Source organism: Psychrobacter sp. S4(2024) (assembly GCF_036861305.1).
Lineage (GTDB): Bacteria > Pseudomonadota > Gammaproteobacteria > Pseudomonadales > Moraxellaceae > Psychrobacter > Psychrobacter cryohalolentis.
This window is the reverse complement of sequence record NZ_JAZAQR010000002.1, coordinates 1-55995: the sequence shown is the minus strand read 5'-3', so window position 1 is coordinate 55995 and position 55995 is coordinate 1. Positions and strand designations below refer to the sequence as shown.

At 42.0% G+C, this 55995-nt stretch carries 67 protein-coding genes and 1 pseudogene (1 of these 68 only partly in view); 56 read left to right on the top strand and 12 right to left on the bottom strand.

The annotated features are described in order from the left end of the window. Positions 1-24, bottom strand: partial view of an Asp-tRNA(Asn)/Glu-tRNA(Gln) amidotransferase subunit GatC gene (gene gatC, locus VLA57_RS05180; protein ID WP_011512845.1) — the beginning only. 291 nt of this gene lie to the left of the window's left edge; only the first 24 of its 315 coding nucleotides appear in the window; its start codon is at positions 22-24; the stop codon falls past the left edge of the window. A gap of 683 nt (positions 25-707) precedes the next feature. Here gatC and VLA57_RS05175 point away from each other — a divergent pair. The 34 genes from VLA57_RS05175 to rplQ all read left to right on the top strand — a co-directional run bounded on the left by VLA57_RS05175 (position 708) and on the right by rplQ (position 20759). Beyond that, on the top strand, positions 708-1745 hold the full coding sequence (locus VLA57_RS05175; protein ID WP_041752960.1) for a rod shape-determining protein: 1038 nt from the start codon (positions 708-710) through the stop codon (positions 1743-1745). 81 nt (positions 1746-1826) lie between these two features. Beyond that, a complete protein-coding gene (locus tag VLA57_RS05170; protein ID WP_020442808.1) occupies positions 1827-1955 on the top strand; it encodes a hypothetical protein in 129 nt (42 codons plus the stop codon). 33 nt (positions 1956-1988) lie between these two features. Next, on the top strand, positions 1989-2849 hold the full coding sequence (gene mreC / locus VLA57_RS05165; protein WP_020442809.1) for a rod shape-determining protein MreC: 861 nt from the start codon (positions 1989-1991) through the stop codon (positions 2847-2849). A gap of 142 nt (positions 2850-2991) precedes the next feature. Next, a complete protein-coding gene (gene mreD, locus VLA57_RS05160; protein WP_133105432.1) occupies positions 2992-3477 on the top strand; it encodes a rod shape-determining protein MreD in 486 nt (161 codons plus the stop codon). Between the two features lie 140 nt (positions 3478-3617). Continuing rightward, positions 3618-4298 (top strand): Maf family protein, encoded by a 681-nt coding sequence (locus VLA57_RS05155; protein ID WP_333954483.1) that lies wholly within the window; start codon positions 3618-3620, stop codon positions 4296-4298. A gap of 224 nt (positions 4299-4522) precedes the next feature. Next, positions 4523-6109 carry an Rne/Rng family ribonuclease gene (locus tag VLA57_RS05150; protein WP_333954482.1) on the top strand — a complete coding sequence of 529 codons (1587 nt, stop codon included), beginning with the start codon at positions 4523-4525 and terminating at the stop codon, positions 6107-6109. A 487-nt stretch (positions 6110-6596) separates the two neighbouring features. Continuing rightward, complete coding sequence (gene rpsJ / locus VLA57_RS05145; protein ID WP_010196670.1) at positions 6597-6908, top strand: 30S ribosomal protein S10; 312 nt, start codon at positions 6597-6599, stop codon at positions 6906-6908. A 48-nt stretch (positions 6909-6956) separates the two neighbouring features. Then, the gene (gene rplC / locus VLA57_RS05140; RefSeq protein WP_010196672.1) at positions 6957-7595 is read left to right on the top strand and encodes a 50S ribosomal protein L3; all 639 of its coding nucleotides are present in this window, start codon (positions 6957-6959) and stop codon (positions 7593-7595) included. A 14-nt stretch (positions 7596-7609) separates the two neighbouring features. Then, on the top strand, positions 7610-8212 hold the full coding sequence (rplD, locus tag VLA57_RS05135; protein WP_011512852.1) for a 50S ribosomal protein L4: 603 nt from the start codon (positions 7610-7612) through the stop codon (positions 8210-8212). Further along, on the top strand, positions 8209-8559 hold the full coding sequence (gene rplW / locus VLA57_RS05130; protein WP_011279789.1) for a 50S ribosomal protein L23: 351 nt from the start codon (positions 8209-8211) through the stop codon (positions 8557-8559). Before rplD ends, rplW begins: the two co-directional genes overlap by 4 nt. 11 nt (positions 8560-8570) lie before the next feature. Beyond that, entirely contained in the window at positions 8571-9398 is an 828-nt protein-coding gene (gene rplB, locus VLA57_RS05125; protein WP_011512853.1) for a 50S ribosomal protein L2, read from the top strand. 12 nt (positions 9399-9410) lie between these two features. Next, positions 9411-9686, top strand: coding sequence for a 30S ribosomal protein S19 (gene rpsS, locus VLA57_RS05120; protein ID WP_011279791.1), 276 nt, complete (start codon positions 9411-9413; stop codon positions 9684-9686). Between the two features lie 10 nt (positions 9687-9696). Beyond that, positions 9697-10026 (top strand): 50S ribosomal protein L22, encoded by a 330-nt coding sequence (gene rplV / locus VLA57_RS05115; RefSeq protein ID WP_010196689.1) that lies wholly within the window; start codon positions 9697-9699, stop codon positions 10024-10026. A gap of 3 nt (positions 10027-10029) precedes the next feature. Further along, positions 10030-10758: a 30S ribosomal protein S3 gene (gene rpsC / locus VLA57_RS05110; RefSeq protein WP_011512854.1), complete on the top strand. Its 729-nt coding sequence runs from the start codon at positions 10030-10032 to the stop codon at positions 10756-10758. 3 nt (positions 10759-10761) lie between these two features. After that, the gene (gene rplP / locus VLA57_RS05105) at positions 10762-11175 is read left to right on the top strand and encodes a 50S ribosomal protein L16 (protein ID WP_011512855.1); all 414 of its coding nucleotides are present in this window, start codon (positions 10762-10764) and stop codon (positions 11173-11175) included. Next, a complete protein-coding gene (rpmC, locus tag VLA57_RS05100) occupies positions 11175-11372 on the top strand; it encodes a 50S ribosomal protein L29 (protein WP_011279794.1) in 198 nt (65 codons plus the stop codon). Before rplP ends, rpmC begins: the two co-directional genes overlap by 1 nt. After that, positions 11369-11644 (top strand): 30S ribosomal protein S17, encoded by a 276-nt coding sequence (gene rpsQ, locus VLA57_RS05095; RefSeq protein ID WP_011512856.1) that lies wholly within the window; start codon positions 11369-11371, stop codon positions 11642-11644. The genes rpmC and rpsQ overlap by 4 nt, the downstream gene beginning before the upstream one ends. A 181-nt stretch (positions 11645-11825) precedes the next feature. Next, positions 11826-12194 carry a 50S ribosomal protein L14 gene (gene rplN / locus VLA57_RS05090; RefSeq protein ID WP_010196702.1) on the top strand — a complete coding sequence of 123 codons (369 nt, stop codon included), beginning with the start codon at positions 11826-11828 and terminating at the stop codon, positions 12192-12194. An 8-nt stretch (positions 12195-12202) separates the two neighbouring features. Beyond that, positions 12203-12520 (top strand): 50S ribosomal protein L24, encoded by a 318-nt coding sequence (rplX, locus tag VLA57_RS05085; RefSeq protein WP_011512857.1) that lies wholly within the window; start codon positions 12203-12205, stop codon positions 12518-12520. A gap of 21 nt (positions 12521-12541) precedes the next feature. Then, positions 12542-13078 (top strand): 50S ribosomal protein L5, encoded by a 537-nt coding sequence (gene rplE / locus VLA57_RS05080; protein ID WP_011512858.1) that lies wholly within the window; start codon positions 12542-12544, stop codon positions 13076-13078. Positions 13079-13090: 12 nt separating this feature from the next. Beyond that, positions 13091-13396, top strand: coding sequence for a 30S ribosomal protein S14 (gene rpsN, locus VLA57_RS05075; protein WP_011279798.1), 306 nt, complete (start codon positions 13091-13093; stop codon positions 13394-13396). An 11-nt stretch (positions 13397-13407) separates the two neighbouring features. Beyond that, the gene (gene rpsH, locus VLA57_RS05070; RefSeq protein ID WP_011512859.1) at positions 13408-13806 is read left to right on the top strand and encodes a 30S ribosomal protein S8; all 399 of its coding nucleotides are present in this window, start codon (positions 13408-13410) and stop codon (positions 13804-13806) included. 217 nt (positions 13807-14023) lie between these two features. Next, the gene (gene rplF / locus VLA57_RS05065) at positions 14024-14557 is read left to right on the top strand and encodes a 50S ribosomal protein L6 (protein WP_011512860.1); all 534 of its coding nucleotides are present in this window, start codon (positions 14024-14026) and stop codon (positions 14555-14557) included. An 11-nt stretch (positions 14558-14568) separates the two neighbouring features. Continuing rightward, positions 14569-14919: a 50S ribosomal protein L18 gene (gene rplR, locus VLA57_RS05060; protein ID WP_011279801.1), complete on the top strand. Its 351-nt coding sequence runs from the start codon at positions 14569-14571 to the stop codon at positions 14917-14919. Positions 14920-14921: 2 nt separating this feature from the next. Next, on the top strand, positions 14922-15437 hold the full coding sequence (rpsE, locus tag VLA57_RS05055; protein WP_010196711.1) for a 30S ribosomal protein S5: 516 nt from the start codon (positions 14922-14924) through the stop codon (positions 15435-15437). A 20-nt stretch (positions 15438-15457) separates the two neighbouring features. Beyond that, the gene (gene rpmD / locus VLA57_RS05050; RefSeq protein ID WP_011512861.1) at positions 15458-15637 is read left to right on the top strand and encodes a 50S ribosomal protein L30; all 180 of its coding nucleotides are present in this window, start codon (positions 15458-15460) and stop codon (positions 15635-15637) included. Further along, positions 15637-16077, top strand: coding sequence for a 50S ribosomal protein L15 (gene rplO / locus VLA57_RS05045; protein ID WP_011512862.1), 441 nt, complete (start codon positions 15637-15639; stop codon positions 16075-16077). The genes rpmD and rplO overlap by 1 nt, the downstream gene beginning before the upstream one ends. Before the next feature lie 19 nt (positions 16078-16096). Further along, positions 16097-17428, top strand: a complete 1332-nt coding sequence (gene secY / locus VLA57_RS05040) for a preprotein translocase subunit SecY (protein ID WP_011512863.1) — start codon at positions 16097-16099, stop codon at positions 17426-17428. A 32-nt stretch (positions 17429-17460) separates the two neighbouring features. Next, positions 17461-17577, top strand: coding sequence for a 50S ribosomal protein L36 (rpmJ, locus tag VLA57_RS05035; protein ID WP_010196721.1), 117 nt, complete (start codon positions 17461-17463; stop codon positions 17575-17577). Between the two features lie 257 nt (positions 17578-17834). Next, positions 17835-18191, top strand: a complete 357-nt coding sequence (gene rpsM / locus VLA57_RS05030) for a 30S ribosomal protein S13 (protein ID WP_011512864.1) — start codon at positions 17835-17837, stop codon at positions 18189-18191. A gap of 20 nt (positions 18192-18211) precedes the next feature. Beyond that, the gene (gene rpsK / locus VLA57_RS05025; protein WP_010196728.1) at positions 18212-18601 is read left to right on the top strand and encodes a 30S ribosomal protein S11; all 390 of its coding nucleotides are present in this window, start codon (positions 18212-18214) and stop codon (positions 18599-18601) included. Positions 18602-18649: 48 nt separating this feature from the next. Beyond that, positions 18650-19291 (top strand): 30S ribosomal protein S4, encoded by a 642-nt coding sequence (rpsD, locus tag VLA57_RS05020; RefSeq protein WP_011512865.1) that lies wholly within the window; start codon positions 18650-18652, stop codon positions 19289-19291. 81 nt (positions 19292-19372) lie between these two features. Further along, positions 19373-20380 (top strand): DNA-directed RNA polymerase subunit alpha, encoded by a 1008-nt coding sequence (locus VLA57_RS05015; RefSeq protein WP_011279808.1) that lies wholly within the window; start codon positions 19373-19375, stop codon positions 20378-20380. 19 nt (positions 20381-20399) lie between these two features. Continuing rightward, positions 20400-20759 carry a 50S ribosomal protein L17 gene (gene rplQ / locus VLA57_RS05010; RefSeq protein WP_011279809.1) on the top strand — a complete coding sequence of 120 codons (360 nt, stop codon included), beginning with the start codon at positions 20400-20402 and terminating at the stop codon, positions 20757-20759. Positions 20760-20880: 121 nt separating this feature from the next. Here rplQ and VLA57_RS05005 read toward each other — a convergent pair whose 3' ends face one another. Both VLA57_RS05005 and VLA57_RS12560 read right to left on the bottom strand, forming a co-directional pair. Further along, positions 20881-21498 (bottom strand): L-threonylcarbamoyladenylate synthase, encoded by a 618-nt coding sequence (locus VLA57_RS05005; RefSeq protein ID WP_333954481.1) that lies wholly within the window; start codon positions 21496-21498, stop codon positions 20881-20883. Between the two features lie 246 nt (positions 21499-21744). Next, the gene (locus VLA57_RS12560) at positions 21745-22542 is read right to left on the bottom strand and encodes an elongation factor P hydroxylase (RefSeq protein ID WP_442968863.1); all 798 of its coding nucleotides are present in this window, start codon (positions 22540-22542) and stop codon (positions 21745-21747) included. A gap of 174 nt (positions 22543-22716) precedes the next feature. Between VLA57_RS12560 and VLA57_RS04995 the strand changes: the two genes are divergently transcribed. The 6 genes from VLA57_RS04995 (at position 22717) to lysM (ending at position 27340) form a co-directional block, all read left to right on the top strand. Beyond that, positions 22717-23310 (top strand): YceD family protein, encoded by a 594-nt coding sequence (locus VLA57_RS04995; RefSeq protein WP_133105428.1) that lies wholly within the window; start codon positions 22717-22719, stop codon positions 23308-23310. A gap of 321 nt (positions 23311-23631) precedes the next feature. Then, positions 23632-23814, top strand: coding sequence for a 50S ribosomal protein L32 (gene rpmF, locus VLA57_RS04990; RefSeq protein WP_011512869.1), 183 nt, complete (start codon positions 23632-23634; stop codon positions 23812-23814). A 490-nt stretch (positions 23815-24304) separates the two neighbouring features. After that, positions 24305-25273, top strand: a complete 969-nt coding sequence (gene fabD / locus VLA57_RS04985; protein WP_149409900.1) for an ACP S-malonyltransferase — start codon at positions 24305-24307, stop codon at positions 25271-25273. Continuing rightward, a complete protein-coding gene (fabG, locus tag VLA57_RS04980; protein ID WP_226939375.1) occupies positions 25264-25998 on the top strand; it encodes a 3-oxoacyl-ACP reductase FabG in 735 nt (244 codons plus the stop codon). The genes fabD and fabG overlap by 10 nt, the downstream gene beginning before the upstream one ends. A gap of 313 nt (positions 25999-26311) precedes the next feature. Next, positions 26312-26548: an acyl carrier protein gene (gene acpP / locus VLA57_RS04975; protein ID WP_011279816.1), complete on the top strand. Its 237-nt coding sequence runs from the start codon at positions 26312-26314 to the stop codon at positions 26546-26548. Between the two features lie 285 nt (positions 26549-26833). Continuing rightward, positions 26834-27340 carry a peptidoglycan-binding protein LysM gene (lysM, locus tag VLA57_RS04970; protein ID WP_011512872.1) on the top strand — a complete coding sequence of 169 codons (507 nt, stop codon included), beginning with the start codon at positions 26834-26836 and terminating at the stop codon, positions 27338-27340. 134 nt (positions 27341-27474) lie between these two features. Here the strand turns inward: lysM and queG are convergent, their stop codons facing one another. After that, a complete protein-coding gene (gene queG / locus VLA57_RS04965; RefSeq protein ID WP_333954480.1) occupies positions 27475-28692 on the bottom strand; it encodes a tRNA epoxyqueuosine(34) reductase QueG in 1218 nt (405 codons plus the stop codon). Positions 28693-28910: 218 nt separating this feature from the next. Here queG and VLA57_RS04960 point away from each other — a divergent pair, with 218 nt between their 5' ends. Then, the gene (locus VLA57_RS04960) at positions 28911-30665 is read left to right on the top strand and encodes an NAD(P)H-hydrate dehydratase (protein ID WP_333954479.1); all 1755 of its coding nucleotides are present in this window, start codon (positions 28911-28913) and stop codon (positions 30663-30665) included. Positions 30666-30713: 48 nt separating this feature from the next. Here the strand turns inward: VLA57_RS04960 and VLA57_RS04955 are convergent, their stop codons facing one another. After that, complete coding sequence (locus tag VLA57_RS04955; RefSeq protein ID WP_149492933.1) at positions 30714-31202, bottom strand: DUF4124 domain-containing protein; 489 nt, start codon at positions 31200-31202, stop codon at positions 30714-30716. A gap of 889 nt (positions 31203-32091) precedes the next feature. Between VLA57_RS04955 and VLA57_RS04950 the strand changes: the two genes are divergently transcribed. From VLA57_RS04950 to VLA57_RS04920, 7 genes are all read left to right on the top strand, one after another. Next, the gene (locus VLA57_RS04950) at positions 32092-33804 is read left to right on the top strand and encodes an acetolactate synthase 3 large subunit (RefSeq protein ID WP_333954791.1); all 1713 of its coding nucleotides are present in this window, start codon (positions 32092-32094) and stop codon (positions 33802-33804) included. Further along, complete coding sequence (gene ilvN / locus VLA57_RS04945) at positions 33804-34301, top strand: acetolactate synthase small subunit (RefSeq protein ID WP_011512877.1); 498 nt, start codon at positions 33804-33806, stop codon at positions 34299-34301. The genes VLA57_RS04950 and ilvN overlap by 1 nt, the downstream gene beginning before the upstream one ends. A 152-nt stretch (positions 34302-34453) precedes the next feature. Next, the gene (ilvC, locus tag VLA57_RS04940) at positions 34454-35470 is read left to right on the top strand and encodes a ketol-acid reductoisomerase (RefSeq protein ID WP_201530687.1); all 1017 of its coding nucleotides are present in this window, start codon (positions 34454-34456) and stop codon (positions 35468-35470) included. A gap of 271 nt (positions 35471-35741) precedes the next feature. Further along, a complete protein-coding gene (locus VLA57_RS04935) occupies positions 35742-36167 on the top strand; it encodes a hypothetical protein (protein ID WP_333954478.1) in 426 nt (141 codons plus the stop codon). A gap of 377 nt (positions 36168-36544) precedes the next feature. Beyond that, positions 36545-36757 (top strand): cold-shock protein, encoded by a 213-nt coding sequence (locus VLA57_RS04930; protein ID WP_010196799.1) that lies wholly within the window; start codon positions 36545-36547, stop codon positions 36755-36757. A gap of 589 nt (positions 36758-37346) precedes the next feature. Further along, the gene (locus VLA57_RS04925; RefSeq protein WP_333954477.1) at positions 37347-38096 is read left to right on the top strand and encodes an electron transfer flavoprotein subunit beta/FixA family protein; all 750 of its coding nucleotides are present in this window, start codon (positions 37347-37349) and stop codon (positions 38094-38096) included. 131 nt (positions 38097-38227) lie between these two features. Continuing rightward, positions 38228-39160: an electron transfer flavoprotein subunit alpha/FixB family protein gene (locus VLA57_RS04920; protein WP_333954476.1), complete on the top strand. Its 933-nt coding sequence runs from the start codon at positions 38228-38230 to the stop codon at positions 39158-39160. Between the two features lie 100 nt (positions 39161-39260). On the opposite strand, the gene VLA57_RS04915 is transcribed toward VLA57_RS04920, so the two are convergent. Both VLA57_RS04915 and VLA57_RS04910 read right to left on the bottom strand, forming a co-directional pair. Then, the gene (locus tag VLA57_RS04915; RefSeq protein WP_133105421.1) at positions 39261-40055 is read right to left on the bottom strand and encodes a TrmH family RNA methyltransferase; all 795 of its coding nucleotides are present in this window, start codon (positions 40053-40055) and stop codon (positions 39261-39263) included. Between the two features lie 98 nt (positions 40056-40153). Beyond that, positions 40154-41137, bottom strand: coding sequence for a class 1 fructose-bisphosphatase (locus VLA57_RS04910; protein WP_133105420.1), 984 nt, complete (start codon positions 41135-41137; stop codon positions 40154-40156). A gap of 404 nt (positions 41138-41541) precedes the next feature. Here VLA57_RS04910 and VLA57_RS04905 point away from each other — a divergent pair, with 404 nt between their 5' ends. From VLA57_RS04905 to VLA57_RS04895, 3 genes are all read left to right on the top strand, one after another. Beyond that, positions 41542-42615, top strand: a complete 1074-nt coding sequence (locus tag VLA57_RS04905) for an aspartate carbamoyltransferase catalytic subunit (protein WP_011512884.1) — start codon at positions 41542-41544, stop codon at positions 42613-42615. A gap of 102 nt (positions 42616-42717) precedes the next feature. Next, entirely contained in the window at positions 42718-43899 is a 1182-nt protein-coding gene (locus VLA57_RS04900; protein WP_133105419.1) for a dihydroorotase, read from the top strand. Next, positions 43892-44455, top strand: coding sequence for a DUF2127 domain-containing protein (locus tag VLA57_RS04895; protein ID WP_011512886.1), 564 nt, complete (start codon positions 43892-43894; stop codon positions 44453-44455). The genes VLA57_RS04900 and VLA57_RS04895 overlap by 8 nt, the downstream gene beginning before the upstream one ends. A gap of 92 nt (positions 44456-44547) precedes the next feature. Here the strand turns inward: VLA57_RS04895 and VLA57_RS04890 are convergent, their stop codons facing one another. From VLA57_RS04890 to VLA57_RS04880, 3 genes are all read right to left on the bottom strand, one after another. Further along, positions 44548-45822 carry a cation:proton antiporter gene (locus VLA57_RS04890; protein WP_133105418.1) on the bottom strand — a complete coding sequence of 425 codons (1275 nt, stop codon included), beginning with the start codon at positions 45820-45822 and terminating at the stop codon, positions 44548-44550. 34 nt (positions 45823-45856) lie between these two features. Next, positions 45857-47479: a DUF2254 domain-containing protein gene (locus VLA57_RS04885; RefSeq protein WP_144061744.1), complete on the bottom strand. Its 1623-nt coding sequence runs from the start codon at positions 47477-47479 to the stop codon at positions 45857-45859. Positions 47480-47670: 191 nt separating this feature from the next. After that, on the bottom strand, positions 47671-49239 hold the full coding sequence (locus VLA57_RS04880; RefSeq protein ID WP_333954475.1) for a YihY family inner membrane protein: 1569 nt from the start codon (positions 49237-49239) through the stop codon (positions 47671-47673). A gap of 252 nt (positions 49240-49491) precedes the next feature. Here VLA57_RS04880 and wrbA point away from each other — a divergent pair, with 252 nt between their 5' ends. Together wrbA and VLA57_RS04870 are read left to right on the top strand one after the other, a co-directional pair. Continuing rightward, positions 49492-50109: an NAD(P)H:quinone oxidoreductase gene (gene wrbA / locus VLA57_RS04875; protein ID WP_020442831.1), complete on the top strand. Its 618-nt coding sequence runs from the start codon at positions 49492-49494 to the stop codon at positions 50107-50109. 52 nt (positions 50110-50161) lie between these two features. Next, positions 50162-50644, top strand: coding sequence for a hypothetical protein (locus VLA57_RS04870; RefSeq protein WP_020442832.1), 483 nt, complete (start codon positions 50162-50164; stop codon positions 50642-50644). A gap of 111 nt (positions 50645-50755) precedes the next feature. Here VLA57_RS04870 and VLA57_RS04865 read toward each other — a convergent pair whose 3' ends face one another. Continuing rightward, complete coding sequence (locus tag VLA57_RS04865; RefSeq protein ID WP_133105414.1) at positions 50756-51526, bottom strand: DUF3108 domain-containing protein; 771 nt, start codon at positions 51524-51526, stop codon at positions 50756-50758. 506 nt (positions 51527-52032) lie between these two features. Here VLA57_RS04865 and VLA57_RS04860 point away from each other — a divergent pair. Together VLA57_RS04860 and groL are read left to right on the top strand one after the other, a co-directional pair. Then, on the top strand, positions 52033-52326 hold the full coding sequence (locus VLA57_RS04860) for a co-chaperone GroES (protein WP_025652227.1): 294 nt from the start codon (positions 52033-52035) through the stop codon (positions 52324-52326). Between the two features lie 95 nt (positions 52327-52421). Then, positions 52422-54071, top strand: a complete 1650-nt coding sequence (gene groL, locus VLA57_RS04855; RefSeq protein WP_011512893.1) for a chaperonin GroEL — start codon at positions 52422-52424, stop codon at positions 54069-54071. 206 nt (positions 54072-54277) lie between these two features. On the opposite strand, the gene yaaA is transcribed toward groL, so the two are convergent. Further along, positions 54278-55078, bottom strand: coding sequence for a peroxide stress protein YaaA (gene yaaA / locus VLA57_RS04850; protein ID WP_333954474.1), 801 nt, complete (start codon positions 55076-55078; stop codon positions 54278-54280). 474 nt (positions 55079-55552) lie between these two features. Between yaaA and VLA57_RS04845 the strand changes: the two are divergent. After that, positions 55553-55995 (top strand): annotated as a pseudogene (locus VLA57_RS04845) (NAD(P)(+) transhydrogenase (Re/Si-specific) subunit alpha); the annotation flags it as partial.

The following is a 55995-nucleotide window of genomic DNA, read 5'->3' as shown; positions in this document are numbered from 1 at the left end:
AGACGTTAATGGTTGCTGTGACATAGTGTCTCCAGTTACGGACAGTTTTTGTTAGAGTAGAATATGACTAAAACAGATAAGCACTAAAATAAGCGACTTATATAAAGATGTAAATATACAGTGGCTTTATTATAAAGCATCTGACCGAAGTTTACAGAGCAGGACACTTGATTACAGCACAATCTTTACTCACAAGATTGTTTAAAAGGGCTTTATTCACGACTCTTCTATTAAAAAAGGCTCAACTTAATAAGCAATTATGCAAAGCTGACTGGATAGTAAAAAGTTGATGGTCAATAGCTCCCCATTTAATGACGAAATACGTTACAGTGGGTAGCTGCTGCTAAGCAAGTTATCAAGCAAATTACTTAGTAAATATCATAAGACGGTAGCTGCTTGTTAGTGATTGAATTAAAGGCTGTTTCATCAAAGCGGCTGGTATGGTCTGCGATTTCAAACTTTGTAACAACTTTTAGCGCATAAGCGCAAAATCCTAGCGTACTGATGCAAATATCTGTGTTTTTTTTGAGCCAAATCGGTATAATTTAGCTCAGTTTTTTCATTTCATCATTATAGCTTCGGTTTGACTTGTTACGATGATAAACTCTCGCCACGGGTAATGTCTAAAGACGACCTGCTCAATACTGACGAGTAATCCCTCGGTCACTCTCATTTGCCTCATTCGCCTCATTTGTAATACGCTGGAAATATTAGTCATGAACCTGTTTGGATTTTTATCAAATAATATCGCAATCGACCTCGGTACTGCGAACACCCTTATTTTTATTCCTGGTAAAGGCGTGGTGCTCGATGAGCCTACGGTGGTCGCTTTAAGAAGCAATCGCACACAGAACCCTACCGTTGCTGCTGTTGGTATTGATGCCAAGCAGATGCTGGGTCGTACGCCTGCCAATATTACGGCTATCCGCCCTTTAAAAGACGGCGTGATTGCTGACTTTGAAGTGACGCAAAAAATGCTTAAGCATTTTATCGCCAAGGTAAAAGCGAAGCGTTTTATGGCCCAGCCTAATGTGGTGGTTTGCGTGCCTTGCAAGTCTACCCTTGTTGAGCGTAAAGCGATTCGTGAAGCGGTATCGTCAGCTGGCGCCAGCAAAGTATTGTTACTAGAAGAGCCAATGGCAGCAGCGATTGGTGCTGGCATGCCGGTTCATGAAGCCAGCGGTTCGATGGTCGTTGATATCGGCGGTGGTACCACTGAGATTGCCGTTATCGCTTTGTCAGGTTGTGTCTATGCTGAGTCTATCCGTATCGGTGGCGATATGTTTGATGATGCCATTATTACCCATGTACGTCGTATTCATGGCTGCGTGATTGGTGAAACCACCGCTGAGCGTATCAAACAAGAAGTTGGCTCCGCGCTAAATGAAGACAGCCAGTTAGAAGTAGAAGTACGCGGACGTAGCATGGCAGAAGGCGTACCAAAAACCTTCACTGTCAACTCAGAAGAAGTGCAGAAAGCTTTGAGTGATCCGCTGAGTGGTATCGTCAGCGCGGTAAAAGCAGCACTTGAGCAGACGCCACCAGAGTTGTCATCAGACATCGCTGAACGCGGTATTGTCTTGACCGGTGGCGGCGCACTATTACGTGACCTAGATAAGCTCATCTCAAGAGAGACAGGCTTACCAGTTACAGTCGCTGAAGATCCATTAACTTGCGTGAGCCGTGGTGGCGGTATTGCGCTTGATTTTATCAATAACAAAAGCCTAAATATGATTTTTGTATAAATCACTGTTTATCAAGCATTGTCATACTAGCAATGTTAGATAAGGCTGAAGTTAACGATAACTAGGCATGAGAAAGGATAGATGAATAACATTGAAGGTAGCCAAAAGGTTGCCTTTAATATTATCAATAAAGGCAATCAATATCTGATAGATACTGAGCTTTTTTTGATATTAAATGCCTTTTATATAGTGCTATTCAGTGCTGGCTAATGCTCACATTAAAACCTCTACATTAGACGAACTATGACTCCAAGTATTTTTGCTCGCCAGCCACTCGCGCTTCGTATAACTGCTGTTTTATTAATAGTGGCATTGATATTGATGTGGTTTGATAGCAAAAATCCAGAATGGTTCAAGCCTATACGCTCAACGAGCCACGCCGCAATGCAGCCTATTTACGAGCTGTCATTATTACCCAGTTATGCACAACACTGGTCAAGCGGCAGCCTACAATCAAAAGAAACGCTGCGCCGCGAAAACATGCAGCTCAGATCTCAACTTATTCACGCGCAAGCTAAATTGCAGCAGCAAGATTATATCTTGGCGCAAAACGCTCGCCTGCAAGGTATTCTATCGACCACGCGCCCTGAACAATTTGATTTAAATCTGGCACAGGTAATTGGTACTGACACCAATCTACTGCGTCAAATTGTGGTGTTGAATAAAGGGGAGCAAGATGGGGTACAAGTTGGGCAAACGGTCATTGATGAAAACGGCATTTTAGGTCAGATTATCAATGTCTATCCTAATACCAGCCGTTTATTGCTTATTACTGATGAGCAGCAGTCCGTTGCCGTTACTGTCAAGCGGACAGGTCAGCGCGCTATTGTCACCGGTCAGGGTATACCTACTTCATTGAGCCTTGAATATGTCTTTAAAACCTCAGATGTACGCGTCGGGGATGAGCTGGTCTCGTCTGGATTAGGTGGGCGTATCCCTGCAGGCTACCGTGTTGGTCGTATCACCCATATTGAAGACACGCAAGCGGATAATTTTAGAAGCATTGATGTCACACCTGCCGCAAACTTTGTTGATAATGCTTATGTGCTGATATTGCAAGACAAGCTGGCTAATAAAAACAATATTGGCATCAATGAGTCTTGATGGTCATTGTTAGAGATAATCATTGCCCGATAATCAGCCGCTATTCTATTTAAGTGCGCTGCTTTACTCCTCGTTTTTTATTCCCTGCAATGCTGAATTCATTATTAAGTAGCTGCTAAACATCCGCTAAAGGTACGTATTCATGGCATATCCTGATTCTGATCATGCAAATGGGCTGCTGCATGCCGTGATTGTACTGAGTTTTATTATTGCCTCATCGCTCAGTGTTTATCCATTAAGTCCTAGTATGGCCACATTGCGTCCTATGATCATGATCATGGTATTGATTTTTTGGTTATTGTTTCAGCCGCGTTATGTAGGCATTTTTAGTGCCTTTGCTATTGGCCTTATTGCTGATTTGCTGATGGATACTCATTTAGGACAGCAGGCTTTTTCTGCTGTGGCAGTGGCGCTTATGATAAAGGTGACCAGTATCTATATCAGACAGCTAAATACGATTAGTGCATGGATAATAGCGAGTTTAGGATTATTTGTATTTCAAGCGAGTCTGTGGATGCTACAGATGTTTGTACAAGATGTCTTTGTTGCCCAATCTACTTTTTCTTTATTGATGAGTATTATTAGCTGGCCATTGGTACTATTGACGTTACGAAAATTTGTGCGTTAATCAGATTGATTATTACATCGATTATCAATACAAGTATTTTCATCACACATGGTTTTTATAAGCATCTACGATAAACGACCCTCGTTTATTTATGACTAAACCTATCAATATCAAGTTTCTACATAATATAGAGAGTAGTGATGGATATTATCCTAGCATCCGGCTCGCCGCGTCGTCGCGAGTTACTAAGTAGAGTGCAACTAGAATTTACGGTCATCAGCGTTGATATCGATGAAACGCCTTATCAAGATGAGTCGCCCAAAGATTATACTGTCCGTATGATCGCCGCCAAAGCAGAGGCAGCAACTGTGCAGCTAAATAGACAGTTAAAGAATAATGACGCTCACTTATATCAATCACTCTTATTGAAGCCCATTATTTTATTGACCTCTGATACCATTGGGGTATTGCCAGATGGCAAAACAGTCTTGGTCAAACCAAATAATCGCGAAGATGCTTATCGTATGTGGCAGCAAATGTCCGATAGTACTCATGAAGTATGGACGGCGGTACAGGCAACGCAACTCTCATTACAGCCTAAACGTTCTGATGAGTTCAACAATGAGCAAGTATGGCAAATCATCAATCAGCAACAAATTATTGAACGTACAGAGGTCACCTTTGTAGCGCTTACCCTAGAGATGATGAGTGATTATTGGGACAGCGGCGAGCCTGTAGACAAGGCAGGTGGCTATGGTATTCAAGGTTTGGGTGCGGCTTGGGTTAGCCGTATCAATGGCAGCTATACCAATGTGGTAGGCTTACCGCTTGCCCAAACGCTGGCATTGATTAAAGAGATGAATGACACTGATACGCTTTAAAATTTTGATGCCTAAATAGATAATACCTAATAAAGCTTACATGCTCAAAAAGTTTAGAGCAGGGGTATGGATTCAGCAGTGCTTTAAGATGAAGCTTGATATTAAGCCATCTGCACATAATGACACGCTTGTGTCATGGGCAAAAGCAAGTGGCATTTGTTACACTGTCAGGCTACCAAACTATGAATGCTTCACCAGAAAGCTAAGTGATAAGAGAAAATACTATGTCCGAAGAGCTGCTGATTAATATTAGTCCCATGGAGTCCCGTGTCGCCGTATTAGATAACGGTATCTTGGGCGAGATTTATATTGAGCGTCATCATAAACTGGGTTTGGTTGGTAACATTTACTTGGGTACAGTGGTGCGCGTTCTGCCGGGTATGCAGGCAGCCTTTGTCGATATTGGTCAGTCACGTACTGCATTCTTACACGTTAATGATATGCAGCGTGAACCTCGTCCAGCTGCCAAAAGCAGTAAAGTCGAAAAGACTGGTGATGAGCGCACTATTATAGAGGTGACGGCTGACGATTTAGCCATCACGCCGCCTGTAATAAGTACGCAGAACACAGAAGTTGTATCAGTTTCGAAAACTCTCATCCAGCATCGCCTACACGAGAGCCAACGTATCTTAGTTCAAGTCACCAAAGATCAGTTAGGCAGTAAAGGCGCGCGCTTAACCACCAATATATCACTGCCATCTCGCTATCTGGTCTACTTGCCATCGAGTGAGCATATCGGTATCTCGCAGCGTATTGATGGTGAAGAAGAGCGTACCCGTCTCAAGACTGAGCTTACTAGCCTGATGCAAACCGTCAACCTCAAGGGCGGTCTTATTGCACGTACAGCCGCTGAACGTGTCCCCGTTGATAAACTTGAAGAAGACATCTACTATCTCTTGCAACTATGGCGGACAATATGTGCCCGTCGTCAAGAAATGAAGCCTAATCAAAGTTCAGAGCTTATTTATCAAGAATTATCGTTACCACTGCGTTCTATCCGCGATTTGGTACACGCTGGTACCGAAAAAGTCGTGATTGATAATGCACAGATATATGAGCAGGTTAGATACTTTGCCAAAGAATTTGTGCCTTTTGTCTATGATCGCATAGTACATTATACCGCTGAGCAGTCGCTGTTTGATGTGCACCGCGTCGAAGATGATTTACGTGATGCGCTCAAACGCCGCGTTGATTTAAAGTCGGGCGGCTATCTGATTATTGACCAAACCGAAGCGATGACCACCATTGATGTCAATACTGGCTCATTCGTTGGTGGGCGTTCATTAGAAGATACCGTCTACAAAACAAATCTAGAGGCAACACACGCGATAGCCCGTCAGCTGCGCTTACGTAATCTAGGCGGTATTATTATCCTAGACTTCATCGATATGCTTGAGCAGCAGCACAAGGATGATATCTTAGAGAGCTTGCAGTCACAGCTAGTACAAGACTATGCCAAAACCAAAATCACTCAAGTCAGTGAGCTTGGTTTGGTTGAAATGACCCGTAAGCGTACTCGTGAATCGCTTGGGCAGCAACTATGTGAGCCTTGCTCGACTTGTCAAGGGCGCGGCTTTGTCAAAACCGCTGAGACGGTCTGTTTTGAAATATTTCGTGAAATCATGCGCTGTGCTCGTACCTATAATTCTCCTAAGAAGTTTACGGTGGTTGCCCATGCCTCAGTCATTGATTTATTACTCACCTCAGAGTCGGATACGGTAGCAGATTTAGAGTATTTGCTTGGTAGAGTGATTACCTTTGATGTTGAGAATTTATATACCCAAGAACAATACGATATAGTATTAGATTGAACCTCAAGGCGGGATCTGAATAGTAAGTATTGCCGTCAAATGTTGAAAACTTAGGGCATTTAATGGGACGGTTTAGCTTTGATGATTAGTAAGCAATCGGTTAAAAGTTAAGAGAATTTGGTTTAAAAACCAATATTTATATCAAACAGTTGTGTATATCATTGTAAATAAGCCCCTTGCAATGATCTGATTATTATGTATAATACACACCACTGAATTATATATGCGCCGCCAATCAAACAGCTGGCGCTATGACAGCTAGAGCATCGTTTCTAGCACTATTTCATTATGCCTTTGCTGACATCCTACAATGGAAGGGTCGGCGGGGCTTTAAACTATTTTGCTTTTGGCACGCTACAAGTTCGGATAAAGAACTCATTCTGGTTTAGAACAGAAGGCCGCTTTAAGTGAATATTTAACCAAACGGCTTTTGCTCATATCCTTGCAAAGCAAGAATGACAAAAGCACATATTAGGAGCTTGCTGGCATGGCTAACCAGAGAATCCGTATCCGTCTTAAGTCTTTTGATCATCGTCTGATTGATCAATCTGCACAAGAGATTGTTGATACTGCAAAGCGCACCGGTGCGCAAGTTTGTGGTCCTGTACCGTTGCCGACTCGCATTGAGCGCTTCAACGTTCTAACTTCACCACACGTAAACAAAGACGCTCGTGATCAGTACGAAATCCGTACTCATAAGCGTATGGTTGACATTGTTCAACCTACCGATAAAACTGTGGATGCGCTAATGAAGCTTGACTTAGCGGCGGGTGTTGACGTTCAAATTGCTTTGGGTTAATGCACATAAACACCCAACCCATTAATATAAGATATAAAGAGGTCTAAAATGGCGATCGGTTTAGTCGGTAAAAAATGCGGCATGACCCGTGTCTTCACTGAAGCAGGCGCATCTATCCCTGTAACAGTGGTTGAGATCAGTGCTAACCGCATTACTCAAGTAAAAAATACTGATGTAGATGGCTATCAAGCCATCCAAATTACCACAGGCACCCGTCGTGACAGCCGCGTAACAGCAGCTCAAAAAGGTCACTTCGCTAAAGCCGGCGTTGCCGCTGGTCGTGGTGTTTGGGAATTTCGTGCCAATGACAGCGATCTTGAAGGTCGTGAGATTGGTGGTGAGATCCTAGCTGACTTGTTCGAACAAGGTCAGATGGTTGATGTCACAGGAAACAGTAAAGGTAAAGGCTTTCAAGGCGGCGTGAAGCGTCACAACTTCAGCATGCAAGATGCCACTCATGGTAACTCAGTATCTCACCGTGCCATTGGTTCAACTGGTCAAAACCAGTCACCAGGTAAAGTCTTCAAAGGCAAAAAAATGCCAGGTCAGATGGGTAACAAACGCGTTACCGTTCAAGGCCTAGAAGTGATATCGGTTGATGTTGAAAATGGGTTACTTGTCATCAAGGGTGCTATCCCAGGTGCCACCGGTGGCGATGTCATCGTACGTCCGTCAGTCAAAGCCTAAGCAAGGGGATTAACGTGGATTTAAAAACAGTTACAGGGGCGGCAGTTGAGCTTTCTGATACGGCTTTCGGTCGTGAATTCAACGAAGCACTAGTGCATCAAGTCGTCACCGCATATCTTGCTGGTGCTCGCCAAGGTACACGCGCTCAAAAGACCCGTGCCGAAGTTTCTGGTGGTGGCATTAAGCCATGGCGCCAAAAAGGTACTGGTCGCGCTCGTGCAGGTTCTATTCGTAGTCCAATCTGGCGTGGGGGCGGTCGTGCATTCGCGGCTAAGCCACAAGATTGGTCACAGAAAGTTAACCGTAAGATGTATCGCGGTGCTATGCAGTGTATCCTAGCCGAATTGATTCGCCAAGAGCGTCTAATTTTGGTTGAAGAGATAAGCGTTTCTGGTCCAAAGACCAAAGAGCTGATCGCAAAGTTAGGTGAGTTAAATGCATCACGTGCATTGATCGTCACCAAAGAAGTTGACGAAAACTTATACTTAGCTGCTCGCAACATCCCACATGTCAATGTACTTGATACAAGTGAAGTGGATCCAGTGAGCTTGATCGCTTTTGATAAAGTGATCATGACAGTCGAAGCTGCGAAACAATTTGAGGAAGCACTAGCATGAATAACGCAAGACTTTATCAGATCCTAAGAGGACCTGTATTCTCAGAGAAATCTCAAATGCTTGGCGACTCACTTGGTGTGCAGGTATTTAAAATTGACTCTAAGGCTACTAAGCTTGAAGTTAAAAAAGCAGTTGAGATGATGTTTGAAGGTGTTGAAGTTTTAAAAGTAAACACATTGAACGTTAAAGGTAAGACAAAGCGTTTTGGTAAAAGTATCGGCCGTCGTAACGACTATAAAAAAGCCTATGTTACCTTAAAAGCTGGTCAAGATGTACAAATGGCTGATGCTGGTGAAGAGGTCGCAAATACGACTGCTTCTACTAGTGAAACAGCGAATAACGAATAAGGATTACACTCATGCCTATCGTAAGAGCAAAGCCAACATCACCAGGCCGTCGTTTTGTTGAAAAAGTAGTGCATCCACACCTTTATAAAGGTCGTCCGTTTGCAGCGCTTCTAGAATCAAAAAGCAAGACCGGTGGTCGTAACAATAATGGCCGTATCACTACTCGTCACATCGGCGGTGGTCATAAGCAACATTATCGTATTATCGATTTTAAACGTACTAAAGACAATATTCCAGCTACAGTAGAGCGTATTGAATACGATCCTAACCGTACTGCGCATATTGCTTTACTTAAGTACGCTGACGGCGAACGTCGTTATATTATCGCTGCTAAAAAGCAAGCAGTTGGTGATACAGTAATGTCAGGTGAATTATCACCAATTCGTCCAGGTAACTGTTTACCGCTAAAAAACATACCACTAGGTACTGTGATCCATAATATCGAACTTAAAATCGGTAAAGGCGCACAGATGGCTCGTGCTGCGGGTGCTAGCGTTCAGCTACTAGGTCGTGACGGTATTTATGCAATTCTTCGTTTGCGTTCTGGCGAAACTCGCCGTGTACACGTAAATTGCCGTGCTGTTATCGGTGAAGTTTCTAATACTGAAAACAACTTGAAATCACTTGGTAAAGCCGGTGCTTCACGTTGGAGAGGTATTCGTCCTTCTGTTCGTGGTGTCGCTATGAACCCGGTTGATCACCCACATGGTGGTGGTGAAGGTCGTAACAAAGGTCGCCATCCTACTAGCCCTTGGGGTCAGAAGTCTAAAGGACTTAAAACGCGTCACAATAAGCGTACTGACAACATGATCATCCGCCGTCGCGCCAAGAAGAAATAAAGGAAGAATTTCATGCCTCGTTCATTGAAAAAAGGTCCATTCATAGACGCGCATTTATTTGCTAAAGTTGAAACTGCATTAGAAACCAACTCACGCAAACCAATTAAAACTTGGTCGCGCCGTTCAATGATTCTGCCACAAATGGTTGGCCTAACTTTATCTGTTCACAATGGCCGTACTCATGTACCGGTTATCGTAAGTGAACAGATGGTTGGTCATAAACTAGGTGAATTTGCCCCGACTCGTACATATCGTGGTCACGGCATTGACAAGAAAGCTAAGAGATAAGGTGCTTACCATGGAAGTAACTGCAAAATTACGCGGTGCCGCCATATCGGCACAAAAAGTTAGACTCGTTGCTGATGAAGTTCGTGGCAAATCTATTGAGCGTGCTTTGGATATCCTAACGTATAGCAATAAAAAAGGCGCGGTTTTTGTTAAGAAATGTCTTAACTCTGCCATCGCCAATGCTGAAAACAACAACGGTTTAGATATCGATACTCTTAAAGTATCAACCATCTACGTTGATGAAGGCATTACGCTAAAACGTATCCTACCACGTGCTAAAGGTCGCGCTGATCGTATCAGTAAGCGTACCTGTCACATCACTATAAAGGTAGGGGAATAAGTTATGGGACAAAAAGTACATCCAATCGGAATTCGTCTTGGTGTTGTAAAAAAGCATAACGCAAACTGGTATGCTAGCCCTAAACAATACTCAGAATACCTAATTAACGACATTCAGGTTCGTGAATATCTGCGCAAGAAACTTGATAGTGCTATGATTAGCAAGATCATGATTGAGCGTCCTACTGGTGCTGCTAAGATTACCATCGCCACTGCGCGTCCTGGTATTGTTATCGGTAAGAAAGGCGAAGATATTGAAAGACTTCAAAAAGAATTGACCAAAATTATGGGCGTACCTGCTCAGGTCAACATTGAAGAAATCACCTCGCCTGATCTTGATGCTCATTTAGTAGCGGAAGGCATCGCAAGTCAGCTTGAGCGTCGTGTTATGTTCCGCCGTGCTATGAAGCGTGCGGTACAGAACAGCATGCGTTCTGGTGCTAAAGGTATTAAAGTTGAGCTGTCTGGCCGTCTTGGCGGTGCTGAGATTGCTCGTACTGAATGGTACCGTGAAGGTCGTGTGCCACTGCATACACTACGCGCTGATATCGACTATTCGTCAGTACGTGCGGAAACCACTTACGGCACCATCGGTGTAAAAGTTTGGATCTTCCGTGGCGAAATCCTTGACGGTATGAACAGTGTATACAATCCCGTTAAAGAAGAGCAGACTCGTGCGCCAAAACGCCGTGGTCGTGGAAACGGAAACCGTCGAAACACAGACAGAGGTTAAACTATGTTACAGCCAAAACGTACCAAGTTTCGTAAAATGCATAAAGGTCGTAACACTGGGCTAGCTCATCGTGGAAGCACCGTTGCATTCGGACAAATTGGTCTAAAATCTTTGACTCGTGGTCGTATGACTGCCCGTCAAATTGAAGCAGCACGCCGTACCATCACTCGTAAAATTAAGCGTGGCGGTAAGATTTGGATTCGCGTTTTCCCAGACAAACCAATTACCAATAAACCATTAGAAGTACGTATGGGTAAAGGTAAAGGTCCTGTAGAATATTGGGTATGCGAAATCAAACCTGGTAAAATACTATATGAACTTGAAGGGATTTCAGAAGAGCTTGCTCGCGAAGCGTTAACGCTTGCTGCAGCTAAACTGCCCTTTAAAACTACCATTGTTAAGCGGACGATAATGTAATGAAGATCAGTGAATTACGTGATAAATCATTAGAAGAACTGACCCAGTTACTTGATGAAAAGCAACTTGATGCTTTCCGTATTCGTATGGCTAAAGCAACTGGTCAGTTGGGGAATACCCATGAAGTACGTGTCAATCGTCGTGCGATTGCTCAGCTTCAGACTTTGATTAACGAGAAACAACGAGGCGACTCATGAGCGATAACAATCAAGCAACGACCAATGCTAGTGTTCTGACAGGACGAGTTGTCAGTGACAAGATGGACAAGTCCATCACGGTTTTGATTGAGCGTCTGGTTCGTCATCCTTTATATGGCAAGCAGCTTCGTCGTTCTACTAAAATCAAAGCACATGATGAGAATAATGTTTGCCAACAAGGCGATCTTGTCCGCATCAAAGAAACGCGTCCAATCTCAAAAACCAAGTCTTGGACTTTGGTTGATGTGGTTGAAAAAGTAGAAAAAATCTAAGTAAATTGCATTAAAAGCCAGAAGCTGTTAAAATAGCTGCCTTTTTAAGGATACTGATTGCGCCGAGCGTATATCACTCACATTAAGAGTAGCAGCGGTTATTAATATTAAAATGCCGACTACTCATACTGTGCTAGCGGCAGCAACTGGTTTTTATTGCTCATACGTGTGGAGTAACGCTATGATTCAGGTTGAATCTATGCTGGAAGTTGCAGATAATAGCGGTGCAAGACGAGTTCAGTGCATTAAAGTACTGGGTGGCTCTCATCGTCGTTATGCATCAGTTGGCGACATTATTAAAGTAACGGTTAAAGAAGCCATTCCTCGCGGTCGTGTTAAGAAAGGCGACGTGATGAATGCGGTAGTTGTACGTACCAAAAAAGGCGTTCGTCGTCCTGATGGTTCGGTATTACGTTTTGATGACAATGCTGCGGTATTGTTGAACCAAAACAAAGCGCCGATTGCAACTCGTATTTTTGGACCGGTAACTCGTGAACTACGTGGTGATCAGTTTATGAAAATTGTATCACTAGCACCAGAAGTATTGTGAGGTAATCCATGTCAAAATTACGTAAAGGCGATACAGTTATCGTGATTGCTGGGAAAGACAAAGGCAAGCAAGGTACTGTACAAGCTGTAAAAAACGATCGTATTAAAGTTGAAGGCATTAACATTGTCACTAAACATCAGAAGCCAAATCAGGCAACTGGCGTTGAAGGCGGCATTCTTAAGCAAGAAGCTTTTCTGCATATCTCAAATGTCGCAATCTTAAATGCGCAAACCCAAAAAGCTGATCGTATTACTTATCAGTTCGGCGAAGACGGCAAGAAACAACGCCTGTATCGTTCGAACGGTGAAGTAGTGGCGACTGCGTAAGACACTAAGGGTGTAATGGTAATGGCAAGATTAAAATCTTTATATAACGAAGAATTAAAACAGCAAATCAAAGAAGAACTTGGTTTGGCGAATGTGATGCAAGTGCCTAAAATCACTAAAATCACACTAAATATGGGTGTAGGCGGCGCGTCTCAAGACAAGAAATTGCTTGAAGGTGCTGTAGCTGATATGACTGCTATTGCTGGTCAAAAACCTGTAGTCACCAAAGCGCGTAAATCAGTTGCTGGCTTTAAAATTCGTGAAGAATGGCCAATTGGCTGTAAAGTAACGCTACGCGGTGAGCAAATGTACGAATTTTTAGATCGTCTCATTGCCATTGCAATTCCTCGTATTCGTGATTTCCGTGGTTTTTCTCCTAAAGCCTTTGACGGACGTGGTAACTACTCATTGGGTATCAAAGAACAAATTGTATTCCCAGAAGTAGACTTTGACAAGATTGATCGTATCCGTGGTATGGATGTGACAATTACTACGTCAGCTCAATCTGATGAAGAAGGTCGTGCGTTGCTTAAAGCTTTCGGCTTCCCATTTAAATAAGGTAAAGACGTTATGGCAAAGAAGAGCATGATTAACCGCGAATTAAAGCGCGAAAAAATGGTTGCTAAGTACGCTGATAAGCGTATTAAGCTAAAAGAAACTATCAGTGATATGACTGCAAGTGACGAAACTCGTATGGAAGCGATGCTAGAGCTACAAGCTTTGCCACGCAACGCATCACCAGTACGTCTGCGCAATCGTTGTGCTATCACGGGTCGTCCTCACGGTTACTTCCGCAAGTTTGGCTTATCACGCAATATGCTGCGTGAGCGTGTCATGCAAGGCGATGTGCCTGGTGTTCGTAAAGCAAGCTGGTAAGGGGTAACTATATGAGTATGCAAGATACCGTTGGGGATATGCTAACCCGTATTCGTAACGCACAAATGGCTAATAAAGTATCGGTAGCAATGCCGAACTCTAAGCTACGCAAATCAATCGCTGATTTGTTGGTTAACGAAGGTTATGTTGCTAGCGCTGTTGTTACTGAAGAAAACAACAACAAAGCAACTTTGACCATCGTATTAAAATACTTCGAAGGCAAAGCTGTCATTGAAACGATTCAACGTTTTAGCCGTCCTGGTTTACGCCAGCATCGCGGTAAAGACGCTATCCCTACTGTTAAGCAAGGTATGGGTGTTGCTATTGTATCAACTAGCCAAGGCATCATGACTGATCGTGCTGCACGCGCTGCTGGTATCGGTGGTGAAGTCGTCGCATTTGTAGCGTAAGCTACACGACGATAAAGTCTATTTGACGCTGTTAGGCTTCTATCAATGTGCTAGTGATAAATTATTTAACATTGTTAGGCTTCTATCAATGTGCTAGTGATAAATTATTTAACATTGTTAGGTGTCTAACGCGGTCAACTATGCTAAACTAACACGCTTTTTAGCCTGTTAGTTTTTTCGCTAATATAAAGAAGTTAATTTTCTAAGGAATATTCCTATGTCTCGTGTGGCTAAAGCCCCAGTGACGCTGCCAAACGGCGTAAGCGTTACTTTGAACGATCGGCAGGTCGAAGTTAAAGGCAAGAACGGCAATATGTCTTTACGCCTGCATGAATTGGTCGAGCTGAAACAGGAAGATGATGCAATCATTTTCTCACCTACAGTCGATTCAAAAGAAGCGATGATGCATACTGGCACCATGCGCTCTTTACTAAATAATTTAGTAATAGGCGTTAACGAAGGCTTTGAAAAACGTCTTCAGTTGATTGGTGTTGGTTACCGTGCTCAAGCTGCTGGTAATAAAGTAACCCTAAACGTTGGTTACTCACATCCAGTAGAATATACGTTACCTGAAGGTGTATCAGCTGAAACCCCAACGCAAACTGAAATCGTTTTAAAATCAAACGATAAGCAGCAGCTTGGTCAAGCAGCAGCCGATATCCGCGGTTTCCGCCCACCTGAGCCTTACAAAGGTAAAGGTATTCGTTATAGTGACGAGCATGTGATTCGCAAAGAAGCCAAGAAAAAATAAGGTGAGTTGAAATGTTTGATAAAAAAGCAGCTCGTCTACGTCGAGCTAAGAAAACCCGTGCACATATCCGTTTTTTGGGCGTTCATCGTCTAACGGTTAATCGTACGCCAAGACACATCTATGCCCAGATTATCTCTCCGAACGGTGGTGAAGTGATTGCTCAGGCATCTACCTTAGACAGCAGCTTGCGTTCAGGCGCGACTGGTAACGCTGATGCAGCGACGTCTGTAGGCCAAATGATCGCAGAACGCGCAAAAGCAGCTGGCATTACTAAAGTTGCATTTGACCGTAGTGGTTTTAAATATCATGGTCGAGTAAAAGCTTTAGCTGAAGCTGCTCGCGAAAACGGATTGGAGTTTTAATCATGGCTAGAAATGATAAAAATGATAAAAATGAACAGACTGACGGTCTAGTAGAACGCTTAGTTACCGTTGATCGCGTTGCAAAAGTTGTTAAAGGTGGTCGTATTTTCTCTTTCACTGCGTTGACTGTAGTGGGTGATGGCAATGGTCGTGTTGGTTTTGGTCGCGGTAAAGCACGTGAAGTGCCAGCTGCTATTCAAAAAGCACTAGAAGCTGCCAAACGTAATATGATTACTGTTGAGCTAAATGATGCAACTTTGTATCATCCGATCAAAGCACGTCATGGTGCTAGTAAAGTCTATATGCAACCTGCATCTGAAGGTACTGGCGTAATCGCTGGTGGCGCAATGCGTGCTGTATTAGAAGTTGCTGGTGTCAAAGATGTTTTGACTAAATGTTATGGTTCTACCAACACTGCTAACGTTGTTCGTGCAACGTTTAACGGTTTACGTGATATGTCAACTCCAGAAAAGATGGCAGCAAAACGTGGTAAATCTGTAGACGAAATCTTGGGTTAACTTAGACTAGGTGAGTTACGATGAAAAAAATGAAAGTCACTCAATTCAAATCGGGTGCCCATCGCCTCAAGAGCCACAAAGCATGCTTGAAAGGATTGGGTTTACGCCGTATTAATCATTCTGTTGTAGTAGAAGATACTCCTTCAACTCGTGGTATGGTCAATCGCGTTAACTACTTGGTAAAAGTGGAGGAAGCGTAATGGGTCTTAGATTAAATGAATTATCACCAGGTGTTGGCGCAAAGAAAACTGCCCAACGTCGTGGTCGTGGTATCGGTTCAGGCCTTGGTAAAACTGGTGGTCGTGGTGTAAAAGGTCAGAAATCTCGTTCAGGTTCTAGCATACGCTCAGGATTTGAAGGTGGTCAAATGCCTTTATATCGTCGTCTACCAAAATTTGGTTTTACCAGTAAAATGGCTATGACGACTGCTGAAGTTCGTCTGTCTGAACTGAGCCAAATTGAAGGCGATGTCGTTAGTATTGAAACTTTGAAAGCTGCTAACCTTATCCGTCGTGACATGAAGCGTGCGCGCGTTATGTTGTCGGGTGAAGTCACTAAAGCTTATACTTTTAAAGGTATCAAAGTGACTAAAGGCGCTAAGCAAGCAATCGAAGCTGCTGGTGGTAGCATCGAGGAGTAGTAACGTGTCAAAGCAATCAATGTCATCGACTGGTATACCGCTTAATCCTTTTGCCTTTATACGTAAGTATGATGAGCTATGGACGCGTTTGTTATTCTTAATCGGCGCATTGATTGTTTATCGTTTTGGGTCGCATATCCCAGTACCGGGTATCAATCCGGTTAACTTGGCTGATCTGTTTTCGCGCAACGAAAATACCATCCTGAGCATGTTTAATATGTTCTCAGGTGGTGCACTAGAGCGTATGTCTATCATGGCACTTGGTATTATGCCATATATCTCAGCATCGATTATTGTACAGATGATGTCTGCGGTATTGCCATCGCTTGAAGCTCTCAAAAAAGAGGGTGAAGCGGGACGACGTAAGCTAAACAAGTATACTCGTCAAGGGACACTTGCATTAGCTCTAGTACAGTCATTAGGGATGTGTGCTGGCTTAATCAGTCAAAATCTTACTTTATCTTCTGGTCTGACTTTCTATATTCCAGCGGTTACTTCATTGGTAGCTGGTGCTATGTTCTTAATGTGGCTTGGTGAGCAGATTACAGAGCGCGGCGTAGGTAATGGTATTTCAATGCTCATTTTTGCGAGTATTGTGGCTGGTACGCCAGGTATGATTTCGCAGTCTATTGAACAGGTCAACCAAGGTCAAATGAACTTGATTGTCCTCTTTATCTTTGCACTGTTAGGTGTCGCGGTTACTGCGGGTATCGTCTATATTGAACGTGCTCAGCGCCGTGTTCCTGTCAATTATGCGCAAAAACAACAGCAAGGTCGCAAGATTTACGCTCAGCAGCAATCACATTTGCCGTTGAAGCTAAATATGGCAGGGGTTATTCCTGCTATTTTTGCTAGTTCATTGCTATTGTTTCCTGCAAGTTTAGGGCAGTGGGTTGGTCAATCGCCTGATCCTACCTTGACGCAAAAGATATTGCAAAATATGGCATTGGTGTTGTCCCCAGGACAGCCGCTGTATCTCGTTCTATTTGGTGCAATGATTATCTTTTTCTGTTACTTCTACACGGCATTGGTATTTAGTCCGCGTGAAGTTGCTGAAAACCTTAAACGTAGTGGTGCGTATATCCCAGGTATTCGCCCAGGACAACAAACTCAGCGTTACCTCGATCATGTATTAAACCGATTGACCTTTATTGGCGCGATGTATATGACGGTTATTTGTTTAATGCCAATGGTCGTGCAGTCATCGTTTGGTGTGCCGTTTCAACTTGGTGGTACGTCGTTACTGATTATGGTGGTTGTGGTAATGGACTTCATCTCGCAGATTCAAGCGCATTTGATGACCCATCAATATCATGATCAGACGTTAATTCAATCGCCCACTCAACCTTAAATGAGCGGTACGATATCTCAAAGGAGTATGCTATGAAAGTTCAAGCATCAGTTAAAAAGATTTGTGGTAGCTGTAAAGTTGTGCGCCGTAAAGGCCGTGTACATATCATTTGTACCGCAGAACCTCGCCACAAGCAACGCCAAGGTTAATAATTTAAGCAAGTCAGTTTTAAGTGATTGGCTTGCTTATTAAATTAATACTTGAAAAATGACGGCGGATGCGATATCATCCGCCACTTGCCGTAGTTTATGCAAAATCTTTTATGAAATGATCAATGAATAGATTGGTTTACCAACTCGAAGCAGCGATAATAATTATAAAAGCTTTAGTATTGACAGCAACAAATCTGAAAAATAACACTTTATTTTAATGAATAAGGGTATTTTTCTTTAATGGAGAGAAATCAATGGCTCGTATTGCCGGCGTAAACATTCCGGATAATAAGCATGCTGTTATTTCACTAACTTACATCTTTGGTGTAGGTCGTACCACTGCTCAGAAAATCTTAGAAGCAGTTGGCATTGCCCCTAGTACTAAAGTCAGTCAGTTAGATGATACACAGTTAGATGCTATCCGTGCACAAGTTGCAGAATACATGACTGAAGGTGATCTTCGTCGTGAAGTGTCAATGAATATCAAGCGCTTGGTTGATCTTGGTTGTTACCGTGGCATCCGCCATCGTCGTAACTTACCAGTCAGAGGTCAAAACACCAAGAACAACGCTCGTACTCGTAAGGGTCCGACACGCCCTCTCAAAAGATAATTAACTTAGGAAGCTAAAAGATGGCAAAAGACACTCGCAGTCGCAAAAAGGTGGCTCGTCGTTCAGTATCGGAGGGCATTGCCCATATCCATGCGTCTTTTAATAACACCATTGTTACGATTACCGATCGTCAAGGTAATGCATTGGCTTGGGCCACTTCAGGTGGACAAGGCTTCCGTGGTTCACGTAAATCTACACCATTTGCAGCTCAGGTTGCAGCTGAAGTCGCTGGTAAAGCGGCTCAAGAATATGGTGTTAAGAACATCGATGTTTTGGTCAAAGGACCAGGACCGGGTCGTGAGTCTGCGGTAAGAGCACTAGGTGCATTGGGTTATAAAGTCAACAGCATCTCTGATGTAACCCCAATCCCACACAATGGTTGCCGTGCGCCGAAAAAGCGCCGCGTCTAATATTAAAGACGAAGCTTTTTATAATAGAAGCTTATAGGAGACATAACAATGGCCCGTTATATTGGACCAAAACTCAAATTATCACGTCGTGAAGGCACTGACTTAGGTCTTAAGTCTGGTGTTAAACCATACGACGTAAAAACGAAAAAATCGGCTCGTCCACCTGGTCAACATGGTGTTAGCCGTAACAAAAGCTCAGAGTACTCTCTACAGTTACGTGAAAAACAAAAAGTTAAGCGTATCTACGGTGTATTAGAGCGTCAGTTTGCAAACTACTACAAAGAAGCTGCTCGTAAGCGTGGCGCTACTGGTGAAAACTTGTTAGCAATGCTTGAGAGTCGTCTTGATAACGTAGTATATCGTATGGGCTTTGGCTCTACGCGCGCTGAAGCACGTCAGCTAGTTAGCCATCGTACTGTTATGGTGAAAAAAGCTGGCCGTGATGAGTTTATTCGTGTGAATATTCCATCAATTCAGTTGCAAGATGGTGATGTCATCGCTATCCAAGAGAAGTCTCGCGAGCAATTACGTATTAAAAACGCAATTGAGCTGGCTACCCAACGTGGTATTCCAGAATGGCTAGATGTTGATCACAGCAAGCTACAGGGCACGTTCAAAAAAGCGCCTGATCGTATTGATCTACCTGCTGAAATCAACGAAAGCTTAATCGTTGAGCTATACTCTAAGTAAGTAACGTACTGCTCGATGCTGTTCACATGGCATTGAGCAATTAACGTTAATTAAACCAGTTTAATAAATCGAGGTGACATCATGATGCTAAATGCAACTGAGTTTCTAACGCCGAACGCCATCAACGTGGATACGGTTAATGAAACGATTGCGAAAGTCACGCTCGAACCGTTAGAACGCGGCTTTGGGCATACCTTGGGTAATGCCTTACGTCGCATCTTGTTATCTTCATTACCTGGTGCTGCAGTCATTGAAGCTGAGATTGATGGTGTTGACCATGAATACTCAACGCTTGAAGGACTACAAGAAGATGTGCTTGATTTGCTTTTGAACTTAAAAGGCTTAGCAATCACCCTTCATGACCAAAATGAAGTATTTTTGACCTTGGATAAACAAGGTCCAGGCACTATTACTGCTGCAGACATCACGTTACCGCACAATGTGGACATCATCAATCCAGAATTGGTATTGGGTACATTGAGTGATCGTGGTCATCTAAAGATGCGTTTGCGCGTAGTAATGGGTCGTGGATATGAGCCAGCAAACCAGCGCCGTGAAGATGGTGATACTAAAGCGATTGGACGCTTAAAACTTGATGCAAGTTTTAGTCCTGTGCTTCGTGTTGCTTATCAGGTTGAGAACGCACGTGTAGAACAACGTACCGATCTTGATCGTCTTATCATTGAGCTTGAAACAAATGGCACTATAGATCCAGAAGAAGCAATTCGTAAAGCAGCCACTATATTACAACAACAGATTTCTATCTTTGTTGACCTAGAAGCTGAAGAAGCGCCTGAGCCTGTGAAAGAAAAAGAAGAGGTTGATCCGGTGCTATTACGCCCTGTGGACGATCTTGAACTAACGGTTCGCTCAGCCAACTGCTTAAAAGCTGAAAACATTTACTATATCGGTGATTTGGTACAGCGTTCAGAGACTGAACTTCTAAAAACCCCAAATCTTGGTAAGAAATCATTGACAGAAATCAAAGACGTACTAGCGTCTAAAGATTTGGAGCTTGGTATGCGCCTAGATAACTGGCCACCAGCTGATTTACGTGTTGATGATCGCTTTTCTTATCGTAGCCGTTAAACTTTAAGGATTTTTGACTATGCGCCATCGTAAGAGTGGAGTCAAGCTGGGTCGTACCGGCAGTCATCGTAAGGCAATGTTTCAGAACATGACCAACTCATTATTTGAGCATGAACTGATCAAAACAACTTTACCAAAAGCAAAAGAGTTACGTCGCGTTGCTGAGCCATTGATCACTATGGCTAAAGAAGACAGCGTTGCTAACCGTCGCTTGGCATTTAGCCGTATGCGTAGCAAAGCTATGGTAGGCAAATTATTTGGTACTCTTGGTCCTCGTTACCAAGCTCGTCCAGGTGGTTATTTGCGTATCGTAAAATGTGGTTACCGTGATGGTGACAATGCGCCTATGGCTTATGTAGAATTGGTTGATCGCGACTAATTTTATAATAACCAAAATATGTACATAAAAAAGCTCCAATTCAATTGGAGCTTTTTTTCGTTTAAATTTTTGTATGATCGTTAGGGAAGTGCATATTTAAACACTTACAGTATGTCTATATCTACAGCAATGAGCTTACATCAGCAGCACCTTGCCGAATGATTTCTGGCTGGCTACTGGTCATATCGACGATGGTCGTGAGTTTGGTGGTTTTAATGCCAGCATTAATGAGCCCATCTATCTGATTGCCTAATAATTCTTCGATCTCGAAAGGGTCATCTAATATATCATCATGATTCGGTAGTATTAATGAGCTGGTCAAAATAGGTTCATCCATCGCTTCTAATAAAGCTTGGGCAATAGCATTACTTGGAACACGAATACCAATGGTTTTTTTCTTTGCATGTGCCAGCTTCTTAGGGACATCTTTGGTGGCGTTTAAAATAAAGGTAATCGGTGCTGGCGTATGCGCTTTGAGCTGTTTAAATTGTACATTGTCTACTGCAGCGTAATTAGCAATCTCACTTAGATCACGGCAAAGTAGGGTGAATTGATGTTTATCATCAAGTGCGCGTATTTGTTTTAGTTTCTCTAAGGCATCTTTTGCGCCCAAGCGACAGCCGAAAGCGTAACTGGTATCAGTCGGGTAAATAATCAATTGATCTTTACGTAATAAATCTGCTACTTGCTCAATCAGCCGTGGCTGTGGATTTTCTGGATGAATATAAAATACTTGCATAATAATTCCTTATTTTATAATTATTAGAATTTGGTTATTGGGCAGATGGTAATGATAGAAATTTGTTTAAGATGAACTTTGCTTTTTGTACTAAAGATTAAAATACGGCTTTATTAGGTAGTATAGCGTAAAGTAAATATAAGTTTATGGGCAAGGCGTTAACGTGAGTATAAAATCGTTAACAATAGCCAGTCGTGTAATGAGTTTTGATGACAATAATAAAAAATCTTATATTGTAGGTTTTAGCTAAGATACGGCGCAGATAGTGAGTAAGGCTTGTAGCAAGGTTTTAGCATCTGATGGTAGGGTATCTGGTTTAGTAATATATGTTTGAACTTGTTGATAAACATCTTGAGCAAAAGTACTACCACTGGTATCAAAATCTGCAAATAAATTGTCTTGTGATACTTGAAAAGGTCGTCCACAAGCTAACGTAAACAAACACTCTATAGCTTGTGGCTTAACCTCAACACGTTCAAATGCCTGCTGCTGAGCCGCTGAGCGTCCGTCAGGTGTATACCAGTAGCCAAAGTCAGGTAGTTGTCTACGTCGTTCACCCGCCATACAAAAATGGCTGATTTCATGCAATGCACTAGCAAAAAATCCATGAGCAAACTCAATTCTTGCGGGTTGATTGCTCTGGGCAGGAAAGTATTCGGGCTCGCCAGTGCTACGAACCAAGATAACCTGTTTGCTGATAAATAAATGATTAAATAGATTAATAAGCCAATCGGTCAGTGCTTGCTCAATACTTTCAAACGATAATTCATTTTGTAAATTAAGATCGGTTAAACTGTTTTGAATAAATTCGCATACTTTGATAGGCTCAATGATGTCTTTAGCAGAATGAATCAAATAGTTATTAGCCAAATATTGCCACTGTAATGACAGTCTTTTTAATGAGGCATCTGCCTCAAGATTGATACTGTGTTCAGTAGGATTTGTTTTCTGACTTTGCAATTCATTCAAACGGTGTAATAAATTTTTGGCATCAATAGTAGATAATAAATTGGAAAAATCAGGAGAAACGGTAGGCGATATCATAAATAAAACTTTAACCAAGTAAAGGATGATAGAGCAGGATGTCCCATCTCTTTAGGTAAACAATGACAAGGAAATTGCCAAAAAATATTAACATACTAGCGCTAGCGCAACAGGGCGCTTTCCGTTAGTATGGCAGGCAATATTATACACCGTTTTTGATCAATGAGGCCGCGTATGTCAAGCACCCAAGATAACAAGCCGTCAGCGCTTCATGCTAGTAAAGTACAAGTGCCTACGTCAACCAGCATGCCTGATAACATTTCTTTAAATAAGTGGGAAGACACTGGCTTTGAATGGGCAGGTGAAGAAGCTCCCCACTCTTTTGAGCGTCTTGCGACTATTTTAGCTAGTGAACATGAACAATCAAATATTGTGCTAAATACCACTCTGTATCGTCGTAACAATGTACTGCATTTGGCTTTCACATTGACTGGTGAAGTCTGGCTGACTTGCCAGCGCTGTCTGCAACCGATTGCTATTGATTTGAGTGATGAGTATGATATTGCGCTTCTTGATAATGAAAGCCAAATACGCCTAGTTAATGAAGAGCAAGATTATTTATTGTTAGACGAAATTGTCACTGAGCAATCGCCAGAGCGACTATTACCATTCAAAAAATTGGTAGAAGATGAAATTTTGCTCAAAACGCCAATGGCGCCAAAGCATGATGACTGTGAAATGAGTGTTGAGCAGTTTGGTGAAATACCTGAAGAAGAAGAAACTGAAAATCCTTTTGCTGCTTTAGCATCTTTGAAAGGTAACTTATAACGCTATAAACGGCATTTATAAAAGATATGTTCTATTATATTTTTGCCAGCTTTATGCAGAAGAGTGAAAAGCAGGGCTTTATTAATCCGTTAAACATGCGTATAATGTCCCGTTTATTGCATTCTAGCAATCTGCCATTGGCAGAGAGAAGCTAACCTTGCAGACTAACTATAGATTTTAGACGTAATCAACACTTTAATACGTGGCAATCTATTTAACTAATGATGCGTAAGACTTAGGTTGTTGTGATTATATAGCCTCTGTCAGTGTCGATTAAAGCTGAATTTCAAGCTTATCCCTTTTAAGTATAGGAGCTATATCATGGCCGTTCAAAAAAGTCGTAAAAGTCGTTCACGTCGTGACATGCGCCGTTCACATCATCGTATGGAAATCGCTGAAATAAGCGTTGATGCTACTACTGGTGAAAAACATCGTCGTCATCACATGACCAAAGATGGTTTTTATCGTGGTCGTCAGTTGTTTAAAGTAAGTCAAGACGCTTAATTTATTGTTATTTGATGGCTGCTAAAGATGATGGTTTTTATGACTGTCGATGTTCTTTATCAGGCTATTATTCAGCAATTGGTTTGAGCTAATGAAAGCCAAGTTATTTCGCTATCATATATTATGTGGCTAGATAACTTGGCTTTTTGCTATGGGTTTTTTAGTAATAGTATTAATTATTAGTTTTTAGTACTGTTTATTGACTGTTAGCTGTTGACGGCTGTTTTAACGCATCAGTTATGAAGAATTAGCTATTTTAGCTATCTAGTATAAGTCCCACCAAAGGATTTATCGAAGCGAGACAAACAATTAACTTTTTAGCAGCTTTGTTAATTACCGATGTCAGTGTATAGTTTCATAAGAGTATGCTGTCTTAAAGGACTAGTGACAGTAACGGCTCTATAAAATTAATATCCTATTATAGTCTTTAACTCTACGATTAGCCCCATTCACGCTAGGGGTGTTTCCAATCAAATAAGGAATATTGGTTATGGGCTCTGTACCCGATATGATAAAAAAACAACCTACCCGTATTGCAATACTGTTTCCTGGGCAAGGCTCACAAGTCGTCGGTATGACAAGCGAGCTTGCTGATACCTATCCTGAAATTCTTGAAACCTTTACTGAAGCAAGTGCGGCATTAGGCGAAGATTTGTGGGCAATCTGTCAAGATGAAGAAAAACTTAATCAAACGCAATATACACAGCCTGCCTTATTGACCGCTAGTATCGCTATTTGGCGCATCTTACAACAAAAAATAAAGGATAAGCCTTGTTACCTAGCTGGTCATTCCCTTGGCGAATATAGCGCCCTTTGCGCAGCTAATGTGCTGTCACTTGCTGATGCCGTGAAACTGGTACATAAGCGTGGTCAATTGATGCAAGACGCTGTAGTGGGTATTGATACGGCTATGGCAGCAGTACTAGGTTTGGAAGATCACCGAGTCGAAAATCTGTGTGAGCAAGCAACCGAGCATGTAGATGATGCGATTGTTGGCGCAGCAAATTTTAATAGCCCAGGGCAAGTGGTGGTTTCTGGTAATGCTGCAGGCGTTAATGCAGTCATTGATAAAGTACAAAATACAGGCAAAAAAGCCATTCCATTAAAGGTAAGTGTGCCGTCACATTGCGCTTTGATGGAGCCGGCTAGTAAAGCGTTGGCAGCAGAGCTTGCTGCCATTAAGTTTGATCAAGCAACGATTCCTGTGATTCAAAATCGTCATGCACGTGTTGAAACCAGTGCGGCAGGTATCAAAGAGGCATTAACTGAACAATTAAGTCAGCCAGTACTGTGGTCAAAAACCATGCAAGAGCTGGCAGATAAACAAATTAACATTTTAATTGAGTGTGGTAGTGGTAACGTCTTGAGTAATTTGGCGAAGCGCCAAGCGCATCCAATTATGAGCTATCCGACTGACAAGCCCGCTCGTCTAGATAAATTGCTGGAGGTATTATCATGAGCCGTACGATCACATTAGTCACAGGCGCAAGCCGCGGTATCGGCAAAGCCGTCGCAAAACGCTTTGCTAAAGAAGGACATTTTGTCATTGGGACAGCCACCACCGAAAAAGGGGCTGCACAGATTGATGACTATCTAAACGATAGTGGCGGTATTGGTCGTGTTTTAGATGTACGCGATACTGCACAGATTGACAAGCTGTTTGAAGAGATAGAAAGCGTTTATGGTGCTGTTCAAGTATTGGTAAATAATGCTGGTATCACTCAAGATGGCTTATTGATGCGTATGAAAGATGAAGATTGGGACAATGTGATAGATACCAATCTAACTTCTGTCTATCGTATGAGCAAACGTGCTATCCGCGGTATGATGAAAGCACGCCGTGGTCGTATTATCAATATTACCTCTGTGGTTGCTCAAATGGGCAATGCCGGTCAATCTAACTATGCGGCGACTAAAGCTGGCGTAGAGGGTTTTAGCCGTACGCTAGCGCGCGAAATTGGCTCACGTCAAGTAACCATTAACTGCGTCGCGCCAGGTTTGATTGAAACAGATATGACTGATGAGCTCGATGAGCGTTTATTGAACTCGATGTTAGATGCTGTACCTATCAGCCGTTTGGGTCAACCAGAAGATATCGCTGCTGCTGTACTGTTTTTAGCCAGTGATGAAGCCAGTTATATCACAGGTGCTGTTTTGCCGGTCAATGGCGGCATGTATATGTAGCAGTTTGCTATCAAATTTTCCTACATGCGATAGCAATTAGTGCTGAATCCCAAGCGTTACATACTTATAATAAAAAACTGTGTGAACGAGTGTAAACTATAATAAAGGGTGCTATAATGTCGAATACTTTTAAGTCAAAGCCATGTATGATAGCAAGGCTTTACTAAATATTAGTACAGAATGTATAACTTGTTATAGTACACTCAGATGGCTATATGGATCTGAAAATCCCATTTATATACAATGCTATAGTAGCTAAACCATGCGACTATAGTAGTTTGTCAAAATAATAGATCAAAAAGGAGAAATCTACATGAGTAATGATACCGAGCAAAGAGTTAAAGCTGCCGTAGCTGAGCAACTAGGTATGAATGTTGAAGACATCAACAATGATGCTTCATTTATGGAAGACCTAGGCGCTGATTCATTGGATTTAGTTGAGTTGGTTATGTCATTTGAAAGCGATTTTGGCATCACGATTCCTGACGAAGATTCAGCAGAATTAACGACTGTTCAAAAAGCAATCGACTACGTACAAGCACAGCTATAATTAGCGACTTGCTCAATAGGTTCGATATGACCGCTTATCTTAATAGATAGGCGGTTTTTTTATGTTAGTCATTTCTCTTTATTATTACACTTATAACAACTGATTTAATATTAGCGTTAACATTGGCTACGCCAAATCAACATTACTCAACATACTCTTACTGTTTATCGCTCATGCCTTTGCTTATACTCATAATGGTAAGCAAAAAAGGGTGATAACCGATATGCGTTATCATCGAAACAACAATGATGCATAATAATTAATAATATTTTAAGGAGCAGTTATATGGGTATGTTCAGTTTTGCAAAAGACATTGGTGATAAAATCTTTAATCGTGATGACGCCAAGCATGACGCTAAAGTAGAAACTAAAGCAGACGCTAATACACCAGTACAGAGTACTGAGCCTTCAGCGCAATCAGTAGCCAATATTTTACTTCGTCGTATTCAGCAGCAAAATCTAAATATTAGTGATTTAAAGATTAAGTATAATGGGTCAACCGATACTGCAGAAATTAGCGGTAAAGCTAAGACTCAAGCTGATCGAGAAAAAGCCATTATTGCCATCGGCAATGTACAAAACGTGGCTAAAGTCATTGATAATATCGATATTGAAGAGCAGTCACCTGAGTCGACTATGTACACTGTAAAATCTGGTGATAGCTTATCTAAAATTGCAAAAGATGTTTATGGTTCAACTGGCGATTATATGAAGATATTTGAAGCCAATAAGCCGATGTTGTCTGACCCAGACAAGATTTATCCTGGTCAAGTACTACGTATTCCTAAATAGTTATCATTTTTTAAGTCATTATAAGTATCGAAACACTCATAGTATTTTGGATACTTAGAATATGGCTGAATAAAAACACCTCAAAATATGAGGTGTTTTTTTATGTATAAAATATAGAGTTAAAAATTAGGCTTCTAATTATTAATAAATAAGATATCCAATTTATGACGCTGTTCGGCGATCGCCCAATCTATATGTTCGTCAAGCATCGTGTTATGTAGCCCCAGTTTTGCTTGTAATGCTTTGATGGTTTCTTGATTAGCGGTGGCATTGCCAAGACCGATAGCGATATTACGCAGAAAATTCACATAACCGGTGCGTCTAAGTGGGCTACCTTCGGTCTTTTTCATAAACTCTGCTTCTTGCCATTGCCACAATTCAAGCAAACTGCTGCTATCAAGGCGATGCCTTGGCGCAAAATCCTCTACGGGCGTCAGATTGGCGTAACGGTTCCATGGGCAAATTAGCTGACAATCATCACAGCCAAAGATACGATTGCCGATCGCGCGGCGGTATTTTTTATCAATAACACCGTCATGTTCAATCGTAAGATAAGAGATGCAGGCTGAGGCATTAAGCTCATAAGGGGCGACAATGGCTTGAGTGGGACAGATATCGATACAGGCGCTGCAACTGCCGCAATGCTCTTTAACTGGCTCATCGTCAGGTAGTTCAAGGCTCATAAACAGCTCTCCGAGCACAAAGAACGAGCCGGCTTGTTTGTTTATGAGTAATGTATGCTTGCCTGTCCAGCCAAGACCTGCAGCATCGGCGATCGGTCGCTCAAAGATAGGAGCTGAGTCACTAAAAGGTCTAAAAATAAAATCTGTGTCAGCGCCAATATCTAGATGTTGCCATTCAGGAAGCATCGCCTCGATTTTTAACGCCAATTGCTTTAGCCGACTACGCATGATTTTATGATAGTCGCGCCCTCTCGCATAACGCGCAATGATACCTTGGTTAGGATAATCATTGTCAGTCACAGCGCGCGGTATTGGAGTTTGAGTGAGATAATCCATACGCACACTAATAATGGTTTTTGCGCCTTCTACCAGTTGCTCAGGGTGCGCACGCAGATGATGATTGCTGTGCATAAACTGTAATTGTGCTTCATAGCCTTTGGCCAACCACTGCTTCAACTGTTCAGTCTGCTTAACGAACAGAGGGTGATGTACCGATAAAAAGCCGCAATCTGCAAACCCTAACGATTGCGCTGTCTCTTTAATCCAGTGTTTAATATCTGCTGTAGTAGTAAAATCATGCGTATTATTGATAGCAATCTTTTTAGCAGAGACGCTAGTAGGTATTGATGGCATCTGCGTTTGAGAGTTTGTTTGAGATTTATTACTCATGTCTGACGATCAATGATAATGTGAATATGGATATGATAAGCCAGTGAGCGAAGAGCGCAAGTATCAAAGTGAATAAATCCATATAAATATAGATTTATATGTATTTGCTGCTATTGACTTTAAGGTCAATAGCAGCAAATACATACATCAATTTTGGTTTGTACTGATAATAAGTCAGAAGCTTAGCCAAATCTTATAAGAATAATCGAGGGTTAGTCATGCCAACGTCAAATGAATTGTCATCGAAAACTACCATGCCTGTCGCTCTATATAGCAGCAAGCAGCTCTATGCGATGGAACAAGCATGGTTTGCACAAGGCAATAACAGCTTTGCTCTAATGCAACAAGCGGCTTGGCAAATGGTGAAGCATATCGAGATACTTTATGAAAAAAAATGTTTGAATGAGCAATTAGCAAAGCAGTGCATTGCCTCTCGTCCTGTTAATCGTCCGTGCCGTGTCAGTGTTTGGGTCGGAAAAGGTAATAATGGTGGCGATGGGTGGCTTGTTGCGTATTATTTACAGCAGAGAGGCTGGCAAGTACAAGTCATTACGGTTGGCTTTGAGAAACAAGATTTTGTTATAAAAGATAATATAGAAAGTTTTAATGAAGATGATAAAAATCCAATTGCTGATGCGACAAAGGCGTTACAGCTGGCACTATCTGCTGATTGTAAATATCGATGCTTTGAAAATATCGATGATAGAAGCATGAGCGCTTTGCCGGCGGATGTTTATATCGATGCGATATTTGGTATTGGATTCAATCGTGCAGCGAGCGATATTTATCAGCAAGCAATTTGCGCTTTTAACGAAGCAGCAGAGCATGTTAAAGCATTGGTCATCGCGGTTGATGTCCCAAGTGGCTTGGTTGCCTCTACTGGTCAGGTATTTGAGCGTGTTGCGATAGCCGCAGATGTGACCTTATGCCTGATCGCACGTAAATTTGGTCTGCATACCAAAGACGGGCTCGATTATAGCGGCGCCGTGATTGATATACCGCTGATACCCCATCTAGCAAATGATAACGCGCTTATTCCTATCGCCACCCTTATTCATTCGCCTTATCGATTAAAGCCACGCAGAAAAAACAGCCATAAAGGCAGCTATGGGCATGTATTAATCATTGGCGGCAATCGTATTGATAACTCACAAGGCATGGGCGGAGCAGCCATATTATCGGCATCGAGCGCGATGGCGACGGGTGCTGGTAAAATAACAGTTGCCTGCCATAAGGCTTACCATGGGGCGTTATTAACCTCGCTACCAGATGCAATGAGCATGGATTTGCATGATACCCAAGGAGTAAAACGCCTAATTAAAGAGGCCAGTGTGATTGCTATTGGTATGGGTCTGGGGCGTGATGAAAAAGCAAAATTGCTATTTACTGAATATCTGCAGGCTGCGGTAGCTGAAGGTAAGCCCATAATCATCGATGCCGATGGTCTTTATCATTTGGCTTCATTGCATCGGGAAAACCATATGCTGATAGCCGAGCTAAAAACACATAGTAAGAATTATCAAGTGTGTTTAACACCACATAGTGGGGAAGCTGCTAGATTATTAAATAAAAAGGTAAATGAGATAGAAAATGATAGATTGGCTGCAATAACGGAGTGTGCAGCAATTTATGGCGGTGATTGGGTGTTAAAGGGAGCAGGGTCATTAATTCTGGAGCAGCAATCAGCGCATGTTTATGTGTGCGGTGTGGGCAATGCTGGCATGGCGACCGCTGGTATGGGTGATGTACTTGCAGGTGTCATTAGTGGACTATGGGCACAGGATGATTTAAAACATGAACTATGCAGTTTGCACCAAGCAGTCATTATCCATGGATTAGCAGGCGATGTTTTAGTCAACCAGACGAACAGTAACGATGATAATTTATTATTGGTAGGGCAGCGAGGTCTGCAAGCTCAAGATATGCCAGCAGCTATCCGTCATGTGATGCATCTCATAATAGATAGCCTTTAACGATTTAATGTCACCTTAGCTAAATGTGTTTAAACACCAAATTGAAGATTAGCCACAATACTGGGTAATGGCTTGTTGAACACGTTCACGCTTAAGCTCAATCTCACGACCATCTAGATATTGACGTTTGCCAGTGGCATCCATCTCATAAATACGTCCGCCCACATTTAGATTGGTTAAATTATTGCGTAACGATTGACAACGCTGGGCATTCGCTTGGGCTTCTTGCTCTTTGATGCGTGCTTCTAATTGGGCAACGCGCTGTTCTTCTGCGCTTTGCGGCGCACTTTGATTGGCTTCGGTTTTACCTGCCAGCTGTCCAGCATTGCTCTGTCTACCGTCACTACGAAACTCGATAACTTCGATATTCCTACCATTTTGCGGCGCATATTGGCTGTATTTGACTTCGCCATGTGCGCCAATAGATTTGTATACCTGAATGGCATGAGTGGCGCTCATTGGTAGCATGAACATACACGCAGTGCTGACACTGATAAGTAGTTTGGTAGCAGTGCTTATCGTAGACGCTTGTGCCATAGTAACAGCCCTCTTAATGGGTAAAAAATACAGCTATCGTTCAGTTAAGCATAAGGGTTAATAGAATCGATAACAATATAAATACATAATGGCTTGATTCTAGCAAATAATACTTATGAATGTACATTGTTTAATAACCAATAGTTGGGGATAGGGTTTAGAAGTTTTTCTTGACAATAGCTCACAAACCATCGAATATAATAGCAGTTGATTGGTCAGTGAGCGGCTTTTATGATATTGCCGTGGCACTTGAAAATAAGGACTACGGGTTGCTTATCGGTAGCTTGCTTAGCCTTATTATCTTTGTGACAATGATATAAAATAAATAGCGCTTGTAATAATGCTATTCAAATCTATATTTATTGTCTCCGGACTTATCTGTCTACAATGACTAAGATAAACTTATTATTACTGTGTCTCGTAAGATTTTGCTGTTGTAAAAATAGAGTGTCATGTGTGTTTTTAACATCTCCTCATCAAACAGGTTATAAGATTTCGTAATCATATAACATGATATAAGCTATAAAATATAAGCTTTGAGATTTGTTCTATCATTCTGTATCCTTCTATTTGTCATTAGCGCAACCTTGTATGCACTACAAATAATAAGCTTCTTTTATAGATGCACTCGCATCTTGTCACTGTATATCGATAAAACTCTGTCGCAAAGCTGACCTTAAATATATTGCTATGTTTGAGTAATATGCTGTCCTATAACACAGCGTAACTTAGACGTAGCGGGCACATATTCTTGCCACAAAAAAAGGTGACGACAGTGACGCAAACCACGCAAAGTCCGAATATGACTGGACATACCCAAACGGGTCATGCTGCCAAGAATTTCCCTGAAAAGCAGCAACGCCTTGCCGAAGGAAGCAATGAGCCTGTCATGCTATCTGGCGCTGAGATGTTGGTGCAAGCACTAACGGATGAGGGCGTCAGATACATTTTTGGTTATCCAGGCGGTGCGGTCCTTCATATCTATGACGCCTTATTTCAACAAGACCATGTTGAGCATATTCTGGTACGTCATGAACAAGCCGCAGGTCACATGGCAGATGCTTATTCACGAGTAACTGGCAACACGGGTGTGGTGCTAGCGACTTCAGGTCCTGGTGCGACCAATACAGTGACAGCTATTGCCACTGCTTTTATGGATTCTGTACCGATGGTGATCATCGCAGGTCAGGTGCCTAGCAGTCTGATCGGTGAAGATGCTTTCCAAGAAACCGATATGATTGGTGTGTCACGCCCAATCGTGAAGCATAGCTTTCAAGTGCGCCATGCTAGCGAAATCCCAATGATTGTCAAAAAAGCCTTTTATATTGCCCAGTCTGGACGTCCGGGTCCTGTTGTCATCGATGTGCCAAAAGACATGACTGCGCCTAGCGAAAAATTTGCTTATGAATATCCAAAAGAGGTATTTATACGCTCATATCAGCCGTCATTAAAAGGTCATAGTGGTCAAATCAAAAAGGCGGTTGAAACCTTACTTGCGGCTAAGCGCCCGATTATTTACTCTGGTGGCGGTGTAGTTTTAGGTAATGCCTATAAAGAATTAACGGCGCTTGCTCATCGTTTAAACCTACCAGTCACCAATACCTTAATGGGTTTGGGTGCTTTCCCTGGCTCTGATGAGCAGTTCTTGGGTATGCTTGGTATGCATGGCACTTATGAAGCCAATATGACCATGCATCATTCTGACGTTATATTGGCAGTTGGGGCACGCTTTGATGATCGCGTGACCAATAACGTCAAAAAATTCTGTCCAAATGCGACGATTATTCATATTGATATTGACCCGACGTCTATCTCAAAAACGATCTTTGCTCATATTCCTATCGTTGGCGATGTGAAATCAGTGCTTACTGACATGATAGACATTATTGGCGAAGATAAAGAGTTAGACCAACCGGCGTTGTTGGATTGGTGGTCACAGATTAATGAGTGGCGCAAGCGTCATGGTTTGCGCTATGACACCAGTACCGATAATGGTATTAAGCCACAAGCGGTCGTTCAAGCTTTAGATAAAGTGACTAATAGTAATGCGATTATCACGAGTGACGTGGGTCAACATCAGATGTTTGCCGCGCTTTACTATACCTATAATGAGCCACGTCAATGGCTGAACTCAGGTGGTCTTGGTACTATGGGCGTTGGCTTGCCGTATGCGATGGCAGCCAAACTTGCTAATCCTGAGCGTGATGTGGTTTGTATTACTGGCGAAGGCTCTATTCAGATGAATATCCAAGAACTGTCTACCTGTTTGCAGTATGATTTGCCAGTTAAAATCCTAAACTTGAATAATGCACAGTTGGGTATGGTAAAACAGTGGCAAGACATGCTGTATGAAGGTCGTCACGCACATTCTTACATGAATTCTTTACCAGACTTTGTCAAGCTTGCTGAAAGCTATGGTCACGTCGGTATCAAGATTACTGATCCTGCGACCATGGAAGCACAATTGGCTGAAGCCATGGCAATAAAAGACAGGTTGGTATTTATCGATGTTTACGTCGATCGTAATGAGCATGTATATCCGATGCAAATCGCTGGGCAAACGATGCGTGATATGTGGTTAACAAAAGGGGAGCGTACCTAATGCAACAACAACATCTGATTTCGGTATTGATGGAAAACGAAGCGGGTTCGTTGTCGCGTTTAGTCGGCTTGTTCTCACAACGTGGCTACAATATCGAAACGCTAAACGTCGCCCCTACTGATGATCCAAGTATTTCACGTCTGACAGTAACGACAATCACGTCACCTGAAAAGATAGAACAAATCACCAAGCAATTGCATAAATTGATCGAAGTGGTTAAAGTGCTTAATCTCTCAGATACCGTACACGTCGAACGTGAGCTGATGCTAATAAAAGTACGTGCGACGGGCGGTGTACGTGAAGAGATCAAACGCAGTGCCGATATTTTTCGTGCACAGATCGTTGACGTCAATGCCAACTTATATACGATTCAAATCGTCGGCGATAAAGCTAAGCTCGATGGTTTTATTGATGTTATTGGTCGCGAACGTATCATGGAAGTAGTGCGTTCAGGCGTCATTGGTATTGCTCGTGGTGACAAAACGCTAAGCCTATAATCAGCGTTTATGATCTTCAAAATATAGTATTTCAAACTTATTTATTCAACATCAACATAGCGCTTATCTCACCAATCACTTCGATAAGGTGACTATAATTTAAGTGTTTATTTATCCATGGTACGCCATGATTTAGGAAAAGGACTCTGTTTATGAACGTTTATTATGATAAAGATTGTGATCTATCAATCGTACAAGGTAAAAAAGTTGCCATTATTGGTTATGGTTCACAAGGTCATGCGCACGCGCTTAACCTACAAGATTCAAACGTCGATGTGACGGTTGGTCTACGTGCTAACTCTGGCTCATGGAAGAAAGCAGAAAATGCTGGCTTAAAAGTTGCTGAAGTAGAAGAGGCGGTAAAAGCTGCTGACATCATCATGATTTTGACGCCTGATGAATTCCAAAAAGAGCTTTATAATGACGTGATTGAGCCAAACATCAAGCAGGGCGCGACACTAGCCTTTGCTCATGGTTTTGCGATTCATTACAACCAAGTCGTTCCACGTAGCGATCTTGATGTCATCATGGTGGCACCAAAAGCACCAGGTCATACCGTTCGTTCAGAATTCGCCAAAGGCGGTGGTATCCCAGATCTTATCGCTATCTATCAAGATGCGTCAGGTCAAGCCAAGCAATTAGCATTATCTTATGCTGCTGGTGTTGGTGGTGGACGTTCAGGTATTATCGAAACGACCTTTAAAGATGAAACTGAAACTGACCTATTTGGTGAGCAAGCGGTTCTTTGTGGTGGCGCAGTAGAGCTAGTAAAAATGGGCTTTGAAACCTTAACTGAAGCTGGCTATGCACCAGAAATGGCTTACTTTGAGTGCTTACATGAGCTAAAGCTTATTGTCGACTTGATGTATGAAGGCGGTATCGCTGACATGAACTACTCAATCAGTAATAACGCTGAATATGGCGAATATGTGACTGGTCCTGAAGTCATTAATGAGCAATCACGTGAAGCCATGCGTAATGCGCTAAAACGCATCCAATCTGGCGAATACGCAAAAATGTTCATCAGTGAAGGCGCAACCAACTATCCATCAATGACGGCTCGTCGTCGTAACAATGCAGAGCATCAAATCGAAATCACGGGCGCTAAGCTACGTGGTATGATGCCTTGGATCGGCGGCAATAAAATCATCGATAAAGACAAAAACTAATTTGCTATTGAGTAATTATTAAAAAAATAGTCTAAAAAAGCCCATGTTATCAGTGATAGCATGGGCTTCTTATTTTTAGTAGGCGATGTTTTATAAAGTATTTTTATCATCGCCAGTCTGTGCTGGTTGAAAATCTGACTTCACTGCCTAATATAGGCAAGCATTATCATATCTATTAACGGCTTACTCGGTTAAATAGGTGTCGCTATTTTTATTCTTGCAATATAAATGCCAAGGATTCTTTTATTCTATAGATTACAGGTTGTCTGTTGTGCAAATATCTTATCCTGATTGGCTAACACCGCAATTCATATACGTTACTCTGAGCGCTGTCGTTGCTGTTTTGATTTGGATCGAAGGGGAAATGCTCAAAAAAACCGGCGGCAAACTACCTAACTCTAAGTTCTTTCAAATCAGCTCAATTCTAGATACCTCATGGTTTTTCATCTCAGTAGTGATGCTATATACGACTGATTTGACACCACTAGCCGTTGCTGTACCAGCGGCTTACGGTCTTTATACGACCTTTGGCTGGATCTATGGCGCACGTTTATTGAAGCGTAAAGGCATTCCTGACTCTCCGAAAGACTTGGTCATACCTGCTAAATATATCGCTTATAGTCAGTCATTTTCGCTGATATTTTTTGCGCTATGTTTATTGGTATTGAGCTCACCGTGGTTGCCGATTGCTGTATAGTTTGCTTTTAATAAAGTAGCAAATATAATTCCTATCACTGGGATTTGTCGAAAGCGATATCTAAGTCCATAGTAAATCTCGAAAGGTAAATGGTAAAAAAACATTCTATATCAAAGTATTAAGTCTCAAATAATTAATAGTAACAATTATTTAAAATTGACTTGAATAGGTTACAAAAATCATCAATTTAAGCTGTTGCGCTTAAAAAAAGCTGTTATAATCAGCTTGTACCCAAAGGATTTCGGGTAAAAATATTAAGGTCTCTATTAGAGGTTTCAATGATTTTACCCACGCATTCTGCAAGAAAAACTTAGGTATATATCAATTAATCGGTGATGACACACGTCTCGCCAACAGTTAAAGAGTTAGGAAAATTTATGTCAGATAAAGTTGAAGGCACTGTAAAGTGGTTTAATGAAGCTAAAGGTTTTGGTTTTATCGCGCAAGACAACGGCGGACAAGACGTATTCGCTCACTACAGCGCTATCCAAGGCGGTGGTTTCAAAACTCTAGCCGAAGGCCAAAAAGTGTCTTTCATCTTAGGTGATGGCAAGAAAGGCCCACAAGCTGAGCAAATCGAAGCTATCTAATCTCATTTGACATTGAGTAAGCTGTTCTTCAGCGCGCTTAATGACAGTAAGATTATCAATATGCATTGATGCCTTTGTTTGTTAAAACAATAAAAATACTGTTTAGACTTTAAAAAAGAGCAACCTCTGATCAGGTTGCTTTTTTTATGATCTTTTTTTGATTCAATTCTTATAATAACGAGATGGTATTGGTTTGTATTAACGGTTATAAATAACTTAGATAGCTTGTAAAAGTCAGAAAAGAATAAGAATAATGATAAGAAAATGGTGTGAATAGGCGCTTATAAACTGTTTATTGTAGAATGGTGACAAATTTATGACGCATTATTCACGGCGTTGTCTTGACCTTAAGGCTGAGCTCACGCAAGATACATAGGTCTGATAATAACGGTTGGCTTAGCTTTGGCAGATTTTATAGATAGAGAGTGTGATGCCAGTATATTGTTTATGGTCTGATATTTTTTATTACATTATAGATGCTGACGCAGCAATCAACCTTGAGTACTATTTCGAACGACGATTTTAAAAAAATGAACCTTTGGTTCTTAACTGGCAATTTTAATTCATAACATTAATAAACGAGGAACGTATGAAAGCATTAGTAGCGGTCAAGCGTGTCATTGATTACAACGTAAAAGTTCGTGTAAAAGCTGATAATTCTGGCGTAGATTTATCTAACACTAAAATGTCAATCAACCCTTTTGATGAAATTGCAGTAGAAGAAGCGGTTCGTCTTAAAGAAGCGGGTGTGATTGATGAAATCATCGTTGCCTCAATTGGTCCAAAAGAGTCACAAGAGCAGATTCGTGCCGCTTTAGCACTGGGTGCTGATCGTGGCATCTTGGTAGTAACTGATGCAAAACCTTATCCTCTACAAATCGCTAAAATCCTGAAAAATATCGCTGAATCTGAAGCTACCGATATTATTTTACTAGGTAAACAAGCGATTGATGATGATAATAACCAAACGGGTCAAATGCTAGCGGCATTGATGGGTATTGGTCAGGGTACATTTGCATCAGAAGTAAAGGTTGAAGGCGATAAAGTTAATGTAACGCGTGAAATCGATGGTGGTTTGCAAACGGTTGCGCTTGATTTGCCAGCGGTTATTACGACTGATTTACGTTTGAATGAGCCACGTTATGCAAAATTGCCTAACATCATGAAAGCAAAGAAAAAGCAGCTTGATGAAAAAACACCTGCTGATTTTGGTGTTGATATGGTATCTAAGCAAGAAATCATTAAAGTTGTACCACCTGCTGAGCGTAAAGCTGGTATCAAAGTGGGTTCAGTTGATGAGTTGGTCGATAAGCTAAGAAACGAAGCAAAAGTCATTTAATACTTTGCTAGTGCCTATCTACTGCAAAGCCATGACGTCCTAAATAAGTTTTATTGAACTTGGACATAATAGGGCTTTGTGTACCAACAACCTCATGAATAGATGATACGAATAAATAAAGGACAAAAAAAATGGCAATTTTGGTATATGCAGAACACGACAATGCCAGTCTAAAAAAGGCAACTTTGAATACGATCGCTGCTGCTCAGCAAATTGGCGGTGATATTCATGTATTGATCGCTGGTAGTGGTGCTCAAGCAGCAGCTGATGAAGCGGCAAAAGCAGCAGGCGTCAGCAAAGTATTGCTAGCAGACAACGCAGCTTATGAGCATCAACTGGCAGGTAACTTAGCGCTATTGGTCGCTGATATTGCTGGTGAGTACAGTCATATTCTTGCACCTGCTACAACAACTGGTAAAAATTTCTTACCACGCGTTGCCGCATTACTTGATGTGAGCATGTTATCAGAAATCTCTGCTGTGGTAGATGCACAAACGTTTGAGCGTCCTATCTATGCTGGTAATGCGACTGCAACGGTTAAAACGACAGAAGATAAAGTGGTATTAACCGTACGTACCACTGCTTTTGATCCAGTAGCAAGTGAAGGTGGTTCAGCCGCTGTTGAAACTCTTGAAAATGTGCAAGAGCTTGGCAAATCAAGCTTTGTTAACGAAGAAATGGCTAAGTCTGACCGTCCAGAATTGACGTCAGCCAGCATCGTGGTTTCTGGCGGTCGTGCCCTAGCAAATGGTGAAAACTTCACTAAATATATCGAACCATTGGCTGATAAACTTGGCGCTGCTGTTGGTGCATCACGTGCCGCTGTCGACGCAGGCTATGTACCAAACGATATGCAGGTTGGTCAAACGGGTAAAATCGTTGCACCAGACTTATATATCGCAGCTGGTATTTCAGGCGCTATTCAGCATTTAGCGGGTATGAAAGATTCTAAAGTCATCGTTGCTATCAATAATGACCCAGAATCACCTATCGCTAGCGTTGCCGATTACTTCTTAGAAGCTGATTTATTTGCAGCCTTACCTGAACTGACCAGTAAAATCTAAGTACTTGTTAGTGAAAGTGAAAGAAAAAACCCGCTATCATTGATTGCGGGTTTTTTTGTATTCAATTTAAAAATCGTCTTGCTGATTCAGTTAAATGATATTAGCTATAACTTCTTTGACGTAATGTCTCATACAAACATAGTGAGCCTGCAATCGCAACATTGAGGCTTTCTTGCCCATTGGGCTGTGGTAGAGCGATAGGGGTTGCGCACTGCATCAGCTCGTCACAAACCCCTTGACCTTCATGTCCCATAATCCAAGCGATTGGTTTCTTTAAATCATGCTGATAGATGACGGTATCAGTGTGCGAGCTGGTGGCAAATAGAGGGGTTTGCACATGGTCTAAAACCTCTTGTACACTTAATCCCTCATATATATTTAGGGCAAACTGGGCACCCATTCCTGCCCGTAATGTTTTTGGTGACCAAGCTTGCGCAGTAGCGCTGGTGCAAAGTATGTTTTTGATTCCAACAGCTGCTGCGGTGCGCAGTAATGTGCCGACATTACCACTATCTTGAACGTCATTGAGAATCAAGCAGTCATCATGAATCATAGATAGGCTAGGGGTTGGCATCTTAATCACTGCCATAATATCAATCCCAGTACCTAAGCTACGAATACTTTCATAAAGCGCATCCGACAAGGTTAAGATAGGCGTATAAGTGGGCAAGCGGGTGAGAACTTGCTGCACCTCTGGATGATGGTGTGCGGACTCTGCTAGCAATATTTGCACAAATGGATAATCGCTACGAAGTGCAGCATCAATAAGATGAATACCTTCAACGACAGTTTGACCGTGTTTGTTACGTTGGCGAGCTTGCGTCAACAACGCCTTTACTAGCTTGACCGTTGTATTCTTATCTGAGGTAATAAGCTCGGTGGGATTTGCTACCATAATAGATCGCTTAGAGAAAAAGTATAAAATATAGAAAGCGCCTATAAAATGATGATTGATATGGCTTTATAGGTGCTGTCAAAATGTGCTTGATTAGCTTACTTATCACTGTAGTTTAAATGCAACTCTTTAATATAGTCGACTTCATTTTTACTGCCAAGTACTACAGGCACGCGTTGATGAATGTCAAGCGGCTCTATATCTAAAATGCGATTGACTGCATCCGTTGCCCCGCCGCTAGCACGTTCAATTAATAAACTCATGGGATTGGCTTCATACATGAGACGTAATTTGCCTGCTTTATTGGCGTATTTGGTATCAAATGGATATGTGAATAAACCACCGCGGCATAGAATGCGATGAACATCACCAACCATAGCGGCAACCCAGCGCGTATTAAAATCGCGACCACGTACGCCTGTCTCGCCAGCGATAAGCTCATCGATATATTGCTGCATTGGCGCGCGCCAATAACGGTAGTTTGAGGCATTGATAGCATATTCGCTAGTATCGGCATCGATTGTGACATTTTCTTCTATTAATACATAGTCATTGGTATCTGGATCTAGGCTAAACATGACTACATTATCTGTGATGGTCAGCGCAAGAACGGTAGAGGTGCCATATAGTAAGTAACCGGCTGCTAACTGCTGATTACCCGCTTGTAAAAAGTCGCTATTTTTACTAACTTGACCTTGACGCTGGTACGGTAAAATCGAGAATATGGTGCCGACAGCCATATTGATGTCGATATTAGACGAGCCATCGAGTGGGTCAAACAATACCAACAAACTGCCATCAATATTGGCAGGAGTAGCATCATCAAGTTCTTCTGAAGCAACACCAGCACAATGGCTGTTTTGTGCCAATGCATCTAATAATAAATCGTTGGCCAATACATCTAACTTCTTCTGGTCTTCACCTTGCACATTTTGATTACCCGCTTCACCAAGGATGTCTGCCAAAGCGCCTTTTCTTAAGAGCTGTGAGATGGTTTTGCCGACGTCAGTGACGGTAGTGATAACGTCATTGAGGGCAGGAGTGGTGGCGTTAGTGTTCAAATACTGTGCTAAGGTTGTCATAGTGTTTCCTAATGAATAATTCTGATAAAGAGTGGTATAAGTTAAGTATGGAATGCGTGTTTAAGAATTGATTACGTTATATTGATATGAGAGATATTGTTAAATACTGACTAAGGCGTCTTTGTCCTGACCTGAAAATCAGCTACACTAACACTATTATTATTCAATTATGGTTTAAGAGGCTGTCTTTTGATACGGTTGCCAAATGATGTGCTGCTATTCTCTAAAATGAGAGCCGCATCTATTTTAGTATTGCTTATATCATTGCGGTAAATTGTAGCAAATAAGCAGCAAAATGTCCTTGTCTGTATGCATGTCTGCCGTATTATCGAGTCAAAACCGTTAAAAAAACGAATGATAACTTCTTATAAAATCATACAAACCCTTAATGAAGACGTGTCCTTATGTCAAATTCTATCGATAGCCAATCACTACCTACCGTCTCGCCGACAGACTACGCAAGATTTGATCCTGATACGATTCATGAAAAACTTGATGCGTCATTGAGTCGTCCGCAGCTCAATACTGATGGTAGTATTCGTCATTTTTTAGGTATCGAAGGTCTTAATAAAGCCCAGCTGCAGGCGATTATCGCTAAAGCTGAGTCATTTTTTGATGATAAGGGACAGCTGATTAACCGTCCTGAGCTTGAAGGCTATACGGTGATGAATCTATTTTTTGAGCCATCGACGCGCACGCGTACCACGTTTGAAGTAGCAGAAAAACGTTTAGGTGCTAATGTATTAAATATCGATATCGAACGCTCTAGCACCAAGAAGGGAGAGAGCTTACGCGATACGTTATGGAATCTGCAAGCGATGACGGCAGATATCTTTGTGGTACGTCATTCAGCATCAGGTGCAGCACATTTTATGGCGACTGAAGTGACGCCAGATATTGCCATTATCAATGGTGGTGATGGCTGGCATGCGCATCCAACGCAAGGCATGCTTGATATGCTGACTATTCACCGTGAGGCGCCGCGTCCTTTTGAAGAGCTGTCGGTTGCAATCGTTGGCGATATCAAACACTCGCGAGTAGCACGCTCTGACATCAGTGCGCTACAAACATTGGGTGTAAAAGACATTCGCGTCTGCGCACCTCGTACGTTATTACCAAAAGGGATTGAGCGCTTTGGTGTGCAAGTATATGAGAATATGAATGAATGCGTGACGGACTGTGATGTCATTATGGGCTTGAGAATTCAAAATGAGCGTATTGGCTCTCCACTATTGGCATCATCGAGTGAATACTATAAGCACTATGGTATTACTCCTGAGCGCGTGGCACTGGCTAAGCCTGATGCTCTAGTTATGCACCCAGGACCGATGAACCGCGGTGTTGAGATTGCCTCAAGCGTTGCCGATGGTGCGCAATCTGTAATTTTAAAACAGGTTAATAACGGCATTGCTATTCGTATGGCGGTATTGTCGCTTGCGATGGAAGGTCAGCGCGCGCATCAAGCGGCTGGTCATTAATATTTAGCATAATATTTGTCTCGCTTGTTTTATTCTTATTTATCCCATTTTATTGATACGGTAATAACGCTCATGGTTCACATTACGAATTCAGATGTTCATATGCACGACTTACTTCCAAAAGCATTTAAAGAGTCACTGTCACAAATCGCCACTGCTCAGTTAGCAAAGCTGACGAGCGAGCGCGAGACATGGATATTACCACCGTTGGTTGATTTATGTGCCCGCTTACGTGAGCCGGGTCAACAGCAGCATGGCACGTTAGAGTCAGAAGGGCGTGCAGCACGTGGTAATGGTTTTTTGCATGTGGTGATTCCCCCTGATACCAACCCTATTTTAGAAAATGGCTCATTGTTAAAAGGCTTACGTGAGCGCGCGCTTGATGATGGTGGGATTTATTTACATATTTTGGGTGCGTTGACCGCTGGCTTGGAGGGTGAGCGCCCTTCCAATATCGCAGGGCTCAAAAAAGGTGGCTGTATTGCTGTCTCTAATGCTCGCAGACCCTTTCAAAACGACTTAGTGCTCTTACGTACACTTGAGTATGCGGCGACGTTTGGCATGAAGGTATTCTTTTATCCTGATGAGCCTAGTCTATCTGGTGATGGCGTTGCACATGAAGGCTATATCGCTTCTTATCATGGTCTGCAGGGTATTCCTTGGATTGCAGAAACCGTCGCTTTATCAACGCAGTTACTTATGGTGGAAGAAACGGGCATAGCTGCTCACTTTAGCCAATTATCTTGTAAGTCGTCAATTGAGCTGATGCGCTGGGCGAAAGATAAAGGTTTACCAGTTACTTGTGACGTGGCAATGCATCAGTTGTATTTAACCGATGATAATCTGGAAGGCTTTAACGCTCAAGCATATGTATTACCCCCTTTGCGTAGTAATACCGATCAGCAAGCGATTCGCCGTGGTCTAAAAGATGGCACAATTGATGCAATTTGCAGTCATCATGAGCCGTTAAACAGTACCGCGAAAAAAGCCCCATTTGCTGAAAGTACGCCCGGTATCTCAAATTTTGATACCTTTATGGCGCTGGCGTGCCAGCTGGTAAAAGATGAGGTGTTAACACTTGAGCAGCTGGTCGATAAAATCTGCTTAAATCCTGCAAAAATTGCGGGTATCAGCGAGCAATATGAGACTATCGGGGGCGCAGTACTGGTCGATCCCAATCTTGAATGGCAGGTGACTAGCGAATCCATGTTATCAAACGGCAAAAATACGCCATTCTTTAACCAAACACTGCAAGGGCGCGTTGTGGAGACTTTCTTTGGCTAATTTGCCTAGGCAGGATGATAGTCTAGAGTCTTCGTCAGAGGGCAATTCATCAAAAGATAACCATCCGTCTTCAGACCCACGACACAATGAGCCTCGCACGACGTCAAGCGAATCTATCAAAGCAGTAGCAATCTATGAAGTCGTAAAGGGTATTGGCGCACTACTAGGTGCATTGGCTTTATGGTCGTGGCATACCGACCTTGAGCATTGGCTCATTACGGCGACGGCTTCTTGGCAACAAGTATTTGGTCAGTTATTAGCGCCACAAGTTGACAGTGCGGTGCGTATTGCACAGATGGCAAGCAAAAACTGGTCGGTATTCTTATTATTGATTTTTGCTTATGCCAGTTTGCGTTTTGTCGAGGCATATGGCTTATGGCAAGATAAAACATGGGCTTACTGGTTTGGGGTACTGGGTTATGGAATATTTATTCCTATTGAACTCTACTATTTGATTGTGAGTCCGTTTGATTGGTTCAAACTTACCATATTGGTGTCGAATATTATTATTGTGATTGTGGTTTATCGTAATATGAAACGAAAGGGTTTAATCTAATCAGGTTTCCTTAGGTTCAAATGACAATTTAGAAAGCCAGCTTAAGATATTTATCTTAAACTGGCTTTTTTATAAATAACGTAATCTAAGATTTATATGTTGGCTGTTTTTTCATCAGTACGAATGCTTTTGGCGACCTTGCCTACACTTAACCCTTGTACCAGTATAGAGAATATAACGACTGCATAAGTTAGGGCCAATAGTATATCGCGTTCAGATCCTGTTGGGAGTTGTAATACTAAAGCAACTGAAATACCACCTCGTAGTCCACCCCATGTTAGCACCTTCCAAGCCCCTGCTGGCAAGTCAAGCTGTCGATGAAAGGTTTTGGTGGTCATGCCGACTACAATAAATCGAGCAAGTAAGGCAATCACAATCGTTAAAGCGCCAGCGATAAATAAATTGGCTGAATAAGCAATCATCACCACTTCAAGACCGATTAATACAAATAAAATTGCGTTCAAAATCTCATCGATCAATTCCCAAAACAAATCAACATAATGGCGCGTTTTATCACTCATCGCTAGTGCTCGTCCACGATTACCAAGCATCAGCCCCATCATTACCATTGCTAGTGGTCCCGATAAATGCCAATGACTGGCCAGCGCATAGCCGCCTATGACACCGCCAAGGGTCAGTAGAACCTCTTCTTGATAGCTATCGATGCTTTTGAGCATGTAATATAAAATCGCGCCAAGTACTAAGCCAAAAATAATACCGCCACCAGCCTCGACTGCCAAGGTATGCACCACATAATTGGCGGTTGGGATATCACCGCTCGATAAAATACCGAGCAGCAGTACAAAGATGACGACGCCGATACCATCGTTAAATAGCGATTCGCCCGCGATGACCGTCTCTATGCTTTTTGGGGCGCCAGCAGAGGCTAAAATACCCATCACTGCAATAGGATCGGTTGGAGATATCAAAGCGCCAAATAGTAAGCACCATAAAAAAGACAGCTCGAAACCAAACAGCGGCAACATTAGATATAGAGCACCTGCAATCAGCAGTGCTGATACTAAAGTACCTATGAACGCTAGAATACCAATAGGCAGCTTATAACGTTTTAGATCACCAATATTGACGTGCAAAGCGGCAGCAAATAACAGCATAGACAGCATGCCATCAAGTAAGACTTCAGTGAAATCAAGCTGGCCTAATAGACTGACTTCATAATCAATGAGCTGATCAAACCCTAAAAATCCTAAAAATATCGCCCCGATCGACAATAATATCGAGATAACCATTACACCGATAGTTGTGGGTAGGCCAATAAATCGATGATTAACGTAAGTTAATAGGGCAGTGATAGATAAAAATATCGCGCTAATTTCGAGTATGGTCAGGCTGCTCGTAGGGTCCATAAAAAAGTCTCAAGTGGGTAATAAGAGGTGTCAACTATGCTCTAACTTGTTTCGATTGGGCTTGTAGTGCCTGACGAATATGGGCATCAAAATCACTGACATAATGGAAATAGTGATGCTGGGCGTTTTCACTCATAATAAATTTCTCTGCTTGTTGGCACATTGCGGTCAAATCATCAGCGAGTTGATGGTAATTTAAATTATCCGCGCCGGCACGCTCAATCAATTTTATCTCATGTATGAGCGTTTGCTGCTGCGCCTCATTAACCCTAGCATAATTCAAGTCAATCATTGCCTGACATAGCGCCTTTAATACCATCAAATCTGCTGCCGCATAACGCCGTATCTCACCAAGTGAGCTATCAATAAAATCTGATATTTTAGGGATACGTGTAACAACGGCAAGGATGGCTGACGGCTGATGGCTGATAGTATCTGGTGTATCTGTCTCATCTAACGGTTTATAAAAATGATACGGCGTCGGCGGTTGACAGCGCATCATAATGCTCAGACAGCTGGTCAGCGATTGAACACAGTTAACCGCTGTTTTTGGGTCATTGATACCTGGTGACAATGCGCGTACGGCAATTTCAGTCATTTGCCCTAAGCTATAGGCAATATCATTAGATTGCGTCAAGCGCTGTTCAAGACGTATACAACCAGCAAAACGTTGCCAAAATAGCCCATCAGGCGAACGTGGCACAAGCGCCAAATGCGGCGTTTTTGTTTTTTGTAGGTTAGTTGGATGGTCTGCCGGACGCTGATAAAAATAGCCAATCACATTTTTGTCGGTGACAAAGTGACCGAGACTGCTATTTATTTCTACTACACCGCCATAATCTTGCGATAGGGTAATGAGCGATTCAAAATAAATCTGCTGCAAATAGCCCGAGTACGGTGGATAAATAGGCGTCGCAGACCAGTGATGAAATTGTTCGATATCATGATGCTCGATATTACGTTGGTGCTCGATATCGCAGCGGTCGCTGTACCAATAATGAATGTTTTTAATTGCCTCATTGCTGGCACCTTCAATCACATGTGATGCCTGAATAGCATGTACCATATGCTGTACAAAATAGACCAGTAGAAGGGCACAAATAATCGCCATAATAATGGCAAAGGTCACCGACAATTGCGGCACACCAAAACCAACATCGTATTTATGAATGGCTTTTAACACCAGCAAACTATAGCTAAACGTACCGATGAACGCGCCCAAAACGAACTGATTGGGCGTATCGGTCAAAAAGTTACGGAGTAATCTAGGACCAAATTGTGAAGATGCCATCGATAATACAGCAATGGTAATCGAGAAAGTCGTGCCTGCCACACCAAGTACCGCACCAGCAATAGTGGTCATAATAGCGCGCGCGGCGTCATCATCGCCAGTGAAGGCAAAGGTAATCTCTCTGACCATGTCGCGATCAAAATGCTCATCGATCGTTACAAGGATAGGAGCGAGCAAGATACCTACCAGCACACAGGCAGTCGGTATAAACCAGTAAGAGCCAATCAGCTGTTGCCATAAATTCGTTAGGCGATCGGGTAAATTGGTAAGCGTTTTTAGCGACCATAACTGAAAAAACTGCCGCAGTCTTTTGAGACTTGACGTTGATAGACGGTTGAATAAGTTGTCTTCAGCATGTTTAGTCAACGTGAGCAGCTCCAAAAATAATCGTAGTATTTCTTTTGTTGCCAGCAGTTATATAGAACATGACTGCTGGCAACAAAAGCTCTTAAAAACAAATTACCTGATTCACTGCAAATAATCCATTAAAAACAGGATAAAAAAATAAGCTCCATTTGGAACTTGTTTTTTATAGAGAGGTCTTGTTATTTAGACACTCAAATCGATCTTGGGTTATCGGCTTCAGTAATAATATCGCGTTTAGCATTAGAAAAATTAGCGTTTATTTGATTTTTATCGTCAATGCTGTCTTGTGGAATAAGAATTTCACGATTGTGCTCGTCACGCTCTATGTCGCTATCCTTATCATAAGCGACTGGTTCAAACTTCGGCATGTCATCCTTACTATCTAGAGGCTCTTGTAATAAATGACTGGAGGTAGCTGCGCTAGATTTCCTAAAAAACTCATTTTTCTCTTTTTGAAATTTTTCGTTTTTATGGTTAGTGGATTTGTCATCAGAGGTTTTCTTACGTGGTTCACTATGGGCAAAAATAGCACCGAGCGGCACATTCAATTGTGCTTTGGCATAGGCTTCGGTATTTTCAAAGCGATTAACCAATAAGCTAAGCCAAGGTTTTTGGTCTTCTAGGCTCATCTCATCAAGTTCATCTTTGATAGGCAATGGATAAGGCAGGGTACGATAAAAATCCCACAAGGTCATTTTGCTCAAATCTCTTTTGAGTACATAGTGCTCATCTTCTGTCATGGTAATCAAATTACTGTCTTGCAGATAATTGATATAGGTATACCATTTTGGCAGCTCTTTACGTCCGAGGACATTGCGTAGCGCTTGTTCGCTCACCGCTTCACCTTTTAAGTGATGGGTATAAACGAGATTTAACATATCAAGCAAGCTTAAAAATGGATGGCGCGGATAAACCTCTTTTGTCTCAAATATCGTTAGGGTATAGCTGATCTCAACCCCTAATAAAATCAGATTCCATGATAGATATATCCATAATAAGAAAATCGGCAACGCAGCAAATGCGCCATAGATCGCTTCATAGCTCGTAAAGTTCGCCATCACTGTACCAAATAGATGTTTCATCAGCTCAAAGACAATCGCTACAAAGACACCTGCAATCGCAGCATTTTTTGCTGGTACTCGTGCTTTTGGAATAAACCAATACATACTGATAAAACCAGCGATCGTAACTGCAATCGATACTATTTGTACCCAAAACGACCAATCAATACCATAGCCGCCAATTTGTCTATTTAACAAACTCAGGCTTTGGACAGCACTTGAGGCGATGAATGCCGTACCCAATACTAAGGGTCCTAAGGTGACGATGGTCCAATAGCGCAGCATACTTCTCATACCGCCAGAACGATCTTCTACGCGCCATATTTGGTTAAAAGCGCGCTCAATGGTGGTCAAAGTCATGATGGTAGTAAAAAGTAAGAACATCGCCCCAATGATGGTGAGGTTTGAGGATTTTTCAGCGAAGTTATTGATATATTTACTGACTTGCAAGCTCGATTGTGGCAGCAAGTTGCTATAAATGACTTCATAAATCTGCGCCCTAACTGAAGCAAGTGCTGGCACTGAAGACAAAATCATCAGCAGTACGGTTAATATAGGCACAATTGACAACAAAGTCGTATAGGTTAATGATGCAGCTTTTTGCTGACAATTATCCTCAAAAAAGTGCCGCGTCAAAAAACGTAAGAACTGAAACCAACGTTGGTGTAAAAAAGGTATTTTTTTTAATAGATTTTCCATAACGACCATCTAGCAAGGATAATAGAGTGCGGATAGTGTAGCAAACATGGTCTGTCTGAATCTGCGCGTTAATTGTGTCAATATGCATTAGATTGTATTGAGTCGTTAAGTAAAGTACTGCAGATGATTTGCTTGGCTGCTAGGTTAAGTATGCTACCAAGTAGCAGGGTTTGTTTGCATGTCAGTGAATGACTCGGGCATAATGGGCAATATCTATATTACTGTTAACGATTTTATAAGGAAGTTTTGCTAATGAGTCAGACCGCCCCTTATGTTTTGGTACTCTATTATTCAAATTATGGTACGACTAAGACATTAGCCTATGCTATCGCTCAGGGTATCGAAGAGGCGGGCATGACCGTGCGCATCCGTACGGTACCGACAGTCGCGCCTGAAACCACGGTAAGCAAGCCTGCGATACCGGACGACGGTGATTTGTATTGCACGATGGAAGATCTAAAAAATTGCAGCGGTCTGGCACTTGGTAGCCCAACCCATTTTGGTAATATGGCCGCGCCCATGAAGTATTTTTGGGACAATACCGTCACTATTTGGCTGGCAGGCAATCTACAGAACAAGCCGGCGTCAGTATTTACGGCGACAGGCTCTATGCATGGCGGTCAAGAGACGACACTACTGACGATGATGTTACCACTGTTGCATCATGGCATGATGATTGTGGGCGTGCCTTATGCTGAACCTGCTTTAAACCGTACCACGCGTGGCGGTTCACCTTATGGTGCCAGTCATGTGAGCGGCGCATCCCATGATCAGCCTGTATCTGCTGATGAACGCGAGCTTGGCATCGCTCAAGGGCGTCGCTTGGCGATTACGGCATCTGCATTAGCGCAAGCTAACTGGAGCCGTTAATGCGCTCATCTATTACTGTTTGGCATGAACAATTAGGAAATATATACCTCTAATGGCTACTAACCTTTCTCATGATGACAGTCAACAGCAAATATCCGAAACAAGCAGTCAATCAACCCAGCTGTTGAAACCGATTATGCCTGTTCGTCAGCGCCTGATGGTGACATGGCTGGTTTGGTTAACCTTTCGATTGCTCGCTTTGCCTCTTTTGATCAATATCTTTAATCCTAGTCACCCTGATATTATCGGCGGTATTGCATGGCAAGCGCTATGGTTAGTACCAGCATTTGTCTTAACACCATCGATACTACGCGGGCGCTCGCCTTATGCGCTATTAATAGACAGTATGTTTACTTTGGTATATTTAGGGGCAAGTGGGGTTGTATTGTTCACACGTGCTTATGGCAGTAGTTGGGCAGAAATCGCTGTTTATTTCATTGATTTCGTCCTACTATTTGCGATTAATATCTGGCTGTTTATCTTATTAAAGCGCCTACCTTCGATGAATAATGTGGTTAAACAGCCACGTTCATAAGTTATTGCATCGCAAATTACGCAATAAGTCCCTAAAGTTTGTGATAAAAAAAAGCGGCACGCTATTTAGCATGCCGCTTTTTTAATGTTTTAAACCGTAGAGTTGAGGCTCTTAGTTCACTTTAGACAATTCTAAATCCATCTTCTTACCATCATTAATCTGGCTTACTTTTACCGGTAAGTAATCTAAGCTTGGTGCCAACCAAAAACTGGTCGAACGGCTATTGTCATCATGGATACGGTCGACACGCACCGTATCAAAGGTACCAGCAGGGACCGTTATCTTGGTATTACCAGATTTTTTAAACGGCGTTTTTTCAATTTTATCGTGTTTTGCCATGTAGTAATTCCCAGAGAATTTACCATTTAACAAGTCTTGGCGAATTTGCACTTCAAGGCTCAAATCATCAAAGGCTTGCTGCGCCATATTTAACGTGGTCGACTTACCTCTATAATTACTCACGACTTTTTTACCACGGGGATTAAAATCGAGTTTATGCGTACGACCAATACCCAGTAGTTTATAAGTGGTACTGGCTTGTATTGGAACAACCGCATTACCGTTGATAGTAAAGGTACTATGTTGCGCAGCACTTGCGATACCGGCAACCCGTGCATCGACATTATATTTCCACGTGTTGCCTGACTTATCTAAAGCACGAGTGGCGGTACCTTTATACTTGTCTTCAATCGTAAACGTATAATCAGCGCTCGAAGGTTGAATGTCTTTTGCACTGGCAATCGTTGGTGCAGCCATACTTAAAGCGCTGATAGCCGCTATGCTCGCTCCAGTGGTCAACGCAGTTAAGAATTTAACCTTACCGTTATTTTTGTCATTGTAATCGGTTATGGATGGTTCTTTAGTGGTAGATAAAAAACTCATGGACAGTCCTTAATAGATTGATATCAAATAACTTACTTAAGTCGATTCGAACTTACTGTTAACTAATATTATATTTTCAATGCTTATAATGGTCATACTCTGTTACATTTTCAAGAGGGAGAACTTACGCTGACGTTTGGCTCTTGTAGTTGATGTTACTATCTTAAGTAATGCTTGGCCTATGAGTAACTTGCTGTAAATTTAGTAAGAATAGGCGTATAGAATACTGGTCTTTTCTACTGGATTATTACTCACTTAATGCCTTTATTGCATAATACTCCCAGAGATTTAGTATTGCTTATCGACAAACACCCCTCTAATTAGGAAATTCTTGTAAATTTTTGGTCTTTACACTTGAAGCTACCTCGCTATGCCCCCACTTTTTGAAACAAGCTCAAGGCTTATCTTAATAAAAGCGTTTTTATAAGATGGCTTTTGAAGATAGGGTGTTGAGACTAACAAACCAAATAAATCTTTAACTTAAATAACCAATTATTGGAGACATATTGATGAATATTCGTCCTTTACATGATCGTATTGTTGTCCGCCGCATAGAAGAAGAAACAAAAACGGCTGGTGGTATCTTGCTTCCTGGTTCTGCTCAAGAAAAGCCTTCACAAGGTGAAGTGCTAGCAACTGGTAATGGTCAGATTCGTGACAACGGTGAAACTCGCGCGTTAGATGTAAAAGCTGGCGACAAAGTATTGTTTGGCCAATATGCTGGTCAAACTGTCAAGGTTGACGGCGAAGAACTATTGATTATGAAAGAATCTGATGTATTGGGTGTGTTAGAAGGCTAGTCCCTTTTGAGTATTATTATACTCAACGCATATTTGACAATATCATTGAAATATTTAATTGCATTCTCATACTTATAATAGTGGAGTAATTTAACATGGCAAAAGACGTAAAATTCGGCATTGATGCCCGTAAACAAATGATGGACGGCGTAAACGTTCTAGCAAACGCAGTACGAGTAACACTAGGCCCTAAAGGTCGTAACGTGGTTATCGATAAGTCATTTGGCGCGCCTACCATCACTAAAGATGGTGTATCGGTTGCCAAAGAAATCGAGCTTGAAAACAAATTTGAAAACATGGGCGCTCAATTGGTTCGTGAAGTCGCTAGCCGTACCAACGATGTCGCTGGTGATGGTACAACGACTGCGACTGTATTGGCTCAGTCAATCTTGCAAGAAGGCATGAAATCAGTTGCCGCTGGCATGAACCCAATGGATCTAAAACGCGGTATCGATAAAGCGGTACGTGCGGCTGTTGAGCAAATTCATTTGCTATCTACTCCAGCTGATGATTCAAAAGCGATTGCCCAAGTTGGTTCTATCTCTGCCAACTCAGACACCAAAATCGGTGAATTGATTGCGCAAGCGATGGAAAAAGTCGGTAAGCAAGGCGTTATCACTGTTGAAGAAGGTTCAAGCTTTGAAGATACCTTGGAAGTTGTCGAAGGTATGCAGTTTGACCGTGGTTATATCAGCCCGTACTTTGCGAACAAGCAGGACAGCTTAACCGCTGAATTTGAAAATCCATATATCTTGCTTGTTGACAAAAAAATTAGCAATATCCGTGAAATCGTGCCATTACTTGAGCAAGTGATGCAGCAAAGCAAACCATTGCTAATCATTGCTGAAGACGTAGAAAATGAAGCATTGGCGACATTGGTTGTCAACAACATGCGTGGCGGCTTAAAAACTTGTGCCGTTAAAGCACCAGGTTTTGGCGATCGTCGTAAAGCGATGTTAGAAGATATCGCAACGCTAACTGGCGGTACGGTTATCTCTGAAGAGATTGGTCTAAGTTTAGAGACTGCTACTCTTGAGCAACTTGGTACTGCTAAGAAAGTCACTGTCGGTAAAGAAAACACCGTTATCGTTGATGGCGCTGGCAACTCTGCTGATATCGAAAACCGTGTTGAATCTATCAAACGTCAAGTTGAAGAATCAACGTCTGACTACGACAAAGAAAAGCTTCAAGAGCGTATGGCTAAACTGGCTGGCGGCGTTGCCGTTATCAAAGTTGGCGCTGCGACTGAAACTGAAATGAAAGAGAAGAAAGACCGTGTTGACGATGCGCTACATGCCACTCGTGCAGCGGTTGAAGAAGGCGTTGTACCTGGTGGTGGTGTTGCGTTAGTTCGTGCCATGAATGCATTGTCTGAGCTACGTGGCGATAACGACGACCAAAACGCCGGTATCAATATCTTACGTCGCGCAATGGAAGCACCATTACGTCAAATCGTGACCAACTCAGGCGAAGAAGCTTCAGTAGTAGTGAATGAAGTGAAGAGCGGTACTGGTAACTACGGTTACAACGCAGCTTCTGGCGAATATGGCGATATGCTAGAGATGGGTATTCTTGATCCAGCCAAAGTAGCACGTTCAGCGCTAGAAAACGCAGCATCTGTTGCCGGTCTAATGCTAACCACTGAAGTCATGATTACTGATTTACCGCAAGGCGATGACGGTATGGCTGGCATGGGCGGTGCTGGTGGAATGGGCGGTATGGGTGGAATGGGCGGTATGATGTAATTTTACTTCTACTACAAAGCGATTTCTCTTTGTCAGACGTGCTCAATGTACAATAGGTACTATTTTCGCGCGTCTTCCTCGACAAATCGCTTTTCGCTAGAAGTATGACTTTGTCATAACGTACTTGTTAAACCTAGTTCAAATAAAACCCCGATAGGCTGAGCTTATTGGGGTTTTTTTATGCAAATTAGATATTGTTTTAAAAATTACTGACTTGCTTCATCCCGTCTAAATGTCCACGTTTTATCATCAGAAGCGGTTTCACAGTAATAATATCCCGCTAAATCAAATTGCTTTAGCTGTTCAGCATTGGTCAGTTTATTATCCGCAGCATATTTCACCATCAGTCCACGTGCTTTTTTAGCATAGAAGCTAATCACTTTATATTGCCCATTCTTTTCATCTTCAAATCTTGGCGTGATAATTTCCGCATTCAGCACTTTCTTTTTTATCACTTTAAAATATTCATTAGAAGCTAAGTTAACCAAAACTTTGTCATCGCTATCAGACATGCGCTTATTAATAATCTTAGTAACTTCTTCGCCCCAAAACTCGTATAAATTATCGCCACGCTCATTTTTAAGCTTGGTACCCATCTCAAGTCGATACGGCTGAATAAAATCCAGTGGCTTTAGCACGCCATAAAGACCGGACAAGATACCCAAATGTTCATTAACATAAATAGCTGTATCTTTATCCATGTTATACATATCAAGTCCAGTATAAACATCCCCATCGAACAAATAACCAGCTGGTTTGGCATTGTCATCCGTAAACAGTTCGTTATCACTCCAAGCCCAGCCTTGATTACGTTTAGCATTTAGCTGCGACAAATCATCAGAGATACTCATAAGCTCTTGTAAATCGATCGGCTCCTTCGACTTCAATATCTTCATCAGCGCCTGTGAATGTTCGATTAGCTCAGGCTGACTATAGTAGCTGCCAGTATCCACTGGGGCAGTATCTGTTTCATTTAAAGATTTGGCAGGAGAGAGTAAAAAATACATAGTTATTCCTTATTATAGTGAAGTGATAAACACTCCATTAATGTTTCAAGCTTTTTCATTATACGATACCTACAGGTTTAACTTGACTTACGCGTGGCTGTTTTGTACTTTTAAGCCTCATCATGGACATATATCAACTATTATAGGTGTTTTGATAATTCGTGTAAGCCAATAGCCTAAAGGCTTCAAGCTACTTAAGAATAAATAAAATTTTTTAATATAACAATAAAAGTTATGATAATGTTATAAATAGCTAACTTTTATTTTACTTGCGGGTCATCATTAGACAATGAAAGTTGGCAGACGATATATCTATAATAAAACGGCATGATGGCAAACGAGCTATCATTTATTAAATTGATAATCTTTGGTCTTAAGTATTAAGCTAACCCTGACCAAAGATTTTTTTGTCCCCTGTGCTTTTTAGAGGTGCGTTAGGGTATTAAAAGTAGTCATTAGACGTAAGGAGACGGTATGAAAATTGGTGTTATTAGTGCAGAGAGCGCAAGTGAGAGTCGGGTGGCATTAACCCCAGACGCGGTAAAAAAGTTACGCAAACTTGGGTTTGAGGTTGTCATCCAGTCAGGTGCAGGTCAAGCGTCTTATTATGCGGATGAATTATATCAGGCTGCGGGTGCTGATATTGCCAATAGTAGCATTGACGTCGTCACACAGTCTCAGATTATTACTACCGTCAATGATTTGCCGACGTCAACGACTGCTAGTTTAACGTCTGGTCAAATTATTATCGGCATGCTTGATCCCTATCGTAATACCCAACTGGATACTTATGCTGCTAAAGGGGCTACCGCCTTTGCCATGGAGCTATTGCCACGCACCTTATCACGCGCACAGAATATGGACGTCTTGTCTTCACAAGCCAACCTTGCCGGTTACAAAGCGGTGTTGCTCGCTGC

What these genes read in the sequence shown, in the direction of transcription:
- rpsE (WP_010196711.1), top strand. Translation starts at nt 14,922, where the DNA reads ATGGCTAGAAATGATAAAAATGATAAAAATGAACAGACTGACGGTCTA.
- rplW (WP_011279789.1), top strand. Translation starts at nt 8,209, where the DNA reads ATGAATAACGCAAGACTTTATCAGATCCTAAGAGGACCTGTATTCTCA.
- rpsQ (WP_011512856.1), top strand. Translation starts at nt 11,369, where the DNA reads ATGAGCGATAACAATCAAGCAACGACCAATGCTAGTGTTCTGACAGGA.
- rpsM (WP_011512864.1), top strand. Translation starts at nt 17,835, where the DNA reads ATGGCTCGTATTGCCGGCGTAAACATTCCGGATAATAAGCATGCTGTT.
- VLA57_RS04890 (WP_133105418.1), bottom strand. Translation starts at nt 45,822, where the DNA reads ATGGACCCTACGAGCAGCCTGACCATACTCGAAATTAGCGCGATATTT.
- rplP (WP_011512855.1), top strand. Translation starts at nt 10,762, where the DNA reads ATGTTACAGCCAAAACGTACCAAGTTTCGTAAAATGCATAAAGGTCGT.
- VLA57_RS05170 (WP_020442808.1), top strand. Translation starts at nt 1,827, where the DNA reads ATGAATAACATTGAAGGTAGCCAAAAGGTTGCCTTTAATATTATCAAT.
- VLA57_RS04995 (WP_133105428.1), top strand. Translation starts at nt 22,717, where the DNA reads ATGTCAAGCACCCAAGATAACAAGCCGTCAGCGCTTCATGCTAGTAAA.
- rplO (WP_011512862.1), top strand. Translation starts at nt 15,637, where the DNA reads ATGGGTCTTAGATTAAATGAATTATCACCAGGTGTTGGCGCAAAGAAA.
- VLA57_RS04910 (WP_133105420.1), bottom strand. Translation starts at nt 41,137, where the DNA reads ATGACAACCTTAGCACAGTATTTGAACACTAACGCCACCACTCCTGCC.
- rplF (WP_011512860.1), top strand. Translation starts at nt 14,024, where the DNA reads ATGTCTCGTGTGGCTAAAGCCCCAGTGACGCTGCCAAACGGCGTAAGC.
- rplQ (WP_011279809.1), top strand. Translation starts at nt 20,400, where the DNA reads ATGCGCCATCGTAAGAGTGGAGTCAAGCTGGGTCGTACCGGCAGTCAT.
- ilvC (WP_201530687.1), top strand. Translation starts at nt 34,454, where the DNA reads ATGAACGTTTATTATGATAAAGATTGTGATCTATCAATCGTACAAGGT.
- lysM (WP_011512872.1), top strand. Translation starts at nt 26,834, where the DNA reads ATGGGTATGTTCAGTTTTGCAAAAGACATTGGTGATAAAATCTTTAAT.
- acpP (WP_011279816.1), top strand. Translation starts at nt 26,312, where the DNA reads ATGAGTAATGATACCGAGCAAAGAGTTAAAGCTGCCGTAGCTGAGCAA.
- rpmC (WP_011279794.1), top strand. Translation starts at nt 11,175, where the DNA reads ATGAAGATCAGTGAATTACGTGATAAATCATTAGAAGAACTGACCCAG.
- fabD (WP_149409900.1), top strand. Translation starts at nt 24,305, where the DNA reads ATGGGCTCTGTACCCGATATGATAAAAAAACAACCTACCCGTATTGCA.
- VLA57_RS04950 (WP_333954791.1), top strand. Translation starts at nt 32,092, where the DNA reads ATGCTATCTGGCGCTGAGATGTTGGTGCAAGCACTAACGGATGAGGGC.
- rpsC (WP_011512854.1), top strand. Translation starts at nt 10,030, where the DNA reads ATGGGACAAAAAGTACATCCAATCGGAATTCGTCTTGGTGTTGTAAAA.
- ilvN (WP_011512877.1), top strand. Translation starts at nt 33,804, where the DNA reads ATGCAACAACAACATCTGATTTCGGTATTGATGGAAAACGAAGCGGGT.
- VLA57_RS05150 (WP_333954482.1), top strand. Translation starts at nt 4,523, where the DNA reads ATGTCCGAAGAGCTGCTGATTAATATTAGTCCCATGGAGTCCCGTGTC.
- VLA57_RS05155 (WP_333954483.1), top strand. Translation starts at nt 3,618, where the DNA reads ATGGATATTATCCTAGCATCCGGCTCGCCGCGTCGTCGCGAGTTACTA.
- rplX (WP_011512857.1), top strand. Translation starts at nt 12,203, where the DNA reads ATGTCAAAATTACGTAAAGGCGATACAGTTATCGTGATTGCTGGGAAA.
- VLA57_RS04920 (WP_333954476.1), top strand. Translation starts at nt 38,228, where the DNA reads ATGGCAATTTTGGTATATGCAGAACACGACAATGCCAGTCTAAAAAAG.
- rpmF (WP_011512869.1), top strand. Translation starts at nt 23,632, where the DNA reads ATGGCCGTTCAAAAAAGTCGTAAAAGTCGTTCACGTCGTGACATGCGC.
- rpsS (WP_011279791.1), top strand. Translation starts at nt 9,411, where the DNA reads ATGCCTCGTTCATTGAAAAAAGGTCCATTCATAGACGCGCATTTATTT.
- VLA57_RS04900 (WP_133105419.1), top strand. Translation starts at nt 42,718, where the DNA reads ATGCACGACTTACTTCCAAAAGCATTTAAAGAGTCACTGTCACAAATC.
- rplE (WP_011512858.1), top strand. Translation starts at nt 12,542, where the DNA reads ATGGCAAGATTAAAATCTTTATATAACGAAGAATTAAAACAGCAAATC.
- rpsH (WP_011512859.1), top strand. Translation starts at nt 13,408, where the DNA reads ATGAGTATGCAAGATACCGTTGGGGATATGCTAACCCGTATTCGTAAC.
- rpmD (WP_011512861.1), top strand. Translation starts at nt 15,458, where the DNA reads ATGAAAAAAATGAAAGTCACTCAATTCAAATCGGGTGCCCATCGCCTC.
- VLA57_RS04960 (WP_333954479.1), top strand. Translation starts at nt 28,911, where the DNA reads ATGCCAACGTCAAATGAATTGTCATCGAAAACTACCATGCCTGTCGCT.
- VLA57_RS04915 (WP_133105421.1), bottom strand. Translation starts at nt 40,055, where the DNA reads ATGGTAGCAAATCCCACCGAGCTTATTACCTCAGATAAGAATACAACG.
- rplB (WP_011512853.1), top strand. Translation starts at nt 8,571, where the DNA reads ATGCCTATCGTAAGAGCAAAGCCAACATCACCAGGCCGTCGTTTTGTT.
- rpsK (WP_010196728.1), top strand. Translation starts at nt 18,212, where the DNA reads ATGGCAAAAGACACTCGCAGTCGCAAAAAGGTGGCTCGTCGTTCAGTA.
- VLA57_RS04930 (WP_010196799.1), top strand. Translation starts at nt 36,545, where the DNA reads ATGTCAGATAAAGTTGAAGGCACTGTAAAGTGGTTTAATGAAGCTAAA.
- VLA57_RS04865 (WP_133105414.1), bottom strand. Translation starts at nt 51,526, where the DNA reads ATGAGTTTTTTATCTACCACTAAAGAACCATCCATAACCGATTACAAT.
- secY (WP_011512863.1), top strand. Translation starts at nt 16,097, where the DNA reads ATGTCATCGACTGGTATACCGCTTAATCCTTTTGCCTTTATACGTAAG.
- VLA57_RS05015 (WP_011279808.1), top strand. Translation starts at nt 19,373, where the DNA reads ATGATGCTAAATGCAACTGAGTTTCTAACGCCGAACGCCATCAACGTG.
- rpsD (WP_011512865.1), top strand. Translation starts at nt 18,650, where the DNA reads ATGGCCCGTTATATTGGACCAAAACTCAAATTATCACGTCGTGAAGGC.
- rpsN (WP_011279798.1), top strand. Translation starts at nt 13,091, where the DNA reads ATGGCAAAGAAGAGCATGATTAACCGCGAATTAAAGCGCGAAAAAATG.
- rpmJ (WP_010196721.1), top strand. Translation starts at nt 17,461, where the DNA reads ATGAAAGTTCAAGCATCAGTTAAAAAGATTTGTGGTAGCTGTAAAGTT.
- queG (WP_333954480.1), bottom strand. Translation starts at nt 28,692, where the DNA reads ATGAGTAATAAATCTCAAACAAACTCTCAAACGCAGATGCCATCAATA.
- wrbA (WP_020442831.1), top strand. Translation starts at nt 49,492, where the DNA reads ATGAGTCAGACCGCCCCTTATGTTTTGGTACTCTATTATTCAAATTAT.
- groL (WP_011512893.1), top strand. Translation starts at nt 52,422, where the DNA reads ATGGCAAAAGACGTAAAATTCGGCATTGATGCCCGTAAACAAATGATG.
- mreD (WP_133105432.1), top strand. Translation starts at nt 2,992, where the DNA reads ATGGCATATCCTGATTCTGATCATGCAAATGGGCTGCTGCATGCCGTG.
- rplR (WP_011279801.1), top strand. Translation starts at nt 14,569, where the DNA reads ATGTTTGATAAAAAAGCAGCTCGTCTACGTCGAGCTAAGAAAACCCGT.
- rpsJ (WP_010196670.1), top strand. Translation starts at nt 6,597, where the DNA reads ATGGCTAACCAGAGAATCCGTATCCGTCTTAAGTCTTTTGATCATCGT.
- VLA57_RS05005 (WP_333954481.1), bottom strand. Translation starts at nt 21,498, where the DNA reads ATGCAAGTATTTTATATTCATCCAGAAAATCCACAGCCACGGCTGATT.
- rplV (WP_010196689.1), top strand. Translation starts at nt 9,697, where the DNA reads ATGGAAGTAACTGCAAAATTACGCGGTGCCGCCATATCGGCACAAAAA.
- VLA57_RS04870 (WP_020442832.1), top strand. Translation starts at nt 50,162, where the DNA reads ATGGCTACTAACCTTTCTCATGATGACAGTCAACAGCAAATATCCGAA.
- VLA57_RS12560 (WP_442968863.1), bottom strand. Translation starts at nt 22,542, where the DNA reads ATGATATCGCCTACCGTTTCTCCTGATTTTTCCAATTTATTATCTACT.
- VLA57_RS04905 (WP_011512884.1), top strand. Translation starts at nt 41,542, where the DNA reads ATGTCAAATTCTATCGATAGCCAATCACTACCTACCGTCTCGCCGACA.
- VLA57_RS04880 (WP_333954475.1), bottom strand. Translation starts at nt 49,239, where the DNA reads ATGGAAAATCTATTAAAAAAAATACCTTTTTTACACCAACGTTGGTTT.
- mreC (WP_020442809.1), top strand. Translation starts at nt 1,989, where the DNA reads ATGACTCCAAGTATTTTTGCTCGCCAGCCACTCGCGCTTCGTATAACT.
- VLA57_RS04955 (WP_149492933.1), bottom strand. Translation starts at nt 31,202, where the DNA reads ATGGCACAAGCGTCTACGATAAGCACTGCTACCAAACTACTTATCAGT.
- rplC (WP_010196672.1), top strand. Translation starts at nt 6,957, where the DNA reads ATGGCGATCGGTTTAGTCGGTAAAAAATGCGGCATGACCCGTGTCTTC.
- rplN (WP_010196702.1), top strand. Translation starts at nt 11,826, where the DNA reads ATGATTCAGGTTGAATCTATGCTGGAAGTTGCAGATAATAGCGGTGCA.
- yaaA (WP_333954474.1), bottom strand. Translation starts at nt 55,078, where the DNA reads ATGTATTTTTTACTCTCTCCTGCCAAATCTTTAAATGAAACAGATACT.
- VLA57_RS04925 (WP_333954477.1), top strand. Translation starts at nt 37,347, where the DNA reads ATGAAAGCATTAGTAGCGGTCAAGCGTGTCATTGATTACAACGTAAAA.